The sequence below is a fragment of the Microcystis sp. BLCC-F210 genome (genome assembly GCF_042134685.1).
GTDB lineage: Bacteria > Cyanobacteriota > Cyanobacteriia > Cyanobacteriales > Microcystaceae > Microcystis > Microcystis aeruginosa_D.
Map to the genome: position 1 here is coordinate 1,950,150 of NZ_CP169647.1, position 55,475 is coordinate 2,005,624.

Consider the following 55,475-nt stretch of genomic DNA (forward strand, 5'->3'; position numbering starts at 1 on the left):
TTGAGCAGTGGATGCTCTTGTTGTTGTTTTTTCTGCGCTAATTTTTCTAATAATTGGTTTTGTTCTTCTAAAGAAAGTTGATTGATAGATTCTATAATTTGGCTAAGAGAAAGATGAGGAGTCATAAATTACAAGCCTTTTTGAATAGATATTGATGCTAGTGTAGCATAATACTAAATCCGTTGAGTAACGCACAGAAAACGGGTTTCTCCGAGAAACCCGTTTTCTACTCATCTCATCCAAAAAGGGGAATAAATAATCAGTCTTTAATAACCAGATTTAGTATAATTCCCTTCGTCGCTAACAGCTTTAAAACAGAGCCTACAGTAATCGGCATTTTTCTGATAGTTCCCTAGTGGTACAAGCAGGATGCCGGTAAATGATCTTGATGCGATTGGTAGCACAGGCATCCGCCGTCTGTAAAGAGATAGAAAGATTTAAGGTTAGAACAATGCCAGCATCTGTTATACTCTAATACAGAAAAAACCCCCTTGTCAAATTTGGGCAAATTCGGGCAAAATAGGGAATGTAAATTTTATACAATATTTAGTATTATTTTGATAGGACTAAAGAGGCTAGATTATGACCAGTGGCGAGCAAAATAAGCTATTTATCCTGATTGATGGGCATTCTTTGGCTTTTCGTGCCTATTATGCTTTTGCTAAGTCTCGTTCGGGACCTCTGCGTACTTCTACTGGCATTCCCACCAGTGTTTGTTTTGGGTTTTTAAACTCTCTGATGCAGTTACTAGAAACTCAAAAACCCACTTATTTAGCGGTCGCTTTTGATTTAGCAGTCCCTTCTTTTCGCCACGAAGCTGATGTTAATTATAAGGCTAATCGGCAAGAAACTCCCGAAGAATTTCGCCCCGATTTAACTAATCTGCAAAGTCTCTTGGCAGCGATGAATATTCCTATTGTGACTTCCCCGGGTTACGAAGCAGATGATGTTTTAGGAACTTTGGCCAAACAAGCTGGCGATCATGGTTATACAGTCAAGATTTTAACAGGCGATCGAGATTTATTTCAATTGGTAGATGAGGAGAAAAAAACCACAGTTCTCTATCTGGATATTAATGCAGTCAAAAGTACATCGGGACAGGGTTATACAGAATTCAATTCCCAAGCTGTCACGGAAAAGTTAGGGGTGACACCAAAACAGGTAGTAGATTTTAAGGCTCTTTGCGGTGACAAGTCTGATAATATCCCCGGAGTGCGCGGAATTGGCGAAAAAACAGCGATAGATTTATTAAAAAAATACGATAACTTAGAGGATATTTATACCAATCTGCAATCGATCAAGGGAATGGTAAAAACTAAATTATTAGAGGGCAAAACTGCCGCCGAAAGTTCTCGCTATTTAGCTAAAATTGCCCTTGATGCCCCCGTTAGCCTCGAAGAGGATAAATTTCGTCTCCGAGGTTTCGATCAGCGTTTAGTTAAAACTTTATTGGCAAGATTGGAGTTAAAGAAAATTCTCCAGAAACTCGATCAAATTCAACAGCATCTAGGTGGCACTCCTACCCTAGAATTAACTAGCGATGCTGATTCTAATCAATTATCTCTGTTTGATTTATCCCCTATTTCTCCACCGGTTCTAATTGCTCCCGATATTATTGATACTATTCCTAAGTTAGATGCTCTACTGGCAAAATTAACAACTTTCACTAATCCGCAATTTCCCGTCGCTTGGGACACCGAAACCACGGATTTAAATCCTCGTGTAGCCAAATTAGTTGGGATCGGTTGCTGTTGGGGAAAAGAATTAAATGCTATGGCCTATATTCCTATCGGCCACCAGAACGGTGATAATTTAAATCTAGAGATAGTCCTCGAAAAATTACGCCCAATTTTAGCCAGTGATAATTATCCGAAAGTCTTCCAGAATGCGAAATTTGATATTGATGTTTTTTATCATCAAGGAATTACCGTTAAAGGTCTAGTTTTTGATACGATGGTGGCTAGTTATGTCCTCCATCCCGAACTAACTCATAATCTCGAAGATTTATGCGATCGCTATTTGGAAGGTATCACTTCCCTTAGTTATAAAAGTCTCGGTATTCCTGGGGGAAAAACCATCGCTGATTTAGATATCTCTACCACTGCTAACTACTGCGGATTAGATGCCTACGCTACCTATTTACTTCAAGAAAAATTACAAACAGAATTAACTAAAATTCCCTCTTTATATCAATTATTCTCAGAAGTAGAATCTCCCTTAGTGATGGTGCTGTGGCAGATGGAAAATTATGGTATAAAAATTAATGTCAATTATCTAAAAAACTTGTCCCAGCAACTAGAAAGAGACTTAGCAGACATAGAAAAAAAAGCCTATGAATCCATCGGAGAAACTTTTAATCTTGGCTCTCCTAAACAGTTAAGTGAAATCCTCTTTGATCGATTGGCACTCAATCGCAAAAAATCCAGAAAAACTAAAACAGGTTACTCCACCGATCAAAGTGTTTTAGAAAAATTACAAGGCGATCATCCCCTAATTGATTATATCCTTGAACATCGCACCTTATCCAAATTAAAATCCACCTATGTGGATGCTTTACCGAAATTAGCCGAACCAAAAACCGCACGAGTGCATACAGATTTTAATCAAACCATCACCAGCACTGGACGTTTATCATCCTCTAATCCTAACCTGCAAAATATTCCCGTTCGCAGTGAATTTTCCCGGCGAATCCGTCAAGCTTTTATCCCCGAAGATGGTTACTTATTAGTGTCAGCGGACTACTCACAAATTGAGTTAAGAATTCTTACTCATCTCAGTCAAGAACCAGTTTTATTAGAAGCGTATCGTAATGATCAAGATGTTCATAAAGTCACCGCTCAATTGCTCTTTGATAAAGGGGAAATTACCCTCGAAGAACGCAGTTTAGGAAAGACAATTAACTTCGGGGTTATTTATGGCATGGGAGCGCAAAAATTCGCCCGTGAATCAAAATTAACCGTAGAACAGGGCAGAAAATTTATTGAAAAATATCATCAACGTTATGCCCAAGTATTTGAGTATTTAGAGAATAGCAAAAAACAAGCAATCGCTCAGGGATATGTAGAAACAATTTTGGGTAGAAGACGTTATTTTAACTTTGATAATCCCCTCTTAAAAAGACTGCGAGGACTGTCCTTACATGACATCGATTTAGATAGCCTCAAACTCAACAACGAGGAGGCACAATTATTAAGATCGGCTGCTAATGCGCCCATTCAGGGTTCCAGTGCTGATATTATTAAAGTAGCGATGGTAAAGTTGGCAGAGGTACTGCAAAATTATCGAGCGAGATTACTGCTGCAAGTCCATGATGAATTAGTCTTGGAAGTACCGAGGGAAGAATGGCCATCCCTAGAGTCAAAAATCAAGACGATTATGGAAGAAGCTGTCTCCTTGACGATCCCTCTCTTGGTAGAAATAAAAGCCGGTGACAATTGGATGGAAACCAAATAAAACTATGATCGAAAACAGACAATTTTTAACCCCAGAAGAATCCGCAGATGTGGACGCTGCCCTCTTGACTTCTCCCGAAAAATTCCTGACTCGTTTAACGATTTCTTCCCTACGCTTACTAAAAATAATCGCCGAAGATACGGGAGTAACCCTAGAAGAATTAACCCATAAACAGGTCATCCAATGGCTAGAAAAAGATAGTAAACTGCGTCTGGAACAGGGGATCGAAGCGGCAGTGCTGAAATGGTAAATAAACTCTTAAAAAATCAGCTACCTCTGACAATTTATGCTAGTTTTCAGCTATAATTTACTTAACACAATTAATTACACAGATCTAACTACTTCTTGCTGATCGCCTATCCTAACCAAGAAATTAATTTTTTACGACTACTTATAAGTTACTGGACTTACAACAATGACAATTACCCTAAAAGTGCCTAGTATTGCCTGTGAAGGTTGCGCTAATACCATTACTAAAGCGATTAACAATCAGCAACCGGCAGCCCAAATATCGGTGGATGTAGCTAATAAAATCGTCACGGTAGAAACCACCGCATCCCCCGCAGAAATTGCCCAATGGATCAGCGAAGTCGGTCATACTGTCGAGTCTGGAGAGGCACAAGGAACAACCATTACATCATCTCAAATTTGATTAATATCATTAGTTGATAGGATGACAGCAGGGCGAAGCTTAAACTGTTGAAATTGACTGGATGGTATGGGTGCTTGACTGAAAATTTGGGTACGAGCCACACCTTTTATTGTAGGGTGCGGCTTTAAATAAAATGGTTCTAATTGTTCATCAGAGAGATTTTGTGTTACCTTGTCTCCCTATCCTTGTAAGAATTAGGACTCTCTTGGGGAATAAATAATCAGTTTTTAATAACCGGGTTTAGCACCCTAGAGACGTACCCTAGATAGTACGTCTCGACGCTCTCAAAGCTTTACATTTCTTTCAACTTTGATCGCAATTCCTCTAATTCCGCATCCACTGCCGAATCCCTGACGGTGGTTGCTTGGGGTAAAGTGGGTTGATTAGAAGCTGTACCCGGTAATACTCCCTCTCCCCCGGACATTTGTGCTTTTAGCATTGCTAATTCATCCTCCACATCGCTACCCGATTCTAGTGCAGCGAATTGATTTTCGATGCCGATGCCACCCAATTCACCGTAAGCTTGACTACTAGCTTCTAACTGCACAACCTTTTCTTCCATGCGCTCAAAAGCGGACACGGAACTGCTGGTATCGATACTGCCGAGGGTTTTTTGGAGTTGTTCGTTGGCTTTTGCAGCTCTGGAGCGAGCTACTAACATATTTTTCTTAGTTTTTGCCTCAGAAATTTTACTTTCGAGCGCAATCAGGTTTTTTCTTAGACTATCTACCTGTACTGTTTGCTGATCCAGTTGATTTTTGAGAATGGCGGCGGTTTCCGTGAAATCTTTCTTGCGTTTAAGAGCTTCCCGAGCGAGGTTTTCATCCCCTTTAGAAAGGGCTAATTTGGCTCTTTGTTCCCATTTATTGGCTTCTGACTGGTCTTTGCTGTATTTTTGTTCCGTTTGTCGTTGTTCAGCGATCGCTCTAGCAACCGCTTGACGTACCTGTACTAGATCCTCTTGCATATCACTGACAGCTTGCTCCAGCATTTTTTCTGGATCTTCAGCCTTGCTCACCATATCATTGAGGTTAGCTCGGACAACTCGGCTAAGGCGATCGAATAAACCCATGACGCTTTTGTTCCTCTCGGTGTGTACTAAATCAGTTAACTGTTCTTAAAATTTCCTATCTTGCCTGACGGCTTATTCTTTAATTTGACACTCTTCGCCCTAAAAGTGCGGAGATTCTTGGGCTGAATCCAGCCTCTACTAACTAACTAAGTTAGCTTTGGACTTACAGTTTCATATCTAGTCTGACTACACCTATAAGGCAAGCACTCTTAAAGACTACTCCCCAAGCGTAAATTTCTGTGTGTCCCACAGTATTTAATTGTTTTGTGTTCTGACAGTTGGGACTTAATTAAACACCATTGACTGTTAGAAATTTTTAGATTACGGAGTTAGGACGTTTAACCTGTTTCCTCGCGTTCTCACGGTCGGAACCAATTATGAACATAATAGCACAAGGCCGTCCTTTTAGGACGGGGTTTTCAACCTAAATTTCTGAACTCAGGAGTCAGATCTGAGTTTTCAAGTCACTGATTACGGATTACTTTTCACTGAAAAACTTCCACCTCCTTTTTTTGACGGGGGAGAGTAACTTGTAGGCGAGCGCCGCCGGTGTTAGGGTCGTTTTGAGCGACGATCGAACCGCCATGGGCTTGAACAATCTCTTTAGCAATCGATAAACCCAAACCGGTACTATAATCCTTTGTGCCTTGTTTTTGACGGGTGCGGGAAGGATCACCGCGAAAGAGGCGATCAAAAACGTAGGGCAGATCGGCTTCGTTAAATCCTTTTCCGTTGTCGATAACGTCAATTTTTAGCCATTTTTCCCCAACGGTATTGGATATTTCTCGAATTTCTAGGCGTATTTTCCCCCGCTCAGGACTATACTTAATGGCATTATCAAAAAGATTTAGGAAAACTTGCAGCAGACGAGAGTGATCGACTTCTACCGTCCAATCCACCGAAGAGGAATAATCTAAGCTAATCTGTTTTTGGGCGGCTATTGGGGTGACAGTCTGCCAAGCGGTGCTGATTAGCTCCTTTAGATTAATCATCTGGTATTGTAAAGATCGCCCCGCATCCGCTTGTAATTCACTGATTTCTAGCCAATCACGCACTAATTGACTCAAACGCTCCACTTCTTTCCCCATTTGTTCTAACCAGCGTCTTTCGGGAGCTTGGAGGCGTTTTTGTAAAGCTTCGGTAAGCAGAGAAATGGAGGTTAAGGGAGTGCGTAACTCGTGAGTTAAGTCAGAGAAAGCTCGCTCGCGATTTTGCGACAATTCCACTAAAGGCTGTCTATTTTCGATAAATACAGCGATTTCACCTTCTGGCAAGGGATAACCGTAACCCTTCAAGGCAATCGATTTAGGAGCAGTCACTTGGCGATCGCTAATGGAGGTGACAGGATAATTAGTCGGGTAAAAAGTCCAAGTTTGCACCTGTGGACTCTGTTTTTGGCGAGTTTCTTGAATTAATTGATCTAATTCGTAGGAGCGCACCAATTCCAGTAGCAGACGCACTTGATCTGGCTGCCAGCGATCGAGTTTGAGGAGATTAATTGCCTGTTGATTGCACCAGAGTAGCTGATTATCGGCATCTATATGAAGATAGGCGATCGGTGCTAGTTCTAGCAAGGATTTCTGAATTTCTAAGCTCTTTTCTCGCTCTTGCAGACTTTGGGAGAGAAACTGTAATTCTCGACGCACCAGGGAGGTAACGGGAAAAGAGGCCGATAAATCCACCGAATCCGAGAGAGCGATTAGATTTCGCTTTAACTCTCCATTTAAGCGTGAGACTTGCCAATAACAAATACTCAAACCTAAAACTACTCCGAAAATAAAAGCGAAAATAGTCATTATCCCAGAAAGCAGCGATCGCTAAATTTGAAAATATAATCGCTCACCTAGCCAAAACGATAACCGAAACCGCGTACAGTAATCAGGTATTCTGGTTGACTGGGATCGATTTCCAGTTTTTCCCGTAACCAGCGAATGTGAACATCGACGGTTTTGGTGTCTCCTAAAAAATCTGGTCCCCAAATTTGTTCAATTAACTGCTCTCTTGACCAAACTCGGCGCGGATAACTCATAAATAGATCAAGGAGACGGAATTCTTTAGGAGAAAGGTTAACTTCTTCATCTCGCACCGTCACCCGACATTCTTGGGTATAGAGAAGAACATCGCGGAATTTTCGCACGGGAGCAGTCGTTAGGGAAGTAAATCCTTGACGACGAATCAGCGCACGACAACGAGCGACTAATTCTCGCATACTAAAGGGTTTAGTCAGATAATCATCGGCACCCACTTCTAAACCCAAAACTCGATCGGTTTCGCTGGCCTTAGCACTTAAGATTAAAATCGGGATAATATTGCCGTGATAGCGCAACAGACGGCAGATATCAAGACCACTGATTTGGGGTAACATTAAATCCAAAACGACCAAATCAAACCGAGATTCACCGTGATTACTAGATTCTTGACTTTGCAATAATTCTAGAGCAGCGCGACCATCACTAACACCGAGCGCCTCGTAACCTTCTTCTTCCAAAGCCAAAATAATCATATCCCGAATCACTTCTTCGTCTTCAACGATTAAAATCCGATGATTGGGAACGAAATCCGTACTCGCCGACAAGGGGGGGTTGTCAAGGGTTAACATAAAAATACTTGATTATTCGTCTTAATTTTATCTCAATTGGTCAACCCGCATTCGTTTTGGAAGGCTAGAGCCGAATGTTATTACAGTTATCTACCTGGTTAGAGGTGGAATCCTATCTAGAACAATCTCAGGGAATTATTATTCCTATCGGTTCCACGGAACAACACGGGCCGACGGGACTAATTGGTACAGATGCCCTATGTGCTGAGGCGATCGCTAAAGGAGTAGGGACACAGGTACGAGCAATGGTAGCACCGACCCTAAATGTCGGTATGGCCCTACATCACACGGCTTTCCCCGGTACAATTAGTCTTCGTCCTAGCACTTTGATTCAAGTCATCCTCGACTATGTGACTTGTTTAGCTAGGGCCGGTTTTCGTCAATTTTTCTTTATTAATGGTCACGGGGGCAATATTGCCACCCTAAAGGCCGCTTTTTCGGAAACCTATTATCATTTGGATTCCCTCAATTTGCCTAACACAAACGAGGTTAAATGTCAAGTGGCCAATTGGTTTATGGTGCGAGAAGTTTATCTTTTAGCCAAAGAATTGTATGGAGATCAGGAGGGTTCCCACGCCACACCGAGCGAAGTGGCATTAACTCAGTATCTTTACCCTGAGAGCCGTAAAAACGCCTTTTTATCAGAAAAAGTGGCTTCTGGTCATGGTATTTACGGTGCGGCTAATTTTCGCCGAAATTACCCCGATGGTCGTATGGGTTCCAATCCTGCTTTAGCGACTCCCGAACACGGTCAGAGATTCTATGAATTAGCCGTGAAAGAATTGAGTAATACTTATCTAGAATGGCTCTCTTGTCCTGTGTCTGAGTTGATTAGTCACTAAGCCACCGAGACCAGGAATAATTTAACTGTAACCCTAGAGACAAAACTTAAATATCCAAGGACAAAATTGATGATTGCCACCACTGACAATAACTCCAATCAAGCTCTGGCTAGTTTGCGAGAAATACAAGAACTTGCCATCGCAATTACCGCCAAAAGCCTCAATCCCGCCATGTTAACGGTTGATTTCCTCAAATATTCGGGAATAGTTCCCCCCGACTGGGAATTAAATGGCCAGCCGGTACTCAATCCTAATTACGCTCAAGTTAATTTTCAAAATGGTATCAGCATCGTCGCCCAACCCCGAACAATTACCTTTGTGGAGATAATTAAATCCCCCGATAGCCTGAACCTGAAACTGCCAGAAATTGTCGGTTTATATCTAGATAAACTCCCTTTAGCCGAATATCAAGCCCTGAGTATCGCCCCGAAAAGTATTGTTCCTCTCCCGAATAGCCCCGATGCCGCTAAAAAATACATCACCGAAACTCTTCTGGCCCCCGGTCCCTGGCACAATTTCGGTAAAGCCCCTCTACAAGCCGGCATCAATCTATTTTATCAGTTAGAAACCTCTCAGCTATCCCTGGCGATTAACGAGGCAAAATTACAATTACCCGATGGCAAAATTTTAGGGGCGCTATTATTTGCCGGCAACTTTAACTATAATCTGGCCGAGGGCCGCGATCGATTCAATCTGCTCAAACAATATCTGGGACAATGGCAAAAAGACCTAGAGATTTTCCGAGAATTAGTCACTCAACGCTTTCTAGAAAGACAAGTCCCAGTTTTCCCCTCTAATATCAATCTGCCCCTAGGACCCCAAGGTGGACTGTAATCAGTAATCAGTCAATATTTACCGATAACCTAAAACACATCCACCCCCGCAAACCCTTGTATTTTGGCATTAGCGGCTTCCCCACAGGTGCGCGGGGTGGGGAATAATTTCCCCGGGTTAGCCAAACCTTTGGGATTAAAGCAATCCCGCACATAGCCCATAGTTTCTAAGTCAATCTCGTTGAACATAGAGGGCATATAACAATTTTTATCGATGCCGATACCATGTTCGCCCGATAAACTGCCCCCAACCCGCACACAGAGCTTGAGAATTTCACCGCCTAATTCCTCCACTTCTGCCCAGGCCCCTTCTACCCTGTTATCGTAGAGAATCAACGGGTGTAAATTGCCATCCCCAGCGTGGAAAACATTGGCGATTTTATAACCGTATTTTTCACTTAAAGCCTTAATTTCCTGAAGAACAGACACCAATTGAGTGCGCGGTATCACCCCATCTTGCACAAAGTAATTAGGGCTAATTTTCCCCGCCGCCGCAAAAGCCGCTTTTCTGCCCTTCCAGAGTTTCAAGCGGGTTTCGGCATCATTAGCGGTGGTGATATTTCTCGCCCCATTTTGACGGCAAATCTCGGCAACCCGATGTTTATTCTTGGCGACTTCTACCCCTAAACCATCCAATTCCACTAATAAAACTGACTCGGCATCCCGGGGATAACAGCCGGTAGCCACCACGTCTTCCACGGCGTTGATACTGAGATTATCCATAATCTCCATCCCCGCCGGAATCATTCCCGATTTAATAATATCCGCCACCGCTTGGCCCGCCGCCTCGATACTGGTAAAATCAGCCAGTAAAACACAGATAGATTCCGGAGTTTTCAGGATTCTTAAGGTGATTTCCGTGGCAATGCCTAAAGTTCCCTCGGAACCCACAAATAAACCGGTTAAATCGTAGCCCGGTTGTTCCGGTACTGCTCCCCCCACATCGATAATTGAACCATCGGGAAGGACGATTTTTAAGCCCATAACGTGATTGGTAGTGACACCGTATTTTAAACAGTGAACCCCGCCGGAATTTTCCGCCACATTACCGCCGATCGAGCAGATAATTTGACTAGAGGGATCCGGTGCGTAATAAAATCCCGCCCCGCTTACCGCTTGTGTCACCCAATTATTAATCACCCCGGGCTGCACCACCACCCTTTGATTATCTAAATCAACCCTGAGAATCTGATTCATCCGCGCCGTGACGATGAGAATCCCCTCTTCTAAGGGTAACGCCCCTCCCGATAGGCCCGTTCCTGCCCCCCTCGCCACCCAGGCAATCTCGTTATCGTGACAGAGTTTCACCACCGCCGCAATTTCTGCTGTGCTGCGGGGCAGTACCACAAGAGCGGGTCTTTGTCTGTATCCTGTGATACCATCGCACTCGTAGGTTAATAATTCATCTTTGCGACGGATGACTCCATCTTTGCCGAGGATCGCTTCTAGCTGTTTGATCAGATTGGGGGAGATTTTCGGGGGATTTTTGAGTAACATAGGTTTCAGAGCGGCGGAGTCGCCATAAAATCGCTCTATAGGTTAAAATTTCGCCAAAAAGCCTGAAATGAAGCTTTAAAAACTGCTCTCTCCTATTTTACCACTATAACTCCCTCCTCTGTAGATAGAAACCTGCAAGAGTCCGGATTATAGAGAAAATTGCCGATAAATTTCCCAGTGCTTACCGTTATGAATTAGGAGGGTAATTTCATCGATCATCACCTCAAAAAATAGCTCTTGATTAGCATATTTTGACCAAGCTTTCCAGAAATTATCTTTAGTTAAATCTCGGAAGCCAACGGTTAAATGGGGCGCAAAAGCTCGGCTTTTTGAGACGTTATCGCTGATATTCAAGGAAGATTCTAGCTGCTGTAAAAGCTGTTTTTGCAGAGTTAATAATTCCGGGGTTTTTTGGACATTAATATAAATGACTCGCGGTTTAAAGGCGGCAAAATTCTGGAGAATCAGGGGAATAGGAGAGTGCAAGCCAGCAAATTCCTCTAAACATCTTTCTAAATCCGGTAATTGTCCTAAATTCCACTGGAAAGGAGGTTGGAGAGTGACGTGGGGAGGCGATTTCAGGGCAGCGCGACTATTGTAAATTTCTGCAAACTCTAACTTGATTTTTGTGGCAATTTCCTGTACTTCTGGCGGCGGCAAAAGCGCGATAAAAAATAGAGATCCCTGGGGTTGATTCATGGAAACAAGCAAAGCTACAGAAATGAAGCTGTCACCTCGATTCTAGCAGTCTTCCACAACTCTAAGCTAATTGTAAGTACCTAAGCAAAATTAATTACACATATCTAACCACCTCTTGCCTCCTGCCTCTTGCCTTTTGCCTATCTTGACTAGGAAATTAATTTTGCACGACTACTTATAAGCTAAGACGTATTTAAACCGCTTATTCTTAGATTAGCCGAATCTCCCTCGTCCCCCTGCTAGTAGGGTTGATTCAAGGTAGGGTTGATTCATGAATCAACCCTACTAGGGTTGGGGGGGTTGCATGAGTGCCTCTTGCCCCTTGCCTCGTCTCAACAAGCAATTTAAATTAGGAAGAGCTTAGCTCTGTTACATGGCAGCATCGACGGCCAAGATTAATCGGTATAATTATAGGGTTGTTAATCCGTCCTAGCCTACTGGAAATTTATGCCCTGGTTTGTCAAGATAGAAAAAGGCATTGTTGATAAAACTACCTTCGATCGCTATGTCAGCGCCCATAAGGACTATGTGCGTGATTTAATTAGCCAAGGACGAGCAGCAAAAAGTGGTTATTGGGCAGAAAGGGGCGGCGGAATGTTATTATTTAAGGCCGATTCTCTTGAGGAAGCCCAAGCAATTATAGTTCGCGATCCTTTAATCGAGAATGGTTGTGTGGAATACGAACTCCATGAATGGCGAATTGTCGTAGAATAATCTAGCTTTTCAGTCAACAGTAAACAGTAATCAGTAATCAGTGAAAAGACGGCAATGTTAAGCTTTTGATTATCTAAATATTACTCCTTAAATACTGCCTAGTAGTGGGGAGATGGGGGTGGAGAGTGGAGTCAGGAGATGAGAGAGGGAAGATGGGGTGCTTTTTTGCTGTGAACTGAAAACTCGCATCTGAATCACTGATCACTAATAACTGATCAGTGATAAGCTATATTGGGGCGATTGTGCTAACAGCACGGTTGCTGCTGCCGATCATTAAATTGTCTCCAGTAAATTTGAGGAATTAACTTTGTCTAAACAAGATCTCATCGAAATGGAAGGAACCGTCACCGAATCTTTGCCTAACGCCATGTTTAGGGTAGATTTAGATAACGGTTTCAACGTCTTAGCCCATATATCCGGCAAAATCCGTCGTAATTATATCAAAATCCTCCCCGGCGATCGAGTCAAAGTGGAACTCACACCCTACGACCTAACCAAAGGCAGAATTACCTATCGCCTGAAAAATCAGAAAAAATAGCGATAAAGAGGGGCAGAAAAGCCAAAAAGCCTAATAAGCAGCCAAATTTATTTAAAAAAAATAGGTGACACAGGTAAAAGAAATCTGATATAATAATAAGCTTGCAGTGTTGCCAAAATAGTTAGGCATGAAAGTTAGAGCGTCTGTCAAAAAAATGTGCGAAAAGTGCCGCGTCATCCGTCGGCGCGGTCGAGTCATGGTAATTTGTTCTAACCCCAAACACAAACAGAGACAAGGTTAAACCACCAAAGTCACTGTCTTGGGGCAGAGAATCGTTACCGTTAATTGTAGTCGTTTTTGGAAAAAAAATCGTTCATAGGGAGAAAAAAAAAGCGTGGCAAGGATAGCTGGTGTAGACCTACCTCGCGATAAGCGTGTGGAAATAGCCCTGACCTACCTCTACGGAGTGGGTCTATCGCGTTCCCAAGAAGTCTTATCCGCGACGGGTGTTAACCCTGACACTCGGGTCAAGGATCTCAGCGATGAAGACGTGGCGGCGCTACGGACTTATATCGAAACAAATTATCAAATCGAGGGGGATTTGAGACGCTGGGAGGCGATGAACATCAAACGCCTCGCCGATATCGGCACCTATCGAGGTCGTCGGCATCGGCTAGGATTACCCGTGCGCGGGCAACGGACGCGAACCAATGCGCGGACCCGTCGCGGTCGTCGGGTGACAGTGGCAGGGAAGAAAAAAGCCCCCTCCAAGAAATAATTTTTTATTCATTGCGATATCCCCCAATCAAGAAAAACTATGGCGCGACCAACCAAAAAAACCGGACCGAAAAAACAGAAGAAAAATATTCCTACCGGAGTCGCTCACATTCAATCGACCTTCAACAACACCATTGTCACGATCGCCGATACCAAAGGCGATGTGATCTCTTGGGCATCGGCGGGATCGAGTGGTTTTAAAGGAGCCAAAAAAGGAACCCCCTTCGCCGCCCAAACCGCCGCTGATAACGCTGCCCGCCGAGCGATCGAACAGGGAATGCGTCAACTAGAAGTGATGGTTAGTGGCCCCGGGGCAGGACGGGAAACCGCAATCCGAGCCCTGCAAGGAGCAGGATTAGAAATCACCCTGATCCGGGACGTGACTCCTATCCCCCACAATGGTTGTCGTCCTCCCAAACGCCGGAGAGTGTAAACAGTGAACAGCTTTTTCAGGTGACAGAGATCTTGAGGCCAGCAGCCGTTAGCTTTGAGCGCATCAGCAGCAGAATCCGGTCGTCAAAGACCATCTGCTCAAAAAGCCGAACGCCGAAAGCTAAAGGCTGAAAGCCAAAGAAAACTGATAACTGATAACTGATAACTGATAACTGAACAAGGGAGGTCAATCGGTGGCGCAATTTCAAATCGAGTGTGTAGAAGCAAAAACTTACAAGAATCAGAGTCAGTACAGTAAATTCGTACTAGAACCTCTGGAAAGAGGCCAGGGTACGACCGTAGGTAATGCCCTAAGACGGATTCTCATTTCCAATCTGGAAGGAGCGGCCGTGACGGCCCTGCGGATCGCGGGAGTCAATCACGAATTTGCCACCGTCGAGGGGGTACGCGAGGACGTGATGGAACTCATGCTCAACATGAAAGAAATCATCCTCAAAAGCTACACCAATCAAACCCAAATCGGGCGTTTAGTGGCAACTGGACCGGCGACAGTAGTGGCGGCACAATTCGATTTACCCTCAGAAGTTGAGATAGTCGATCGCAATCAGTACGTCGCCACCCTGGCCGAAGGGGCCAAGCTAGAGATGGAATTTCGTGTGGAAAAAGGCAAAGGCTACCGGGCAATTGATCGCAGTAAAGACGAAGCCACTTCGCTAGACTTTCTGCAAATCGACTCGATTTTTATGCCCGTAACCAAAGTCAACTACAGCGTCGAAGATATCCGTTCCGAAAGCGGTCAAGCTAGAGATCGTCTGCTCTTAGAAATTTGGACAAACGGGAGCATTAACCCCAAAGAAGCCCTTTCCCAAGCGGCTGATATGCTGGTTAATCTCTTTAACCCGCTCAAGGATCTCAACGCCCTCGAATCCTCTGGTAACTTTGACGACCAAGAGATCAACCAAGAAAACCAAATTCCGATCGAGGAACTACAATTATCCGTGCGCGCCTACAATTGCCTAAAGCGAGCGCAGATCAACACCGTAGCCGACCTCCTCGATTACAGCCAAGAAGATCTCTTAGAAATCAAAAACTTTGGGCAGAAATCGGCCGAAGAAGTCATTGAAGCCCTACAAAAACGGTTAGGTATCACCCTACCCCAAGAAAAAAGCAAGTAAACCCAATTCCAGGAAAATACCATGAGACATCGGTGTAAAGTGCCTCAATTGGGTCTGCCGGCTGACCAAAGAAAGGCACTGCTGCGCAGCTTGGCCACCCAGCTAATTCGCCATGGTCAGATCACCACCACTCTAGCGAAAGCGAAAGCGGTGCGAGCAGAGGTAGACCACATTATCACCCTAGCTAAAGACGGTTCCCTGAGCGCTCGTCGCCAAGCTATGGGCTACATCTACGACAAACAACTGGTTCACGCCCTCTTTGAAGGCGCCCAAGCCCGTTATGGCAACCGTAACGGCGGTTATACCCGGGTCGTGCGTACCCTACGCCGTCGCGGGGATAATGCCCCCATGGCGATTATCGAACTGATGTAACGATGACAGCTTGCCCCCAGTCGCGGATCGCCCTAGTTATCCAGTATGTGGGAACTAATTTCCACGGCTGGCAAAGGCAACCCCATCACAGGAGCGTGCAGGAGGAAATCGAGAAGGCTCTGGCCGATATTCTCGGTCATGCCGTCACTCTGCACGGGGCCGGACGTACCGATAGCGGTGTTCACGCCGCCGCCCAGGTTGCCCATTTCCAGCAGCAGAGTCCGATCCCACCTGCCCATTGGGCTAAGGTTCTCAATGCTCGGCTAGATGACGATATCGTCATTCGGGCCTCGGCCCAGGTTCCGGATCGCTGGCACGCCCGTTTCTCGGCCCTCTGGCGACGTTATCGTTATACCCTCTATACCGACTCCATCCCCAATCTCTTTGTTAGCCCCTTTAGTTGGCACTACTACCATCGTCCCCTCGATGCCGATTTGATGGCCAGGGCCTTACAGCCCCTATTGGGTAAGCACCATCTGGCCGCCTTTCACCGTGCCAACTCTAGTCGTGACCATTCCTGGGTAGAAGTACAGGGGGTGGAATGCTACCGTCAAGGGCCGTTTGTACAGATGGAAATTCAAGCCAATGGCTTTTTGTACGGGATGGTGCGGCTATTGGTGGGAATGTTGGTGGAGGTGGGAACTGGCGAGCGATCGCTAGAAAACTTTACCGACATCTGGGTCAATCAGCGCCGAGAATTGGTCAAATACGCCGCACCAGCTAAAGGACTATGTTTACTGCGGGTGGGTTACGCTGATTTTCCCTTTGCCGATAGCGTCTGGTGCGAGACTCAGCCTCTTTATTATTTCCGAGCAGAGGGGATAGGGGAATAGGGAAATAGGGAAATAGGGAGATAGGGAAATTTCAACTAAAACCCTAAAACCCTAAAACCCTAACCCCCAGGTGGGCAATAAAAAAAATTAATTTTTGTAAAGCAAGGCAAACTGACCATGAACAAAACACCGCTACCAAATTTAGAGACTCTAGAGCAGAAATGGTACGTCATTGATGCGGCCGATCAGCGTCTAGGTCGTCTGGCCACCGAAATCGCGATGATTCTACGGGGCAAAAATAAAGCCACCTTCACCCCCCATCTGGATACGGGGGATTTTGTCATTGTTATTAACGCCGAAAAAGTGACGGTGACGGGCAAAAAACGCCAACAGAAAGTTTATCGCCGCGACTCCGGCAGACCGGGTGGTATGAAGGTAGAAACCTTCGATAAACTGCAAAAACGCATTCCCGAACGGATTATCGAACACGCTGTTAAGGGAATGCTCCCGAAAAATAGCTTAGGTCGGAAATTGTTCACGAAACTGAAAGTTTATGCCGGTGCGGAACATCCCCATCAGGCACAACAACCGGAAGTTTTAGCGATTAATACGATTCCCGCAGGAGGAAATTAAGTCAATGCAAGCCACGGACAGTAAAAATAAGGTAGTTTATTGGGGAACGGGACGACGCAAATCGGCGGTCGCTTCCGTGCGTCTCGTGCCGGGGACGGGGGCAATTACCGTTAACGGTCGCGATGGGGAAACCCATTTTAACCGCATTCCCACCTATATCCAGACGATTAAGGCTCCTCTGGAGACTTTGGGACTGGAAAACGAGTATGATATCATCGTTAAGGCCGAGGGCGGTGGTTTGACCGGCCAAGCGGACGCAGTGAAATTGGGTGTCGCTAGAGCTTTATGTCAATTGGCCCCGGAAAATCGTCCTCCCCTCAAGAGTGAAGGTTATCTGACTCGGGATCCCCGGGCGAAGGAACGGAAAAAATACGGTCTTCACAAAGCGCGTAAAGCGCCTCAATACTCGAAACGTTAGGTTAATAGAGAGGTTTATTATGCCGAAGAAAATTCATCCTACTTGGTATCCGGAAGCGAAGGTGATCTGTAATGGTGAACTGGTGATGACGGTGGGTTCGACAAAACCAGAAATTCATGTGGAGGTTTGGTCGGGTAATCATCCTTTTTATACGGGAACCCAGAAGATGATCGATACGGAAGGCCGGGTCGATCGCTTCTTGCGTAAGTACAAAATGGGTGATAAGTCAAGCAAAAAGGCTGATCAGAAATAATTCTTTACTTTTGCCTTTTTGACCCGGTGGGGAAATTTTCCCGCTGGGTTTTTTGGTAGGTAGGGGCTGCTGAAAAAGTTATTGAAAAGTACAGGTCTCTTAATCAATGATTTCACTTAGGTACAAGCATAAGCTTTAGTTGTTGATTAATTTCTAAATTATAACTTATCGTAATCATTGACCAAGAAAAAGTGCTGTTTTTCCATTTCAGACATAAAAAAGCCCCAAAAACCTGCCCCAACAGGTTAGAAAGATTCATGACTAAAAAAGTAATAGCAATCGCTGAAAAGGAAGTATGAGGAACTTTAGCCATCACTTTACCTAAACTAACCTGAGTTCGGGATAACGCTATATCATACTAAATCCGTTGAGTACAGGCTAGTTATGAGGAGAGGCAAAAGGCAAGAGGCAAAAGGGAACAAATAATCAGTTTTTAAGGCTCTTTGGTAACTGTTATGCAAATAATTAACTTAAAATAAAAATCGATGAGACTGCCTACGCCTAAAAGTAGCTGAAATCTATACAGGAAAACACTTAAGGCACAAATAAGTTAATACCAAAAGATAGACAATTGAGTTAAGATTTGATATAATAGCCAAAAACGAGATTATTTTACTTATGATACTGGACAAATTTTTGAACCTACAAGGAACCTGTATTCAAGGCTATCGACACCTAGAAAATATCGATATAGTTTGACCAGTCGAATCGAAAAATCAAAAAGCAATCTGTCCTCGTTGTGGGTTAGAGAGCGATAAACTACACCAAAATCATCGACATTTAGTCAAAGATTTACCAATCTCAGGACAACCAGTGTACCTACAAGTTAATCGTCGTCAATTTAAGTGCGGTAATTGTCAGAAACCCTTTAGCGAAGAGTTAGATTTTGTCGGCAAGAAACGAACCTATACGAAAAGACTAGCCGAGAATATACTCGAACAATTAAAATCAGGAGATATTTTAAATGTTAGCCGAAGAAATGACGTAACGGAAGAAGAGATTCAAAGAATGATAGAGGACATAGCTGAAGAAATTACAGAGACAGACCTATCGAAATTAAAAAGACTAGGAATTGATGAAATCGCTCTAGTCAAAGGACAAAAAAATTACTGTGCGGTTTTAGTAAATTTAGATACGGGAAAACTAATAGCTATTCTAGAGAAGCGAACACAAGAAGAATTGAGGGAAACGCTTACAGGGTGGGGAAAAGAGGTATTAGAGCAAATTGAAGAAGTCAGCATAGACCTTTGGTTGCCCTATAAAAATTTGGTGAAAGAATTGATGCCATCGGCCGAGGTAGTCGCCGATAGATTCCATGTAATGAAACAAATTAATCAAGAGTTAGACGAACAGAGAAAAGCAGAAAAAAGAGCGGTAGAAGCGCAGAAAAATAAAAAACAGAAAGCGGAAAAAGAAGCAAAGCTAGAAGTTTTAAAGCGAAGTAAATATAGCTTGTTAAAAAATGAAAAAGATTTAACGGAAACCCAAAAAATTAAACTAGAAGCTATCAAAGAAAATTTTCCAAATTTGAAAAAGATGCAGGAATTAAAGGAAGAATTTAGAAAGATTTATGAAACCTCAGAGAATCCGACAGAGGGAATGCTATCCATCTCGGAATGGTTGGCAAAATCCTCCAGTGTTTTTACTAAGAGTTGTCAAACAATCCGAAACTGGTTTGGAGAAATTATTAGTTATTTCGAGCGAAGGACCACGAATGGGGTGGTCGAGGGAATCAACAATAAACTTAAACTAATAAAACGGAGAGGCTATGGCTTTAGAAACTTTCGGAATTTTTGGGTTAGAAGTATGTTGTCTTGGCATCTTGTCTGTTGATTCAGCATAAAGGGTAACGAAGAGCCAATTAGAGCTTGCTGAAAAAATAATATAGGAAAAATTTATGATGCTAAGGGCAACTTCTAGGGGTTGCCAATAAACCCAAAAAGTTTAGCTGCTCCTCCTAAAATAGCAACAACAAGGGCGATTAAAATGCCTCGATTAGTAAACTCTTGATAGGCAACTCTAGCGGTCAATCCGTCAATTTTTGTGCTTAGTCGCTCATCTAAAGCTTTAATTTCTCCTTTAAGTTCTGCCTGTCCGATTTCTAATTTTGTCAGACGTTGATCGATTCTATCAGCTTTGTGGTTGACTTCCTTGATGCTGTCTTTGATTTCCTTGAGGACCGTTTCAAGGGAATAAGTTACGGTTTCGTTAGACATTTGCTAAACTCCCAGAGTTATCCTGCCGCTATCTTAATTATCAATCTTTTTTCTAGTTTAAGACCGCTTACGGTTCACTGCCACGATTGCGCCAGACTTGCCAACCGACATAACCGAGGAGGAGAGTCGCACCAAAGGCAAAACCCCAACCACTGGGAACATTGGAAAAACCGAGGGCTAAACTGCCCACCCAGAGAGTGAGGGCGTAGATAAATAATACTGTCAGACGGTGAGAGATACCTGCTTTCAGTAAACGATGGTGTAAATGACGTTTATCAGCCACAAAAGGGGATTTTCCGCGTTTGAGACGGGAAATAATCACCGTGGACATATCGAGGAGAGGAACCGCGAGGATGAGATAGGGTAGTAAGACGGCGGTAACGGCAACAGTAGTCACAGCAGTGGTTTTAGCCAATCCAATCACCGCCACACCCGCCAGGGTAAAACCCATAAAATAGGCCCCACCATCCCCCATAAAAATTTGAGCGGGGTTAAAATTGTAACGCAGAAAACCCAAGGCTCCACCGGCTAAAGCTGCGGCAATAATAGCGGCGGCCGGTTGTCCCATCACCAAAGTTACAATCAAAATCACCACGGCAGATATACCCGAAACCCCCGCCGCTAATCCATCTAAACCGTCAATCCAGTTAATCGCATTAGCCATCCCCACTAACCAGAGGAGAGTAATCGGTAAACTTAGCCAATGAATTTGTAATAAATCGCCGAAGGGAATAGAGAGAAAATCGATCCTAACGCCGGCTTGCCAAGCTAGAAAAGCGACGCTAAACTGCATTACCAGACGATTGAGGGGCGAAAGATTAAAAAGATCATCCGCTAAACCGATGAGGAAAAATCCCAAACCGCCTAGGGTTACACCCCACACTTCCCATTCTCGATCGCTTTTTAAACCAGCAAACCCTCCCAACCACCAAACGATTAGGAGGGCAGTTAAAGCGCCAATAAAGATCGAAACTCCCCCCAGTCGAACCATGGGTTTTTCGTGGACTTTCCTTTCGTTGGGTTTATCGACGTAACCGCTTTTCAGTCCGACGGTTCTGACGAGGGGGGTACTCCAAAGTACCACGGTATGGGCGATCAGAAAAGCAATTAGATAGTATAAATCTCCGGACATGGGAATTGGGGGGCGATTTAATTCACAATTGGCCACTGACAGGCAATCGCCAATTATGAATTTTTATTATCTCTCTTTTTAGGCCAAGGCGGGGACGGAAATATGGAGATGGGGATAGAGGGGGAAGCTTTCACAGAGTTTGGCTACCCGTTGACGGCAAGCAGTTCTCAGGGCTTCATCACCGGGATTAAGGAGAATATCGGCGATAATGTTGCCAATCTCAATAAATTCCGTTTCTCCTAGTCCTCTGGTGGTCATAGCCGGGGAACCCAAGCGCAGACCACTGGTGACAAAGGGAGACTCGGGATCGAAGGGAACAGTGTTTTTATTAGCGGTAATATTAATGGTACTCACCAGACGATCAGCCTCTTTCCCAGTCATGCCCACGGATCTCAAATCGAGTAACATCAAGTGATTATCCGTACCATCGGTGACAATTTTAATCCCTCTAGCCTTCAACTGACCGGCCAAAGCTTGGGCATTAGCGATTACTTGGCCCGAATAGATTTTAAACTCCGGTTTCAATGCTTCCCCAAAAGCCACCGCTTTCGCCGCAATCACGTGTTCTAGGGGACCGCCTTGGGTACCGGGGAAGACAGATTTATCGAATTTTTTGCCTAATTCCTCATCTTTGGTCATAATTAACCCCCCCCTAGGACCGCGCAGGGTTTTGTGAGTGGTGGTAGTGACTACATCACAGTGGGGTAGGGGGTTAGGATGATGACCAGTGGCCACTAAACCAGCAATATGGGCGATATCTGCCATCAAGTAGGCCCCCACTGCGTCAGCGATGGTGCGGAATTTCTCGAAATCAATCCGGCGCGAGTAGGCAGAATAACCGCAGATAATTAGTTTGGGTTTTTCCTTGCGGGCGATGTCAAGGATGAGATCGTAGTCCAGGCGCTCGTTTTCGGGACTTACTCCATACTGTACTACCCGGAACCATTTCCCAGAAACGTTGACGGGGGAACCGTGGGTAAGATGACCACCGTGGGAGAGATCCATACCCATAATCGTATCGCCGGGCTGCAAGAGGGTCAGAAAAACGGCGAAATTAGCTTGGGCCCCGGAGTGGGGTTGTACATTAGCGTGGTTTGCCCCAAATAATCGTTTAACCCGATCAATCGCTAATTGTTCCGCTTCGTCAATGTATTCGCAACCGCCATAGTAGCGTTTTTTGGGCAGTCCTTCCGCATATTTATTGGTTAAAACCGAACCCTGGGCGGCCATGACAGCAGCGGAGGTAAAGTTTTCACTAGCGATTAATTCTAGGTGATCTCTTTGACGTTGCAGTTCTTTTTGCAGAATCCCTGCGATCGCTGGATCGGTCAGGGATAGTATATCTAGGTTGGTATCAGTCACGGTTACTCGATCCTTTCTTGAACAATTTGCCTGTAATCATTGGGTCGCTTTTTCCATTTTGGCACAATCTCTAATCTTCCAACACACCGGTGAGCTTAATTGCTTATCGGCTCTCTTGGATTTGGTGAGTAAAATGTATTCTAAGATACATTTCTGCTGGCGCGGGAGTGAAAGGAACCACAGAGACACAGAGGACACAAAGATCGATCAATCATATAGTAGGTTAAACTTATCACACAGAACCGAGAAGAGCCATCTTCGGGGTCGATCATTGATTGTCAACTGTTAGCGGTAAAATCTTAATTTTTAGTCAATAAGTAGGGTTTGCAGCAAAAAGTTTGTTGGTGGGGTTAGGAGTTGGTCGTTTTTATTTTCTCAAAATCAGTTGAATAAGTTGACTGACCAACCAACATTACGCCGGATATTTCAGCAATAAAACCTGTTTAGCTAGGGTTTGCAGCAAAAAGTTTTTCGTGGGGGTACGTTGTGGGGTTTTACGGATTTTGAGGGGGTCAGTTACCTAATTTTCAGGGAAAAAGTGCCTGAATTTTACCCCCGATCACTCCAATGGTTGGCAATTTTTGAGGGAAAAAAAGTCTAAAAGTTTTATCCAACAAGGGTTTTAGATTTATTCAGCAACTTCTAGCTAGATTTACAAGGACTGTTGTGGCAAAATTTTGTTTATGTTGGCTGAATTGATCCGCAGAGGGGGAATATATCCCCTATCTGGTTTTAATCCGAACTGAGGTTAACCACAGCTAATTCTAATCTTGGCTCTTCCTTTTCTAGCTCCTTTTTGCTAAAACTTAACACCTCGTCCAGACAATCAATTACCACCGTATCCCCTTCCATAAAAGCTTGTTCGAGAATTTTTGTGGCTAAAGGATTCTCTAACTCCCGTTGGATAGCACGTTTTAAAGGTCGCGCACCGTAGGTAGGATCGTAACCAACAGTAACGATATGATCTTCTGCTGCCGTAGTTAATTCTAGATTAATTTTTTGTTCTCCTAATAATCTTTCCAGACGCTGTAATTGCAGACGAACAATGTAACGCAATTCTTCTTTTTTCAGGGTATGGAAAATAATTAAATCGTCGATACGATTCAAAAATTCGGGACGGAAATGACTCCGCAAAGCTGTTAAAACCCGTTTCCGCATCTCCTCATAATCAGCATCTTCGGAAACATTTAAAATATGGTCACTGCCAATATTACTGGTCATGACGATAATCGTATTCCGAAAATCCACCACTCGCCCCTGAGAGTCGGTAATGCGCCCATCGTCAAGCACTTGTAATAAAATGTTAAAAACATCCCGATGGGCTTTCTCCACTTCATCCAATAAAACCACCGAATAGGGACGACGACGCACCGCTTCCGATAGTTGTCCCCCTTCCTCGTAACCCACATAACCCGGAGGCGCGCCGATTAACCGCGAAACCGCGTGTTTTTCCATGTATTCCGACATATCGATGCGAACCATAGCTTCCTCGGAGTCGAACAGTAACCCCGCTAAGGCCCGCGCTAACTCGGTTTTACCCACTCCTGTGGGTCCCATAAATAGGAATGAACCAATCGGACGGGAGGGATCTTTCATTCCCGCGCGTGCGCGTCGAATCGCCGCTGCTACTGCCGTGACCGCTTCATTTTGTCCGACAACTTTTTTCTGTAAATGAGACTCTAATTCTAATAATTTTTGTCGTTCCGATTCCATTAAACGATTGACGGGAATTCCCGTCCAACGGGCAACTATTTCGGCAATATCAGCATCAGTTACCTGTTGTCTTAACAGGGTCGAACCTGCCGATTGAATCGTTTCTAGTTCTTTTTCTTTTGCTTCTAATTCCCCTTGTAAAATTTCTAGTTTGCCATACTTTAATTGAGCCGCTTTATTGAGATCATAAGCTCGTTCCGCCTGTTCCACCTGTAGGCGCAATTGTTCCTCTTCCTCTCGCAATAATTTAATTTCCTCGGCGATATGTTTTTCCGTTTGCCATTGGTCAGCGAGAGGCTTTTGTTTACTTTCTAATTCCTCAATTTCTTCGATAATTCTTTCTAAACGCTCTTGAAAAGCTCGATCTTTTTTCTCCTCTTTTTCTAAGGAGAATTTTTCCATCCGTAACTGCATTAAGCGACGATCTATCATTTCTAAATCGGCGGGTTTAGTGGTACTTTCTACCTCTAATTTTGCCGCCGCTTCATCGACTAAATCGATCGCTTTATCCGGTAAAAAACGATCGCTAATATAACGATGGGATAGGGTAGCTGCTGCCACTAGGGCCGAATCGGTAATTGTCACCCCATGATGCACCTCATAACGTTCTTTTAAACCCCGGAGAATTGAGATAGTATCCTCCACGGAAGGTTCCTTAATATAAACCTGTTGAAAACGTCTTTCTAAAGGGGGGTCTTTTTCGATATGATTGCGATATTCATCCAAAGTTGTCGCCCCAATACAGCGCAATTCTCCCCGAGCTAACATAGGTTTTAATAGGTTGCCCGCATCCATCGATCCTCCTTCCCTGGAACCCGCACCGACAACAGTATGTAGTTCATCGATAAAGAGAATAATTCGCCCTTCTGATTGGGTCACTTCTTTCATGACTGACCGCAATCTTTCCTCGAATTCGCCTCGATATTTTGCCCCAGCGATTAAACTTCCCATATCGAGGGAAATTAACTGACGATTTTTCAAAGATTCGGGAACATCTCCGTTAATAATCCTTTGGGCCAATCCTTCCGCAATAGCGGTTTTTCCTACCCCCGGTTCACCAATTAAAACTGGGTTATTTTTCGACCGTCGCGAGAGGACTTGTACCACCCGTCGAATTTCTTCATCGCGACCGATAACTGGGTCTAATTTGCCTTCTTTGGCCGCTGCTGTTAAATCCCGTCCATATTTATCTAAAGCTTCGTATTTTTCCTCTTGATCGGGTTCAGTAACCTTTTGAGTACCGCGAATCGCTTTGATGGCTAATTCTAAATCTTGGGGGTCAAGATTGAAAGTGCGTAAACATTTCCGGCCAACCCTTTCATCTTCGGCAAAACCGACGAGAAGATGTTCGACGGAGATAAATTTATCTTGCCAACTTTCCCGGGATGCTTCGGCGCGATCTAGCAGCAGATCAAGACCACGACCTAGGTATAATTGATCGACGATGGCCACTTTCGGCTGTCGGTTAGTGAAGACTTCTAGCTGTTGTTGCAGTCGCGGAATTTCTATATTAGCTTTTTGTAAAATCCGGGTGGCTAGACCGTTATTCTGCTCTAGGAGGGCAATAATAACGTGTTCCACCTCTAAGGTCTGGTTTTTGAAGCGTCGCGCAATTTCTTGCGATTTAACGATTGAATCCCAAGCTTGTTCAGTAAATTTATTCGAGTCTGTGGGTTGCATTCTGCACCAATGAGGAAAGCCAGTGTCAGAGGTATAGTATAGCAAGGAGTCTCGATCGATCACAAAGTTCTAGGCTCGACAAAGGGACTGACTTATTTATCGCTATTACCCAATTGGGTTAAAGCAGTCCCGGTGAGACGACAAATTTGCCACTCTTGGAAGACCTTAGCCCCCATTTTTCCATAAAAATCGATCGCCAGTTGATTCCACTCTAAGACAGTCCATTCTAAAAGTCCTGCATCCCTAGCGACGGCAATTTTAGCCACAGCCATTAGTAAAGCTTTGCCGATACCTTGGCCGCGATAATCGGGTAAAACGAAGATATCTTCTAGGTAAATCCCTGGTTTAGTGAGAAAGGTGGAATAGTTAGTAAAAAATAGGGCAAAACCGACTATTTTACCCTCTACTTCCACCACCAATGCTTCGATGTAGGGTTTTTCTCCGAATAAATGCTCCCCTAAAGCTTGACTATTTCCTGTCATTAAATGGCTGAGTTCTTGATAGGCCGCTAAGGCGATAATTAAGTCAAAAATAGCCTTGACATCGGTAGAAACGGCAGCACGGATGGAATAATTCATGATTGCTGGTCAAATCTTGATTTTAATGCTGATGATGTTTATGGGGAGATTCAGCAGGGGGAGAATTAAGATTGGAAAAATGACCGTTATTTAATCCCATCCCAACGCTACCAATACTGAAAAGTCCCATGGACACAAAACCGGCCGCAATTGTCCCCATGGCCACGGTTCCAATGGAAACTACTCCCATAGGAACAATACCAATGGAAATAACGCCCATGGGAACAATGCCAATGGAAATTATACCAGTGGGGGCAATACCGATCGATAACCATTTTCGCCCACCACAACTATTCTCTTTTTCTTGACCTAGATTGGAATCCATGCTTTTAACCCCGAAGATGCTTTGAGCCTTCCCATCCTAGGTTAGGGGTAGAATTCTTGTCAAAAGACCGCTAGTCAAAATGAAAGTTAATTTTTTTTAAAACTATTGACTTTTCATCTCAGTTATGTATTGGCGGGATACCAGCCAGATCGAGAATTTTCGGGACTAAATCCTCTCGTTTTATTGCCATGATGTGGACACCTTGACATAACTGCTGGGCTAATTTTATTTGTTCGGCGGCGATTTTGATACCTTCTTCGAGGGGATGAGGTGCATCAGCGAGTCTTTGAATGATCTGATCGGGAATTTGCACCCCCGGCACATTTTTATTTAAAAATACGGCATTTTTAGCCGATTTTAACAGAAAAATTCCGGCTAGAACTGGTTTATCGGCGAGGGAGGCCACCTGCTGCATGAACTTATCAAGACACTCGAAATCCGTAACTAATTGACTTTGAAAAAACTGCGCTCCTGCTTCGATTTTACGCTCAAAACGGCTTTGAAGACCGGACCAACTTTTTGACTGCACATCGACGGCAGCCCCAGCAAAAAGTTCTAGGGGTCCATCCGGTAAAGATTTATCGTTAAAGTCAAAACCTTTATTTAATTTATCGATTAATTTTAACAAACGTACCGATTCTAGGTCAAAAACTGCCCTAGCTTTGGGGTGATCTCCTGCTTTGACGGGATCTCCAGTTAAAGCTAGTATATTTCTCAATCCCAAGGCATGAGCGCCCATTAGATCTGCTTGTAATCCGATCACATTGCGATCGCGACAGGCCATTTGACAGATGGGTTCAATGTCGTGTTGATAGAGAATAGCAGAGGCAGCCAGAGAGGACATTCGCACTACGGCGCGACTGCCATCGGTAATATTAGCCGCATGAACGCGATTTTTCAGCCAGAGGGCCATTTCTAGCATATGACTGGTATTACCACCTTTCGGGGGAGTAATCTCGGCTGTAATCAAAAATTCTCGGTCTTGAACCGCGCGTCTTAAACGAGTAGTCATCGAGTTATCTAGGTTTTAATCATAAATTCTATAGTAAAATCTGATGTGCAACTTACAAAGATCAAGTCAGGATGTTAGGTAAAATTAGCAGCGATAGGCTTTCTCCATGGATCAGGTTTTCTTATATACCGTGTAAATAATGCGCTAGTATTTAAACTAAAGCCATCCTTTTGAGCGCAGGGTTTGGAACCCAAATTTTCGATGACGACAATAATCGACGAGTTAAGGCAAGAATGGCAAGATCGCCTCTCTCAAACAGAGGATTCCTTAACCGATCGCCAACGGGGTACTATTATCAATTGGTTACTCGGGGAAGATAGCCAACGTTGGGAAAATTTAGATGAGAGAGATTTAGCAATCGCTAAACGGGGATTAGTCTATCGTTGGCAGATTTTGCAGCAACGCTATCTCAAGGTTAGTCCCACCCGCGCCTATCGTAACCTGATCGATCGTCTCGGTGCTTGTGTCACTCTCCGGCAAAAAATTCGCACTTGGGTTTCTTTAAGTCGCGATCGTCAGCAAGCGGTGGCCGATGTCTTGCAGGAAATTATTCAAGAAATGTTAAATAGCGATCGCTATCTGCAATCCCAGTTAGCATGGATCGCTCGTTGTACCACCGATCAAGCTACTCGCGATCAGCTGCTGTTAGCTACCCTAGAAGAATACGCTCTGCGTCCGATCCGCAATCAACCCCTGTTAGCCTATCGTTTTGTTAATTATCTTCGTCGTCAATCGAAAAGCGGTATCACTAACGTGCCGCAGCAAGAAATAATCCGGATTCTCTCCGATGAAATTAGTGGCGATGAGGGGGAAAATAGCTTAAGTTTACTGGATCAAAATGCGATCGCTACCTATGAAGATCAACGCACTTACCAAGAAGCGCAAATTCAACGGGCAAAAGTTCAAGAGGGTTTTGCTAGGTATCTAGAGGAAAATGTTAGTCGGGAGGCGGTGACTTGGTTTAACCTCTATCTAGGGGGTGAAAGCCAAGATGCGATCGCCAAAGTGATGAATATTCCTATCCAACAGGTCTATCGTCTCCGGGAAAAAGTTAGCTATCATGCGATTAAGGTTTTTGCCCTCAAGGAAGGGACAGAATTAATCGCTGAATGGTTACAAATCAGCCCGAAAGAGCATAATTTTGGCTTAAATCTCACTCAATGGCAAATTTTCTATGCTGCCCTTTCTCCTACGGGTAAAAGCGTTATCAATGGCTTAAAAGCGGGTAAAACCCTTGAGGAAATCGCCGGCGAATTAAACTGTAAACGCACACAAGTGGTCAAAGAATGGACGCAACTTTATCTAAGCGCCCAAAGTCTTAGGACAAAAACCTAATCAGTTATCAGTTATCAGTTATCAGTTATCAGTTATCAGATTTGAGTTTTAAGTTCACTGATTACTGTTTACTGGACGGCTACGCCGTGCCTTTGGCAACACTGAAAAAATCTCCCTAATTCATAATTCCTAATTCCTAATTCTCACTCCCCTTTTTGATTTTTGACTTCAAGAAATATGTGGATTATTAGCAAAAAAGTCGGGGTATTTACCCATTATTTAACCCCTACGGGGACATTTACCCCCAGCATTGATAAAGCCAGTAAATTTTCTGCTCGGGAAATGGCGGATATTATGGCTAAAAAATACGGGGGAATAGTCGAGGCAATGAAATAATTATGACCATTGGCATTTGGATTTTAGGGGATCAATTATGGACAGGACAAGCGGCCTTAGCCAATCGTCAAGCCTATTCACAGGAAACACCGGTTATTCTAATTGAATCCCACAATCATATTCGACAAAGACCCTATCATCGGCAAAAATTAGTTTTAATCTGGTCGGCGATGCGTCATTTTGCCGAAGAATTAAAAACTTTAGGATGGTCTGTCACCTACGAAGTTGCTGAAGATTTTGAGCCGATTTTATCCGCTTGGATTAAGCGATTAGGTATTAAAGAATTACAGATTATGATGCCTAATGATTTGCCATTTATTAGATTAATTAAAAATCTGGATTTAGACTGTGCTATAACCCTAATTGATAATAATCACTTTCTCTGGACAAGGACAGATTTTAATAATTGGGCTAAATCTCGTAAAAGACTATTACTAGAGGATTTCTATCGAGAAAGTCGCAAAAAATGGCAGATTTTAATGGAGAATAATCAACCCATAGGAGGACAATGGAACTTTGATAAACAAAACCGCAAACCGCCCAAAGATGGATTAAAAACTACTGCTCCTCTTTGGTTTGAACCCGATGAAATTACCCTTCAAGTTATCGCTGATGTGGAAGCTTTAGATATTCCTAAATATGGAACAATTAAACATTTTCCCTGGGCAGTAACCCGCAGACAAGCTTTACAGGTCTTAGAGCATTTTATTACTAATTGTCTGCCCAACTTTGGATCATACCAAGATGCGATGATAACGGGAGAAGAAACCCTTTGGCATTCCCTATTATCTCCCTATCTTAATCTAGGATTACTAACGCCGATGGAAGTAATTCAAGCGGTAGAAATTACCTATAAAAAAGATAATTTAGCCCTAAATAGCATCGAAGGATTTATCCGTCAGGTGTTGGGATGGCGGGAATATATGCAGGGGATTTATCATTATCTGGGAGAAGATTACGCTAATCATAATTGGTTTGAGCATCAACAACCCTTACCGGCTTTCTTTTGGGATAGTAACCAAACCGAGATGAATTGTCTCAAACAAGTATTATCACAGGTGGAAAATACTGGTTATGCTCATCATATTCAAAGATTAATGATTTTGAGCAATTTTGCCTTAATTTTTGGTTGCTCTCCCCAAGAGATTGAAAACTGGTTTCATAGTGTTTTTATCGATGCCTACGATTGGGTAATGCAGACTAATGTACTGGGAATGGGACAATTTGCCGACGGGGGAATTCTCGCCTCCAAACCCTACGCAGCCTCGGCGAACTATATTGATAAAATGAGTGATTATTGTCGGGGTTGTCTGTATAAAAAAAATGAACGAGTCGGGGATTTAGCCTGTCCTTTTAACTTTCTTTACTGGGATTTTTTGGCACGACATCGAGAAAAATTAAAATCCCAAGGTCGAGTTAATATGATTTTAGGTCATCTCGATCGAATGTCGGCAGCTGAACTCGCTCAAATGCGCTACCAGTCCAACCAATTACGAGCTATCAGTAGTCAGCTTTGAATCAGTTATCAGTTATCAGTTATCAGTTATCAGATGCCAGTTTTCAGTTCACTGATTACTGTTTACTGTTTACTGCTCACTGAAAAACTTCCGAAACCCAGTATGATAATTGCTATAAGTACCTAAGCAAAATTAATTACACACTTCGATGAAGCTTTTGCCTCTTGCCTATTGCCTCTTGCCTATCTTCACTGGGAAATTTATTTTGCATGACTACTTATGAGTAAATCAAAGGAAAAAAACCGGATTGCCTATCAGGAATTTGGAGATCAAAGTAATTCTCAAGCTTTTGAGCGTTCCATTCCTGAATTACCCCCAAATCAGCAGAATTTGCGAGTACAAACCTCCCGCTCCGGTCGTGCGGGAAAAACCGTTACCATAGTTACAGGTTTTCAATGCCAAACCGAAACTCTGACGAAATTATTAAAACAGTTAAAAACTGCTTGCGGGACGGGTGGTACAGTTAAAGAAAACACCATTGAGATCCAAGGAGATAATCGTCAAAAAATACTACAAATCCTTATTGAATCGGGTTACAAAGCCAAAATTAGCGGAGGATAGCTAAAAATCATGATTCCCTCTTGGGTGCTTATCGGTGTCGTGGGATTTTTGGTAGCGTTAGCTGGGGGATTACTCAATTCTCGCGATGTACGTTGGTTTGCGCGTTTGCGTCGTCCCGATTGGTTAAACTTTGAAAGATTAATCCCTCTTATCTGGACAATTATCTATATTTGTGGGGCAATTTCTGCTTATTTAGTCTGGGAAGCTCAACCGGCCAATCGCTGGTTTTTGATGGCTTTTTATCTGTTGGTGGAATTGACTATTACTGCCTATACTCCCGTTACCTGTAAACTACGCAGTCTTAAAGTGGGAACGATTATTGGTGGTACGGGTTTTTTCTTGGGTTGTCTTCTGGCGCTCTTGGTTTTCCCTGTTTCTTCTTGGGCGGGTATCCTACTCTTACCCTACCTGATCTGGAGTCCGATCGGTACCTATGTGACTTGGGAAATGACCCATCTCAATCCTCGGGATGTCTAGATAGGAAAAGTGGGATGGGTTAAAAATTAACCCATCCCACGGATATTATTGCCATCTACCAACTTAAAAATCTCAACTGTTTTTTCTGCTCTAACTCGCTCTACCTTGAGAGGACTGGAGCAATCGAGGAAGTCAGGAACCTACTGACGACAGTGAGGACAATACCAGTAGGCACGACTAGCCACAAGGTGACGAAGGGCAATTCCCGAACAAATCGGGCAGCTGTGCATGGATTGTTAGACTAATTTCAAACGTTTTTAAAATTGTCCTACCTCCTGAAATAATCCTAAACAAAATCGCCGCTCTTTAAATCTAACTTGAGGTAGAAACCCAGTGTTTCTTTCGATAGATTCCCCAGAAAATACTTAAGGATGAGGACGGAAAAGATGGGAATGTTGCGGATGATAAAGTTGCGATCGAGTTCCTGTAATCTGGTTTAAAGCGGGACTAATGAGATAAAGGGTAGTTCTAGTTAAATTTTCCCGATGGGTTAGTTGGGCCATCTCTGAGAGGGGGACAACCCAGATTTTTTCGTCGGGCCAACCGAGACGGAAACAAACGGCCACCTGTTGCTCTGGTGGGTAGTATCGTAGGAGTTTTTCCTGGGCTTTGTCAACGTGACGGGCGGCTAAATATAGGCATAAACTGGCTTTATGAGCGGCTAAAGAGGCTAATTCTTCACTTTCTGGCATGGGAGAGGCTTTTCCTTCCACTCGGGTTAGAATAATTGTCTGGACTAATTCCGGAATCGTTAATTCTAGGGCTAATTTGGCCGCTAATCCTTGAAAGGCACTAATTCCGGGGATTAGCTGAAAGGGGATATCTGCTGCTGTCAAAAGCTCAATTTGTTCTTGGATGGCACTATAGAGACTTAAATCCCCCGATTGCAGTCGCACCACCGCTAAACCCCGACGCACGCGATCGATCATTAAAGGGATAATTTCCTCTAGGGTGATGCTACTGGTGGGAATTAATTCGGCATCTTTACGAGTGTTCTCAAGCATCTGTTTGGGGACGAGGGAATCAGCAAAGACGATAACATCGGCTTTTTGGAGAATTTTATCGGCTTTTACCGTCAATAATTCCGGATCTCCGGGACCTGCACCAATAAAATAGACGGCCGGGGAGAGCGCCGAGGAGTCAATTAAAGTCATACTAAATCCTGTTTAAAAGGGGTGTAGGGTGTGGGGAGGTGGGGGGGAGATGGACAGACCACTTCATGCACGACGTTCGGCGATACTTCAGCGTGAGACTTCGGCGTTCGACAAAAGCTTATGCCGAAGTCCGAACAGAGTCAGAAGTCGGGAGTCGGGAGTTTCAGGCTTTGTTGCCCTTGTTTTTTGTACTAATTACCTCGGCCTTGAGTTCGGCCTGTCCGATTTCTACTTTGGTTAGCCGGTCTTCTACCTTGTCAAATCTCTCATCTACCTTGTCATAGGTAACATATCAGGATAGGCACTCATGCAAGAGGCAAAAGGGGTAATAAATAATCAGTTTTTAATAACTGGATTTAGTATCAAATCTCTCATTCATCCGTTTTTCCAGGGAGTCGATTTTACTCTCAATTCTGGTTAGAACCGATTCTAGGGAATAGGTGACGGTTTCGCTAGACATTTTGCTATACCTCTATACAGTTTGGGTTTTCGAGCCGCTATTTATTATGATCATAGGGGAAGTAACCGTTTCTGGTGGCCAGTTCTAGGGATTGGGGAAAAAACCAAAAAGTTTAGCAGCGCCTCCCAAGACAGCGACCACCAAAGCTATCAGAATCCCCCGGTTGGTAAATTCCTGATAACCAACCCGTACCGTTAATCCCTCGATTTTCTCGTCTAATACTTTAACATCGCCTTTTAACTCTCCCTTTAACCCCTCGATTTTCTCGTCTAATACTTTAATATCGCCTTTTAACTCGGCCTTGAGTTCGGCCTGTCCGATTTCTACTTTGGTTAGCCGGTCTTCTACCTTGTCAAATCTCTCATTCATCCGTTTTTCCAAGGAGTCGATTTTCTCATCCATCCGTTTTTCCAGGGAGTCGATTTTACTCTCAATTCTGGTTAGAACCGATTCTAGGGAATAGGTGACGGTTTCGCTAGACATTTTGCTATACCTCTATACAGTTTGGGTTTTCGAGCCGCTATTTATTATGATCATAGGGGAAGTAACCGTTTCTGGTGGCCAGTTCTAGGGATTGGGGAAAAAACCAAAAAGTTTAGCAGCGCCTCCCAAGACAGCGACCACCAAAGCTATCAGAATCCCCCGGTTGGTAAATTCCTGATAACCAACCCGTACCGTTAATCCCTCGATTTTCTCGTCTAATACTTTAACATCGCCTTTTAACTCTCCCTTTAACCCCTCGATTTTCTCGTCTAATACTTTAATATCGCCTTTTAACTCGGCCTTGAGTTCGGCCTGTCCGATTTCTACTTTGGTTAGCCGGTCTTCTACCTTGTCAAATCTCTCATCTACCTTGTCAAATCTCTCATCTACCTTGTCAAATCTCTCATTCATCCGTTTTTCCAAGGAGTCGATTTTCTCATCCATCCGTTTTTCCAGGGAGTCGATTTTACTCTCAATTCTGGTTAGAACCGATTCTAGGGAATAGGTGACGGTTTCGCTAGACATTTTGCTATACCTCTATACAGTTTGGGTTTTCGAGCCGCTATTTATTATGATCATAGGGGAAGTAACCGTTTCTGGTGGCCAGTTCTAGGGATTGGGGAAAAAACCAAAAAGTTTAGCAGCGCCTCCCAAGACAGCGACCACCAAAGCTATCAGAATCCCCCGGTTGGTAAATTCCTGATAACCAACCCGTACCGTTAATCCCTCGATTTTCTCGTCTAATACTTTAACATCGCCTTTTAACTCTCCCTTTAACCCCTCGATTTTCTCGTCTAATACTTTAATATCGCCTTTTAACTCGGCCTTGAGTTCGGCCTGTCCGATTTCTACTTTGGTTAGCCGGTCTTCTACCTTGTCAAATCTCTCATCTACCTTGTCAAATCTCTCATCTACCTTGTCAAATCTCTCATTCATCCGTTTTTCCAAGGAGTCGATTTTCTCATCCATCCGTTTTTCCAGGGAGTCGATTTTACTCTCAATTCTGGTTAGAACCGATTCTAGGGAATAGGTGACGGTTTCGCTAGACATTTTGCTATACCTCTATACAGTTTGGGTTTTCGAGCCGCTATTTATTATGATCATAGGGGAAGTAACCGTTTCTGGTGGCCAGTTCTAGGGATTGGGGAAAAAACCAAAAAGTTTAGCAGCGCCTCCCAAGACAGCGACCACCAAAGCTATCAGAATCCCCCGGTTGGTAAATTCCTGATAACCAACCCGTACCGTTAATCCCTCGATTTTCTCGTCTAATACTTTAACATCGCCTTTTAACTCTCCCTTTAACCCCTCGATTTTCTCGTCTAATACTTTAATATCGCCTTTTAACTCGGCCTTGAGTTCGGCCTGTCCGATTTCTACTTTGGTTAGCCGGTCTTCTACCTTGTCAAATCTCTCGTTCATGCGTTTTTCTAGGGAGTCGATTTTACTCTCAATTCTGGTTAGAACCGATTCTAGGGAATAGGTGACGGTTTCGCTAGACATTTTGCTATACCTCTGTACAGTTTGGGTTTTTGAGCGGCCATTTATTATGATGATAAGAAAGGTAACTATTGGCGCTCAAATATTGGTTACTATTCCAGCAAGTAGCTAAAACTAGAAAAGGGATGAAGTAGCAGCTTTTCCCATTCTTAAAATGTAACTGCGATAATTAAACCAGAGACTAATAGGACAAAACCGCTAACCAAAGACAAAAAACGGCGATGAACCTGAACATTTCCGCCAGAGTGAGTTATTTGACTCCATTCGAGACGAGGAGATAAATCGCGACGAAACCAACCGATAACCTGTACAGACGTATTATCTATTGCTGTCATGGGAGGGTTAGTAGTCCTGATTTGATACCAAAAACTAAAACGATAGTTAGGAGCGAGGGGAATTAGGCCCGTGCTATCTTTAAGAAATAAATTCTTTCCTTGGACAATTAACTCACCGCGGAGTCGGATGGGGATAGCTGGGAAGGGATGACTGTAAGGATTATCAGTTAAAGAAAAAATATCGCTGAAACTAGCATTGTTGAGAGGAGGATAACTGGCTAATCGATTGATAATTATACCTAAACCCCCACCGACTAAAATTAGCCCCAATGCAGCCCAAGAGCTAAATTTCAGCCAAAGAAAACCAGCCATCACAACCCCAATAATAAAGCCTAGTACCGAGGCATAATATAAACACAGTCGTAGAAAAAAGTTTTGATAGAGTTTCTTGGAATCTAATTCCATTTTTTTGCGTAATAATTCCCCCAGACTAAATTCTATATCTAGATCCATCTGTCGGGCATAGTTAGCTAACGCGCGAATCCTTTTACCAGTCAGGGGATGATGAGAATGCAACTCTAACCATTTTGCCCAAGGGTTATATATATCCCAGAGAAAACTCTGTCCGATTCGGCGAGACTCCAATGCGATACCATAAACGTTACCGGCAATAATCGCATCCTGTTCTAAGGCAACATTTAATACACTTGTACTTAACAATAGGGGACTAGACTGGGCAGTCTCTTGGACTAAACCAAAGGCAATTTTTACTAAAGCGCGGGCCAAAGCATTGGGATTACCAGTAACTTGGGCAGCAAAATGATCGGCGAAGTATTCTCTAGTACGAGACAGATGAAGACAGCAAAAAACAAGAATTTTCCTAAAAATGGTGATAATTGATGAGAGAAGGCCTAGAAAAACTTGGTTTTTAAAATTATTACCCTGATTTTGGGCAAAAGAATCAAGATAGCAACCTAAATGGTCGAAACTAGCACAAATAGTCATCAGGGCAAAGTCTCCTTGCCAAATATGGCCTAATTCATGAGCATATACCGTCGCTAGTTCCTCATCGTCGAGATAGGTAAATAAACCTCTGCTAACTACTAAGCGAACATTACCCCGTCGAGAGCCATAGGTAAAAGCGAGGGGCTGTCCATCTTCGATAATGCCTAGTTTTGGCGGTTTTAAACTTTTTTCTCGGCATATACGCCCAATTACTGTCGCCGATTCGGGACTATCCCGTTTAATTTCCGCTAAGGACACCCAACGCACTCTATACAGACGTTTTTGCGTCCAATCAACTAGATTCGGAGCGATAAAAAGGATGAGTCCGCCTAAAAAAACCGTCAATAGCAAGGCAATAATTACACCTGTCCCCGCAGGGATGAGGAGCAAACGGGTAATTACAAAAAACAGACTTGCAGTCGTAACACAAAAAGCCGTAATTGTCAATAGTTTAGCAAAAATAAGTCTGTTTTCGGGTATAGTCCCAGATAACTGGACGCTTACCTGTGCTGCTCGTGCTGCCTTGGGCAGCGATCGAGATTTGATCCCATTAGTAGCAATACCGATGGTTTTTTGTTCAGCACTAAAGATTGTCAGTAATCGTTTGGCCCACTGACTAACTTCTTGATCAAGATGATTTTCTAATTCCAAAGCTAAGGCGATCGCTTGTTGCCGTTGATTGTTGCCGCGATAGGCCCGAGCAAGAGCCATTTTAGCTTGAATATATAAGGGAGAATGAAAATTAGCTGACTGTTGACAATATTCTTCCAGTAATTCTACAGCCTTTGCGTAATCCTTTAGCCGCAGACATTTTAATCCTTCTTCCAGTGACATAGATATCCCTTAGCTGTTTTTCTATCCCTATAGATACCCAGAATCGAAGCAAAGATTAAAGGATTTGGGGAAGTGGGGATTTTTCAGTGAGCAGTAAACAGTCATCAGTGAACTTAAAACTCTGAAAAGAACCTAAGCAAAATTAATTATACATTTCGATCAAGCTTTTGCCTCTTGCCTCTTGCCTATCTTCACTAGGAAATTTATTTTGCATGACTACTTAACTGAGCAGTGAGCAGTGATCACTGCTCACTGTTCACTGATTAAAGTACCATTTCTCTGGTGGCTTCTGCATCTATGGGTTTAATCAGATACAATCGCAATAGATCCCCGACGATACCTAGCTGTAAGGGTAACTTACGCAATGTTTTTAGCCATTGGGGAGAGCGACTTTCATCGATCGCTTTTAATTGTAAATTACGTTCAGCACAACGGTTTAAACGGGGGAAAAATTGGGGATGGTCCACATTTAAAATGGTGGGAAAAGCGCGCGCGGAGGTATTATTGGTCTGACGAATTACCTCTTGATCAAAAGCGATCGCATCTATTCCCAAAGCATCATAAAAGTCTGAGCGTTCCCGTACAGTTAAACTATGGGTAGCAAAGACGGAAAGCAAGAAAAAACGGCTCCATAATCTCGATCGCCAATTATTCCACAATTCCGGTTTAGAGCGCAGTAGGGTTTTAAAGATATCTCCGTGGCGATTTTCATCCTGACACCAACTCTCAAAGTAATTAAAGAGAGGATTAAATTTATACTCAGGATATTCTTCTAAATGACGATAAATGAGAATATAACGCCAATAACCGATTTTTTCCGAGAGATAGACCGTATATAACACCCATTCAAGGGGGAAAAAGGTGTAGGTACGGGTTTTAGTAATTTTGGCTAGATCAAGGGAAATATTAAAGTCAGCCATGGTTTTATTGAGAAATCCTGCATGGCGCGCCTCATCTCTAGCCATAAGATGAAATATCTCCCCTAACAAGGGATTACGGCTTTTTAGTTGTCGTGACAGTTCCTTAAATAACAAAAAGCCAGAAAATTCGGAGATACAAGAGCGTTCTAGGTAATCTATAAAAGCATTTCTCGTTTTTTCATCGAGATTGTCTTGATAGTTCTCAAATCCTTGCTGACGTTCAAAGTGATGCCGGTTATAATCGGTTCGCATCTCCTCTAACATCGCTTTGATTTCGCTTTCTTGCAAAGAAAGGTCAAAATTAGCGGCAGCCTCAAAATCGGTGGTGTAAAAACGAGGAGTGAGGATAGTTTCGCGCAGAACAGCTTTTTTCTGGGAGGTAGGTTCGATGGTAGTGACCATGATGGAAATTACTTGACTACATAGCTATATAAGATTTTAAACATAAACAGGTAAGCCAATAATAATTATGAAGTTTTATCAATATTTTGGGGGTAGTTATCAAGGGGATTCAGATAATCCTCAAACTCCTTCTCCCCTCTCCCTTCTCCTATTTTGACTAGATTCGGCGAATTGCCACCACTGCTGGCCGGGGAGGTTGATTAACTTGACCACTGGGCCAATTCGATCCTAGGGGTACTTGTCGTATTTGTTCAAATTCCTGTCCATTAGTGGTTTTCAGGGCAAATTTACGGTTTTCAAAGGCCAAATCCCGACGAATTCCCCCCGCTTCCCCCGGATGTTGTACTGCCAAAAATAACGTCTCTTGGTCGGGAGTAAAGTACAATCCCGTTAATTCCGCATCCATGGGAGCGATAGCAAAAGGATAGGGATGCTCTTGATCCTTGGTAAACACCCAAGCGCTATTATTGCCAAAAATCCCCAATAAATCCCGTTGACTAACCGGAACCCCTTGGGGATAACGAGTTTTCATCTCTCGATTTAACCCACCCGTGGAAATATCGCTAACCATCCAGAGATTTCCCTGTTTATCGAAAGCGAGGTTATCGGGATTAGAAAAACCCTCACCCTTCTCTGTCGGTTCCCCTCCGTAAGCGACCACATCCCACCGAAAACTTAAGGAAGCAGCATCGTTATTATCTTCCCTTAAGCTGATAATCCAACCAAATTCGTAGGGTATTTCGCCATTTGGCCCTTTAAATATCTCCCTATCGGCTCCTCCCTCCGCTTCACTGGGACTACCAGAGGTAAAGGTTATATATAAAGTGCCATTCTCGTCCACTTCCGTATCTTCTGGCCGACCAGTACAAGTGATCCCAACGGCGTTAGCGGCAAAATGAGCATCGATGAGAATTGCTCCCTGTTTTTCCGTCCCATTACCTTCATACAGGTCTGCGAGAGTCTTATATTTAGCTTTGTAGGCTAGAATCTCCTCATCGTCCTTAAATAGCAGTAATTTAGTCTCATTGACCGTTCTTTCGGGATTCGGCAAAGCTACCACCCCATCCCCGCGACTAGCGGCAATTTGACTCGGTAGGACGGGATTTATCTCCGTGTCGGGATTTAAGGGTATCCAATAACCGGTTTTATCGGGGTTGAATTTCGCCCCGTAGAGCATTCCTTTTTCTAGGAGTTTTGAGTTATTTTTGTCTTTAATATCGCTAATTTTGCCCTCGGAAACGAATTTATAGACATGACCGCCTCTGCGATCGCATCCTGAATAAACCGCCAAGGATTGTCCCGTTTGAGCGAGAAAAGCGACTGCTTCATGGCGAAAACGCCCTAACCAGGTGTGTTTTGTGCCGTAATCGTCAGGATTTGCTGGATCCACCTCCACCATCCAACCGTATTTATTTCCCGCTAACCCGAAGACGTTACCCCGGCCATCCACTTCCCCACTATTGAGAATAAAGGGGGTAGTATCGGGATGCAAAGAGGAACCATCTTTTAACACTACCTCCGTCACTTGGTCTTGAAAGTTCTCCTCGGCACTAAATACGGTTCCCCAGGGAGTTGTTCCCCCGGCGCAATTTTGAAATGTTCCGATAATTTTTGCCCCTAATCCGTCATCGTAGCCAAGTTTATTGGTTTTGGTAAAAATTGCTACAGCAGGACCGGTCGCTTTTAGGTAGCGACCGTCCTTTAGTCCAGAAATACCGGTAATGCGGCGATCGGCTTTACTATAGGTACGTTGCCATTTTCCCGTTTGATCTTTAGCCAAGGAAATTACGCCAATTCCCTGATCAATTAAGCCTTCTAGGGAGATTTCCTCGATTTTTGCCCTTAATCTGGCATCTTGCAGGTGATAGGCGGCAATTTCCCCCTTTTCGTTCGTTTTTTCCCGGACTTCCTTGACGGGTAGGGTTTTACCAATCACTTGTTCAAAGGTTTGTAGCCAAGTACGACCACTGATATATTCAAAATTAACGGTTAGATAACCTTGACCCGGACTGGTTTCGATAAAAGATAGATAATCATTGTTATAACCGAAACGGGAATCACCCACTTTATCCCCCCACTGTGCCAGCACATCGTAGGTGAATCCTTGAGGAAGAACGAGATCATCTAGGACTTTATAGGTTTGATAGGCACTTTTTTGGCTTTCATCGCTCATACCGTCAATTTTTAAGGGAATTGGCAGTTTGACTGGGGCAAAGTTTAACCCAAAACTATTGGAAGCGATCGCAGGACTGCTAATCAGAGAGGAATATTTTTTCTCTTGCAGACTGAAAAAAGAGACACCGGCAGTGGCAGTTAAAAAGGTGAGGAAATTACGGCGAGAAATACTCATATTTTCAGAAATAAAGTCAAAACTGGTGTTCAGACCTTGATTAGGTTAAATTTTATTACATGAACTTGACATAGGTATTATATATTATCCAAGTTATGACTAAGTTAACAGCCAGTTAAAAGTAATCAGTAAACAGTGATCAGTAATCAGTGATCAGTAATCAGTGATCAGTAATCAGTAATCAGTGATCAGTAATCAGTGATCAGTAAACAGTAATCGGTGCAAAGACAGCAGAAAACTGCCATAATCAGTAAACAGTAATCGGTGCAAAGACAGTAGAAAACTGCCATTTAATACCGCTCACTTAATCCATACTGCTCACTTAAAATTCAAATCTGATAACTGAAAACTGAATAGGGGTTTAGCAAATGTCTAACGAAACTGTAACTTATTCCCTAGAAGCTGTTCTGACAAGGATTGAGGGAAAAATCGATAACCTACAAAGAGATGTTAATCAAAAATTCGACAAAATCGATGAACGTCTCACAAAATTAGAAATCGGACAAGCAGAACTCAAAGGAGAGTTAAAAGGAGATATTAAAGCTTTAGATGAGCGATTGACCACGGAAATCAAGGGATTAACGGCACGGGTTGCCTATCAGGAATTTACTAACCGGGGAATTCTAATCGCTTTAGTCGTCGCCATTTTGGGTGGTGCGGCGAAACTTTTTGGTTTTTTTCCTAATCCCTAGAAGTGGCTATTAGGCACGGCTAGGAGCAAGATCAATGTCATGAATATTTTGATAAAATTCCTTGTAAAAAAGCGGTAGTTTTTAAATCAATCCCTGTAATTGCCGTGCCGACAACTACGGAATAGGCACCAACTTCTAGGGCTTTTTTGGCTTCTGTTGGAGTCGATATTCCTCCTTCACAGATAACAGGAACTGATAACTTATTAACTAATTCTTCTAGGAAAGAAAAACTCGGCGGCTGCAGCTGTTTAGTGGCTTCTGTGTAACCGTAAAGAGTTGTACCGACAATATCAGCGCCGGCTGCCACGGCATAAATAGCACTTTCGATCGAGTCTATATCTGCCATAACTAATTTACCAGTTTCCTGATGAATACGATCGATAATTCTGGCTAAATTTTCATCATCGGGACGCTTTCTGGGGGTAGCATCCAAGGCAATTATATCGGCACCCGCATCGGCAATGGCCAGAGCATCTTGATATTTGGGAGTAATATATACCGAACAATCGCGATAATTGCGTTTCCAGAGTCCAATTATTGGTATATCTGGCAATTGTTGACGGGTAGCTTTCAGATGAGCGGGACTATCAATTCTTACCCCACAAGCACCCCTATCCACACAAGCATGAGCCATGGCGGCAATAATTATAGGATCGTGCAGAGATGACTCTACTGGCGCTTGACAGGAGACGATTAAACCCGATTTTAAGGTTTCTATTCTCATAAATTATGAATTATGAATTATGAATTATGAATTGGGGAGTGGGGTGTGGGGAAGTGGGGTGTGGGGAAGTGGGGAAGTGGGGAAACTTTTCAGTTATCAGTAAACAGTAAACAGTAATCAGTGAACTGAAAACTCACATCTGATAACTGATAACTGATAACTGATAACTGACTCCAGCAACAAACTTTTTGCCGCAAACCTTACTTATAAGCAGCAATACACTGTTCAACTAAAGCATTTACTGCGTCCACATCTTTCCAACCGAGAATTTCTGTGACTTTTTTCTCTAGATTCTTATAGGTTTTGAAAAACTCGGCGATTTCCTCTAAGCGATGGGGAGAGACATCTTTGAGAGATTTTACCTCTGCATAACGGGGATCTTTAGCGGGAACACAGAGAATTTTTTCATCGCGATCACCACCATCGATCATTTCTAACATACCAATGGGACGCGCCGTAATCACACAGCCGGGGAAAGTAGGCTGATCCATGATCACCATACCATCTAAAGGATCGCCGTCATCGGCGAGGGTATTGGGAACAAAACCATAATCACAGGGATATTGTACCGAAGAATAGAGAACGCGATCGAGAGCAAAGGCGTTTAAATCCTTATCAAATTCGTATTTATTCTTACTACCGGCCGTAATTTCCACTAAAACATTAATTAAACCGGGTTTCGGTTGGGCAGGAATGCGCGATAAATCCACAAGCTTTCTCCAAATACAAGACAATAGCGCCTTTAGAGTCACCTAAAAGCGCAAGCAAAATTAAAAGACACTTTGATTGACTCCGATCCAAATTTTACCCATAAGGGGGATCGGGACGAAGAAAAAAATTTTATTTTGGCAATCGTCTATCTCAATTCTGTCACCTTATTTGCCTCGTTAGGGAGTAGGATGTGTTACCGGTAAGGGGTTCTTCGGTATAGTTAGGCGTGGAGTTATATCCAATCGCTAACAAGGGTAACGTTAGGGTCAGAATTGCGATCATGGTTCCGAGTAAATTGGCCCACCTATGACTAGGAGGTTCGGAAGTCTTCCCTGACGGGTTGCTTGATTCCATAAAGGGGTCGTGTTGAACTCGACAAGTAAAGAATACGAGAGATGTACAGAGCAGTCAGCCATCGGCCTTGAGCTTTTAGCAAATTACTGCTATTTTTTGCTTTTGAGCTTGGTTAACGTCTCGTTAAAAAGCGAAACATTAACAGCAATACTCTCCCTACTAATTATATTTTACCAATTCTTTTCCAATAGTTCACTCTGATACTTTTCTTGACGATCTCTCCAGATCATGGTCTGTTGGTGTTTGTCCATGTCATAAGCTGTTCGTAATTTAGATTGCTTGTTGAGACGAGGCAAAAGGCAACAGTAAAGGGATTGCGGGAGGTTCGGCTAATCTAAGAATAAGGGACTTGCGCTTTGATAATGTACCTTTTGGGCGAACGCAGTTCGCCCCTACATTGTGGACAAAATCCGTTACTGTAGGGGCGCAATGCTTGCGCCCTCCGGATCGATCAGGTTTGCTGATCACCCTAAGTAGGGGGAGAGCCTTCGAGATTTTAGGGACTTGCGCTTTGATAATGTGCCATCTGGCTGGTCTGGTTCTTCTACAGAGCGATTTTCTGGCTGGGATATTATTCCTACGCAAGTCCCTAAGCGGTTTAAATGCGTCTTAGCTTACTAAATCAGTTTTTAATAACTGGATTTAGTATCAATCCACAAAAAAAATGTCTGAAAAGCTCAAATATTAAGCGATTCAAACATTTTCTCATTGCAATCGGAGGGTGATATTGACTTTATGTCTTAACTTCGAGCTTACGACAGAAACCGGGCTGTTAATGTAGCCTATTTAACCAAAATATCGATTTTTTGCTGATTTATCGGGATAGACAATCATCTTTTCTCAGAAATTATCCGAGTTTAGAGACAATTGGTTAGCTAATCTCCCCATAAGCCAGACTCCAGAAACTGGCAAGGCATTCTCAAGCCTTGATTTGTCCTTACTTGTCATGGACAGCGATCAGGGCAAGTGGAGTTAATCTACCAATAAAGATATCATAACTCGATCGAGGGAGAAAAACCAAGAACCTGCGAGAAAAATGCCGATCACCTCAGATCATACCATCGGTCATTATTCAGCGAGAAACCACCCCGCTAGAGGATTCCGATTCTAGGGGGAGAGAGGGTTTAATTATCCCGTATTTTGTCTCCTCTGGGGTCACTTGACGGATGACCTCCAAAGCTTCCTTGATCATTACTGCCATGGGAACTGCGACAATCACCCCCAGTAAACCGCCCACTCGCGCCCCCGTCAAGACCGAAACCAACACCCAAAAGGGATTTAACCCGGTGACACTGCCCAAAATCCGGGGAGCAATGCCATTTTCGACAATTTGCTGCACCACTACAGCTACGGCTAAAACTTGCAGAGCTAAACCAATATCGCGCAAAGCTAGTAAAGCTGTCACCGTGACAATGCCTACAGTTCCCCCAAAAGGGATTAAGGCCATAGTGCCAATCAAGAGACCGAATAGGAGGCCAAAAGGGACTTTAATCGATAAAAATGCCGTGACTAATCCCAGGGCCATGCAAGTGGCACAAATCACCTGTCCGACAAAGTAATTCTGAAAACTTAAGCGTAGGGTTAGGGAAAAGGGTTGCTGGACGGGTTTGGGCAACCATTGGATAATACTCCTCCAGATGTCGGGACTGTGGAGAAGTAGATAAAAGGTGAGGATAATGGTTAGCAGCACATCAAGCACGCGTACCACGGTAAAAACGGTGAGATTAAGGGCTAAATTAACGCTTCTTCCCGCTAAAATTTGTAATTCTGCCCCTAAACGACTGTTAAACTGAGCGATAACACCATCGAAACTGATCGGAATCGGTAGATTCATCGTGTCGATTTTGGTATCTAGTTGCATCAGTTGGCGCTGTCCTGAGTCTAACCATTCTGGCAATCTGTTGACAAATTGCTGCGCTTGGGTGAAGACTAGGGGAACTAGGGTGATTCCCACGGCCGCAAAAATTAAAATCGTGATCAGGGAAACCACGATCGCAGCTAAACCCCGTTTTAATCCCTGACGTTCCAACCAAGTCACCGGATAACCCAAGAGAAAAGATAGAACGGCCGCTATCAGTAGAATAACAAATAAAGATTCAAAATAGCCAAAAATTGCCGATAATGCCCAGGCATTCAGAACTATAAGTGGTGCAGCTAGAGCAATCACCAGTAAGCGAGATAAGGAATTCAGGGATTGCCACCACGTCTGAACCCAATTGCGTTTCGGGGGAACGACTTTAACTTCCACCATGAAGCCTCTTAAAGGGTTTGTTTCAATACTTGTATTCTGACAGATCGAAGCCGAACCCGCTAACTTAACCGGGGGGAAGTGGGATGATGGGGTGTGGGATGCTGACAGGTGATTGAGCCTTTATGCTCCAATAGCTAGTATATTTACTACAGGGAATTCCAGTTATACCATCCTCACGCACAACCCAGAAGAGCTATTTAACCAGCACTGTTACTACTAATTGGGGTCAGAGCAAGCTTTAGCTGTGTGGCGACCCCGGGTTTGTTATGCTGCGGGTTTATTGCTGAAATCCTTGGTGGACAAGTCCCATCAGTGGTGGTGTTTCCTAGAGCATCCTGAAGTCTCTCCCGATAATAACCGAGCCGAGCGTTCTCTACGAGTTGGTTATCAGGAATTTGCCAACCGGGGGATTCTGATAGCTTTGGTGGTCGCTGTCTTGGGAGGTGCTGCTAAACTTTTTGGTTTTTTCCTCAATCCCTAGAACTAACTCCTAGAAATGGTTACTTCCCTTATGATCATAATAAATAGCTGCTCGAAAAACTCAAAAATCTATAGGAGTTTAGCAAATGTCCAACGAAACCGTCACCTATTCCCTAGAATCGGTCCTTAAGGAAATTAAAGACAGCATCAAGGAAGTCAATCAGAAAATCGATACCTTGCAAGAAGATGTAAATGATTTAAAGGTAGGACAAGCTAAACTAACTGAGAAAGTCGAAGGGATGGATAAAAGACTAGAAAAAGTAGAAAATGAGCAATACACTCTAGTTAAGGCTATTTCTGATCTACAGGGTTTTCGAGGTCTGATTGTCCCTATCCTTATCGGTGCCATGAGTGCCGCTATCGGTGCAATTATCACCGTTGCTATCAGAATTCTTTTCCTCGGTAACAATCCCTAAAATTCTCCAGTCTCACACCCCGAAAACTATTGATAACTTTGGGAGTTTAGCAAATGTCCAACGAAACTGTAACTTATTCCCTAGAATCGGTTCTAACCAGAATTGAGAGTAAAATCGACTCCCTCGAAAAACGGATGGAGGAGAAAATCGATAGCTTGCAAAGAGATGTTAACCAGAAAATCGATACCTTGCAAGAAGATGTAAATGATTTAAAGGTAGGACAAGCTAAACTAACTGAGAAAGTCGAAGGGATGGATAAAAGACTAGAAAAAGTAGAAAATGAGCAATACACTCTAGTTAAGGCTATTTCTGATCTACAGGGTTTTCGAGGTCTGATTGTCCCTATCCTTATCGGTGCCATGAGTGCCGCTATCGGTGCAATTATCACCGTTGCTATCAGAATTCTTTTCCTCGGTAACAATCCCTAAAATTCTCCAGTCTCACACCCCGAAAACTATTGATAACTTTGGGAGTTTAGCAAATGTCCAACGAAACCGTCACCTATTCCCTAGAATCGGTCCTTAAGGAAATTAAAGACAGCATCAAGGAAGTCAACCAGAAAATGGACACCTTGCAAAAAGATGTCAATCAGAAAATCGATAGCTTGCAAGAAGATGTAAATGATTTAAAGGTAGGACAAGCTAAACTAACTGAGAAAGTCGAAGGGATGGATAAAAGACTAGAAAAAGTAGAAAATGAGCAATACACTCTAGTTAAGGCTATTTCTGATCTACAGGGTTTTCGAGGTCTGATTGTCCCTATCCTTATCGGTGCCATGAGTGCCGCTATCGGTGCAATTATCACCGTTGCTATCAGAACTCTTTTCCTCGGTAACAATCCCTAAAATTCTCCAGTCTCACACCCCGAAAACTATTGATAACTTTGGGAGTTTAGCAAATGTCCAACGAAACCGTCACCTATTCCCTAGAATCGGTCCTTAAGGAAATTAAAGACAGCATCAAGGAAGTCAATCAGAAAATGGACACCTTGCAACAAGATGTCAATCAGAAAATCGATAGCTTGCAAAGAGATGTTAACCAGAAAATGGACACCTTGCAAAAAGATGTCAATCAGAAAATCGACTCCCTTGAAAAACGGATTGACGAGAGATTTGACAAGGTAGAAGACCGGCTAACCAAAGTAGAAATCGGACAGGCCGAACTTAAGGCCGAGTTAAAAGGCGATATTAAAGTATTAGACGAGAAAATCGAGGGGTTAACGGTACGGGTTGGTTATCAGGAGTTCACTAACCGGGGGATTCTGATAGCTTTGGTGGTCGCTGTCTTGGGAGGTGCTGCTAAACTTTTTGGTTTTTTCCCCAATCCCTAGAACTGACTCCTAGGCAAGGCTACGAGCTTTATGATCATAATAAATGGCCGCTCAAAAACCCGAAAACCCCAGAGGAGTTTAGCAAATGTCCAACGAAACTGTAACTTATTCCCTAGAATCGGTCCTTAAGGAAATTAAAGACAGCATCAAGGAAGTCAACCAGAAAATGGACACCTTGCAAAAAGATGTCAATCAGAAAATCGATAGCTTGCAAAGAGATGTTAACCAGAAAATCGATAGCTTGCAAGAAGATGTAAATGATTTAAAGGTAGGACAAGCTAAACTAACTGAGAAAGTCGAAGGGATGGATAAAAGACTAGAAAAAGTAGAAAATGAGCAATACACTCTAGTTAAGGCTATTTCTGATCTACAGGGTTTTCGAGGTCTGATTGTCCCTATCCTTATCGGTGCCATGAGTGCCGCTATCGGTGCAATTATCACCGTTGCTATCAGAATTCTTTTCCTCGGTAACAATCCCTAAAATTCTCCAGTCTCACACCCCGAAAACTATTGATAACTTTGGGAGTTTAGCAAATGTCCAACGAAACTGTAACTTATTCCCTAGAATCGGTTCTAACCAGAATTGAGAGTAAAATCGACTCCCTCGAAAAACGGATGGAGGAGAAAATCGATAGCTTGCAAGAAGATGTAAATGATTTAAAGGTAGGACAAGCTAAACTAACTGAGAAAGTCGAAGGGATGGATAAAAGACTAGAAAAAGTAGAAAATGAGCAATACACTCTAGTTAAGGCTATTTCTGATCTACAGGGTTTTCGAGGTCTGATTGTCCCTATCCTTATCGGTGCCATGAGTGCCGCTATCGGTGCAATTATCACCGTTGCTATCAGAATTCTTTTCCTCGGTAACAATCCCTAAAATTCTCCAGTCTCACACCCCGAAAACTATTGATAACTTTGGGAGTTTAGCAAATGTCCAACGAAACCGTAACTTATTCCCTAGAATCGGTTCTAACCAGAATTGAGAGTAAAATCGACTCCCTCGAAAAACGGATGAATGAGAGATTTGACAAGGTAGATGAGAGATTTGACAAGGTAGAAGACCGGCTAACCAAAGTAGAAATCGGACAGGCCGAACTTAAGGCCGAGTTAAAAGGCGATATTAAAGTATTAGACGAGAAAATCGAGGGGTTAACGGTACGGGTTGGTTATCAGGAGTTCACCAACCGGGGGATTCTGATAGCTTTAGTGGTCGCTGTCTTGGGAGGCGCTGCTAAACTTTTTGGTTTTTTCCCCAATCCCTAGAACTGGCCACCAGAAACGGCCTCCCCCACCTCCCCAAAAAAAATTTTTCCCAAGGGTGATAGGTTTTCTGAAACGGGTGGGTAAGTTGTTCATAGAGAACAAAAAAAATCTACTTAAGGATATACCCATGAACTCCACCTTCAAATTCAAACTCCTCCAAACTCTCAACAAAAAGAACGGTAACAAAGGTTTCACCCTCATCGAACTCCTAGTTGTCGTTATCATCATCGGCATACTGGCCGCCATCGCTCTCCCCAACCTCCTCGGTCAGGTGGCCAAAGGCAGACAAGCGGAAGCTCGCACCAGTCTCGGTACTATCAACCGCGCCCAACAAGCTTACCGCTTGGAAAGAGGCAGTTTTGCAACATTCTCCACTGACCCGGCTGCTGACCCGACTGCCAACCAGTTGTCTGTAAATATAACAGGTACATACTACGATTATGCAGAAAGTATAGATCCCACTCCCCTCGCCGCTGGAACTAATGCGACCGCTCAAGCCGCCTTCACAAACGATATTCGCGACTACTCTGCTGCGGTAGGTCAAACCGCCGAAGGTAATTTCAGTTCAGTCATTTGTGAAACAAATGCCCCGGATATAGACGTTGTCGAGGCGACTGTGGGTGCCGACGGCACGGTGGATATTTGTCCAGAAGACAACAGCACACAAGTCAACTAGATATTCTTCCCAGATTGCCTCAAAGCTTTCTGGCATAATAACCAACAATTGATACTCTAGCGGAAGGTGGCAGGGAAGTGTTTTCTCGGAAACCTTGCGCTTTTGATTGTTTAGGAAATTATGAATTATGAATTAGGAATTATGAATTAGGAATTAGGAATTATGAATTATGAATTATGAATTATGAATTAGGAATTAGGAATTATGAATTATGAATTATGAATTATGAATTATGAATTATGAATTATGAATTAAGGCGATGTGCAACTAAAAACGACAGAATCAGGGTTCCAGAGGATACTTTATCTCTGCTAATTTCTGAAAACCTTGTAAATCAAGACTAAAAATATAGTTGCACACGGGGCGAATTAGGAAGTGGGGAAGTGGGGAAGTGGGGAATTTCAAATAAAACCAATCTCCTGATAACTGATAACTGAATTACCACTGCCTAACTATGAAACACCTTCTCTTTTCAGCAATCAAATCACGAGAAAAAAAAGCGATGGGTTTTACTCTAATAGAATTGTTAGTAGTGGTGATTTTATTGGGGGTTCTCGCTGCTATCAGTTTACCCACTATTTTCGGACAAATCGCCAAAGGTAGGCAAGCAGAAGCGCGCGCATCACTGGGATTAATCAATCGCGCCCAACAGGGTTATCGTTACGAAAAAGGGACTTTTGCTACTTTATCTGAACTATCTCTGGAAGCTGCCACTATCTCCCTAACATTTTATAATATCAGCGAAGTGGGAACTCCCAATCCTTTTGGAGCCGCTTATCTAGCGGATGCTGTGACTGAATTTGGTAACGATATTAAAAATTATGCTGGAGCGGCTGGACAAACGGTAGCCGGGGCCTATACCAGTATTGTTTGTGAGGATGAAACTCCCTTAGAAGATAATGTTTCTACCAGTAATTCCGCTGGTTTTCTTAACTGTGTTAATGGTGTTAGAATTAATTAAAATAAACCCAAAAATCTTTTATTTTTGTTGATAAGTAAATGGTTATAATTATGAAGGTCGTGATTTGTAGGTTAATTCACCGTAGGGTTAATTCATGAATTAACCCTACTTATTAAGGGGGGATAAAGGGAAGATCCCCCCGCCTATCGGCACCCCTCTTATCAAGGGTGGCAGGGGGGATCGAACCTAAAATCCATGTTTTAATTTAATTAAAACCAGCTACTTACGTTACTGATTATTGACTTTTGTTTGAAGATATGTTAGGCGTAAAAAAATCTCTCAATCTATCCTTACTTAAAACTCTTGGTTTAGTCGCCGTCATCGGTGGACTAATTATAGCTATTGTGGAAATGCAACAGGAAAAGGTGAAAACCTTGACTAAAGAAAAGTTATTAGAGAGAAATTATCGTCAAGAATCTAGTCGAGAAAATTCTCAGGTTCAGTTATTAAAAAATATACCTTCCTTTGGCTTCAATAATATGTTAGCTAATTGGTCAATGTTACAGTTTATACAATACTATGGTGATGGGGATGCCCGTAGGGAAACTGGTTACGGTTTAAGTCCCGATTTTATGGAAATTGTCACCAAAAATGACCCCAAATTTGTCCGCGCATATTTGATGATGTCTGTCGCTTCTTCCCTCAATGCTGGTAAACCTGAAAAAACGGTTGAGATTATGAATAAAGGTTTATCAAAACTAACTCCTGATGTCACCGATGCCTATTTTATTTGGTTATATAAAGGAGTGGATGAACTATTATTTTTAGGTGATATTCCCGCGGCGAAAAAATCGAATCAAATGGCCGCTGATTGGGCAAAAATTGCCGGTAATGAATTTATCGAAAAATCCGCTAGGGGAACAGTAAAATTTTTAGAAACTAATCCCGATAGTCGCGCTCCCAGAGTCGGTGCTTGGATGTTAGTCTGGCTAAATAGTCAAGACGAAGAAACCCGCAGGTTAGCTAAGGAAAATATCGAAAAATTGGGCGGTAAATTGGTTGTGGTTAATAATCAAGTGATGGCAATTCCTCCCAAGGATTAGGGTTTGACCTATTTTTTATCCTGCCAAAACTTATGATTTAATAAACCATCAATATCATTGGAAAAAGGATAAACATCGGGAAAAATAGAGTCTGGATAATCCTCTTTCACCGCTTCTAAAGCTTCTCGATAACATTCTTCTAAAATCTCGATCATAAACCTTTGCAAACTAGGAGAATACTTAAATTCCTTCTTCAACTCCTTGCGAAAATTTCTAATTTCAATTTCCCATCCCCGATAACAATCGGGAAGAGCCACATAACAACGTTTTAATAAATGTTCTAATAAACGAGTTAAAAAATTATCGACTGCTTTGCGTTGACTTTTCCCCAAAGATTCCACCTCCTCGATCAAATTCTCTAAATCAACTTGAGATAAATCCCCAGATTTTAATTGCTTAACCGTTTTCTCTATCCACAAAGCAAAATCTTGATCATAAAGATTTTTTATCTTGGCTAAAGTCATAATTTTTCTCCCTGTTAAACTTAAATTCATTTCTTGAAAATCACAATAAATTCGGTTATTAAAGACTGATTATTTATTCGCCTTTTTGCATGAGTGCATGAGTAGAAAACGGGTTTCTCCGAGAAACCCGTTTTCTGTGCGTTACTTTAACTTTCCCAAAACTTATGGTTTAATAAACCATCAATATCCTTAGAAAAAGGACAAACATCGGGAAAAATAGCATCATATTCAATTCGCATATTTTCCAACGCTTCCTGATAACAATCATCACAAATATCGGTCAAAAAACTGCATAAACTAGGGGAATCTTTAAGGATATCTTTTAACTTCAATTGACAGCGTTTAATTGTTACTTCCCAACCTCGATAACAGTCAGACAAAAGAAGATAACGGCGTTTTAAACCGTGTTCAAATAATGTAATTAAACGGTTTTTTAGTTCCCTTTTATCTCGTCTTCCCAAAGATTCCACCTCCTCAATCAAATTCTCTAAATCAACCTGAGATAGATCCCCAGATTTTAATTGCTTAACCGTTTTCTCTATCCACAAAGCAAAATCTTGATCATAAAGATTTTTTATTTTGGCTAAAGTCATAGTTTTGACATCCTCTGTTGACTAATTACCTTTATTTTAACGAAACTTCGCCAATTCAGACTAAATCTGGTTATTAAAGACTGATTATTTATTCGCCTTTTTGCATGAGTGCATGAGTAGAAAACGGGTTTCTCCGAGAAACCCGTTTTCTGTGCGTTACTCAACGGATTGATGGGATGCCCCCAAAACCCAAAACTAACCAGCCACAAACCGCACCGATCGAGGGATAATATAACCTTGATATTGACAATGGCGACCGATGAAAATTTTAATTATGGGTGGAACCCGATTTATCGGCGTTTCCCTGACTAAAGTGTTAGTAGAACAGGGTCATGAGGTAGTATTATTCAATCGTGGCAATAAACCCGCTCCGGTTGCTGGAGTACGACAGATTCATGGCGATCGCACTGACCCAAGGCAACTAAAAGAAAAGCTTAAAAATGAGAGTTTTGAGGCAATTTTCGATAATAATGGCAGAGAATTAAGTGATACTCAGCCCCTCGTCGAAATTTTTAAGGACAGAATCGGGCATTTTGTCTATGTTAGCTCGGCGGGGGTTTATCTAAAATCCGACCAAATGCCCCATAAAGAAGGGGATAAACTAGATCCCAAAAGTCGCCACAAGGGAAAACACGAGACAGAAAACTATTTAAGCGAGATGGGTTTACCCTGGACTTCTATCCGTCCGGTTTATATCTACGGACCGGGCAACTATAATGACCTAGAAGCTTGGTTTTTTGACCGTTTGGTTCGTAATCGTCCTATTCCTATACCCGGTCATGGGGAACATTTTACCCAATTTGGTCACGTTGTCGATCTGGCCCGAGCCATGGCCGCAGTATTGGGTAATTCTCAGGCTATTGGTCAAGTGTATAATATTTCAGGCGATCGCTATGTAACTTTTAACGGTTTAGCAAAAGCTTGCGCAGCAGCCATGGGAAAAAATGCCGAGGAAATCGAGATTGTTAACTATAACCCCAAAAAATTTGACTTCGGCAAAAAGAAACCTTTCCCCCTGCGGGTTCAACATTTTTACGCTGATATTAATAAAGCTACCCGGGAGTTAAACTGGCAGCCTGAATATGATCTAGTCAGTGGTTTAACAGACTCCTTCCAGAATGATTATCTAGCTTCCGGTCGCGATCAGCAAGAAATAGACTTGGCGATCGATGACCAGATCTTGGCACAGCAATAAAATTAATTTTCTGGTGGAAGTGGGGAAGTGGGTAAGTGGGGAAGTGGGGGAATTTTAACTAAAACCCCAACACCCCAACACCCTAAAACCCTAACCCCTAAACTGATGCAGCCTTAAGTGGTTATTGGACATTCCACCAACCGAAGGCCGGACCGACAAAGCGAATAACCACCCAAACCCCGGCTAAAACTCCTATACCAATCCAAGCACCCCTAGTGGTTAACTTGTAAGCTTGAGCTGCTTGACTTTTAGTAATCGGTAGCCAAGGCAGGATATTTTCTTCCTGTCCATACTTATCACCCAGGGCCGATTGACGACGTTTTGATTCACCCATACTACTGTCAATTATTAATACGACTTTCCATTAAGGTTTTTTTAGCTCCTTGATGACCTAAATTAAACTTATTATACCCTTTCATAGTAACAGGTGAGGATGTTGGGTTTCCTGAAAATCGATCGGTGTAGCGGTAGGAATTGCATTAGGGAACGCACCCTACCAGAACCTACGCATCCGCTGCAACTGCGTCTTAGAAGGTGATGAGCTAAAAGAAAAAGTACGGGCGAAGCATTCGGATAGAAAATCTACGGTTTCAGCGATAGGTTATTGCCCGAATGCTTCGCCCCTACAGGACGCAGGCCGATGAAGACACAAGGTTTTGAACGACGATTTTCTCAAAATCTTGCACCTGTTTTGCGAGAAAAGCCACAAAACCCTTACCTAGCCTAGATTTCACATTTATTCAGCAAATCCTATTTAGGGCTTGCTGAATAAATCTAAAAACCTTGCTTGGTAAGACAAAAAGTACCAGGTATGGGAATGATCAGAGGGAAAATTGAGGGTTTTTCTAGGTTCTGTGTGATAAATTTAACTTACAATAAGTACCTACGCGTGAGCTTTTGTCGAACGCTGATCTCACGGCCGAAGCCTACACCCAAGAAAAACTTTTTCAGCATACCCTATTTAATTTTGTCTTTATAAAGATTTTCAAGGCAACCCACATTTCATAGAAAAACAAGTTCCAAAAATAACCGTACTGTGGAAATCTTAATGCAAGCAGCATATCGGC

At 43.0% G+C, this 55,475-nt stretch carries 62 protein-coding genes and 4 pseudogenes (2 of these 66 cut by a window edge); 35 read left to right on the forward strand and 31 right to left on the reverse strand.

Annotation, left to right across the window (positions count from 1 at the left end):
• Nucleotides 1-125 carry the 5' portion of a hypothetical protein gene (locus tag ACE3JL_RS09360; protein WP_271992248.1) on the reverse strand. It extends 112 nt beyond the left edge of the window, so 125 of the gene's 237 nt are visible here — the first part of the coding sequence; the start codon lies at nt 123-125; its stop codon lies off the left edge, out of view.
• A gap of 457 nt (nt 126-582) precedes the next feature.
• Between ACE3JL_RS09360 and polA the strand changes: the two genes are divergently transcribed.
• The 3 genes from polA to ACE3JL_RS09375 all read left to right on the forward strand — a co-directional run bounded on the left by polA (nt 583) and on the right by ACE3JL_RS09375 (nt 4,105).
• Nucleotides 583-3,453 (forward strand): DNA polymerase I, encoded by a 2,871-nt coding sequence (gene polA / locus ACE3JL_RS09365; RefSeq protein ID WP_271992249.1) that lies wholly within the window; start codon nt 583-585, stop codon nt 3,451-3,453.
• Between the two features lie 4 nt (nt 3,454-3,457).
• Nucleotides 3,458-3,703 carry a hypothetical protein gene (locus ACE3JL_RS09370; RefSeq protein WP_271992251.1) on the forward strand — a complete coding sequence of 82 codons (246 nt, stop codon included), beginning with the start codon at nt 3,458-3,460 and terminating at the stop codon, nt 3,701-3,703.
• A gap of 165 nt (nt 3,704-3,868) precedes the next feature.
• Nucleotides 3,869-4,105: a heavy-metal-associated domain-containing protein gene (locus ACE3JL_RS09375; protein ID WP_271992252.1), complete on the forward strand. Its 237-nt coding sequence runs from the start codon at nt 3,869-3,871 to the stop codon at nt 4,103-4,105.
• Between the two features lie 292 nt (nt 4,106-4,397).
• Here the strand turns inward: ACE3JL_RS09375 and ACE3JL_RS09380 are convergent, their stop codons facing one another.
• The 3 genes from ACE3JL_RS09380 to ACE3JL_RS09390 all read right to left on the reverse strand — a co-directional run bounded on the left by ACE3JL_RS09380 (nt 4,398) and on the right by ACE3JL_RS09390 (nt 7,776).
• Nucleotides 4,398-5,177 (reverse strand): PspA/IM30 family protein, encoded by a 780-nt coding sequence (locus ACE3JL_RS09380; protein ID WP_271992253.1) that lies wholly within the window; start codon nt 5,175-5,177, stop codon nt 4,398-4,400.
• A 485-nt stretch (nt 5,178-5,662) separates the two neighbouring features.
• Nucleotides 5,663-6,973, reverse strand: a complete 1,311-nt coding sequence (locus ACE3JL_RS09385; protein ID WP_271992255.1) for a cell wall metabolism sensor histidine kinase WalK — start codon at nt 6,971-6,973, stop codon at nt 5,663-5,665.
• A 47-nt stretch (nt 6,974-7,020) separates the two neighbouring features.
• The gene (locus tag ACE3JL_RS09390) at nt 7,021-7,776 is read right to left on the reverse strand and encodes a response regulator transcription factor (protein ID WP_271992257.1); all 756 of its coding nucleotides are present in this window, start codon (nt 7,774-7,776) and stop codon (nt 7,021-7,023) included.
• Nucleotides 7,777-7,850: 74 nt separating this feature from the next.
• Between ACE3JL_RS09390 and ACE3JL_RS09395 the strand changes: the two genes are divergently transcribed.
• Both ACE3JL_RS09395 and ACE3JL_RS09400 read left to right on the forward strand, forming a co-directional pair.
• Complete coding sequence (locus ACE3JL_RS09395) at nt 7,851-8,618, forward strand: creatininase family protein (RefSeq protein WP_271992259.1); 768 nt, start codon at nt 7,851-7,853, stop codon at nt 8,616-8,618.
• Between the two features lie 69 nt (nt 8,619-8,687).
• Entirely contained in the window at nt 8,688-9,452 is a 765-nt protein-coding gene (locus tag ACE3JL_RS09400; RefSeq protein WP_375329338.1) for a hypothetical protein, read from the forward strand.
• 29 nt (nt 9,453-9,481) lie between these two features.
• Here the strand turns inward: ACE3JL_RS09400 and glcD are convergent, their stop codons facing one another.
• Both glcD and ACE3JL_RS09410 read right to left on the reverse strand, forming a co-directional pair.
• Nucleotides 9,482-10,948 (reverse strand): glycolate oxidase subunit GlcD, encoded by a 1,467-nt coding sequence (gene glcD, locus ACE3JL_RS09405; RefSeq protein ID WP_375329339.1) that lies wholly within the window; start codon nt 10,946-10,948, stop codon nt 9,482-9,484.
• Between the two features lie 147 nt (nt 10,949-11,095).
• The gene (locus tag ACE3JL_RS09410) at nt 11,096-11,647 is read right to left on the reverse strand and encodes a 2'-5' RNA ligase family protein (RefSeq protein WP_375329340.1); all 552 of its coding nucleotides are present in this window, start codon (nt 11,645-11,647) and stop codon (nt 11,096-11,098) included.
• A gap of 447 nt (nt 11,648-12,094) precedes the next feature.
• Between ACE3JL_RS09410 and ACE3JL_RS09415 the strand changes: the two genes are divergently transcribed.
• The 5 genes from ACE3JL_RS09415 to rpsK all read left to right on the forward strand — a co-directional run bounded on the left by ACE3JL_RS09415 (nt 12,095) and on the right by rpsK (nt 14,049).
• Entirely contained in the window at nt 12,095-12,361 is a 267-nt protein-coding gene (locus ACE3JL_RS09415; protein ID WP_288025766.1) for a YciI family protein, read from the forward strand.
• Nucleotides 12,362-12,668: 307 nt separating this feature from the next.
• Nucleotides 12,669-12,899 (forward strand): translation initiation factor IF-1, encoded by a 231-nt coding sequence (gene infA / locus ACE3JL_RS09420; RefSeq protein ID WP_002737109.1) that lies wholly within the window; start codon nt 12,669-12,671, stop codon nt 12,897-12,899.
• A 127-nt stretch (nt 12,900-13,026) separates the two neighbouring features.
• A complete protein-coding gene (rpmJ, locus tag ACE3JL_RS09425; protein ID WP_012593611.1) occupies nt 13,027-13,140 on the forward strand; it encodes a 50S ribosomal protein L36 in 114 nt (37 codons plus the stop codon).
• Between the two features lie 93 nt (nt 13,141-13,233).
• Nucleotides 13,234-13,617, forward strand: a complete 384-nt coding sequence (rpsM, locus tag ACE3JL_RS09430) for a 30S ribosomal protein S13 (RefSeq protein WP_002735415.1) — start codon at nt 13,234-13,236, stop codon at nt 13,615-13,617.
• A 39-nt stretch (nt 13,618-13,656) separates the two neighbouring features.
• On the forward strand, nt 13,657-14,049 hold the full coding sequence (gene rpsK / locus ACE3JL_RS09435) for a 30S ribosomal protein S11 (RefSeq protein ID WP_002735413.1): 393 nt from the start codon (nt 13,657-13,659) through the stop codon (nt 14,047-14,049).
• Nucleotides 14,050-14,065: 16 nt separating this feature from the next.
• Here rpsK and ACE3JL_RS09440 read toward each other — a convergent pair whose 3' ends face one another.
• Complete coding sequence (locus ACE3JL_RS09440) at nt 14,066-14,239, reverse strand: hypothetical protein (protein WP_375329341.1); 174 nt, start codon at nt 14,237-14,239, stop codon at nt 14,066-14,068.
• Between the two features lie 3 nt (nt 14,240-14,242).
• Here ACE3JL_RS09440 and ACE3JL_RS09445 point away from each other — a divergent pair, with 3 nt between their 5' ends.
• The 6 genes from ACE3JL_RS09445 to rpmE all read left to right on the forward strand — a co-directional run bounded on the left by ACE3JL_RS09445 (nt 14,243) and on the right by rpmE (nt 17,633).
• The gene (locus tag ACE3JL_RS09445; RefSeq protein ID WP_150976240.1) at nt 14,243-15,184 is read left to right on the forward strand and encodes a DNA-directed RNA polymerase subunit alpha; all 942 of its coding nucleotides are present in this window, start codon (nt 14,243-14,245) and stop codon (nt 15,182-15,184) included.
• Between the two features lie 21 nt (nt 15,185-15,205).
• Nucleotides 15,206-15,556: a 50S ribosomal protein L17 gene (gene rplQ, locus ACE3JL_RS09450; protein ID WP_002766099.1), complete on the forward strand. Its 351-nt coding sequence runs from the start codon at nt 15,206-15,208 to the stop codon at nt 15,554-15,556.
• Between the two features lie 2 nt (nt 15,557-15,558).
• Nucleotides 15,559-16,389, forward strand: a complete 831-nt coding sequence (truA, locus tag ACE3JL_RS09455; protein WP_375329342.1) for a tRNA pseudouridine(38-40) synthase TruA — start codon at nt 15,559-15,561, stop codon at nt 16,387-16,389.
• Nucleotides 16,390-16,506: 117 nt separating this feature from the next.
• Complete coding sequence (gene rplM, locus ACE3JL_RS09460) at nt 16,507-16,962, forward strand: 50S ribosomal protein L13 (protein ID WP_002780818.1); 456 nt, start codon at nt 16,507-16,509, stop codon at nt 16,960-16,962.
• Nucleotides 16,963-16,966: 4 nt separating this feature from the next.
• Nucleotides 16,967-17,380, forward strand: a complete 414-nt coding sequence (gene rpsI, locus ACE3JL_RS09465; RefSeq protein WP_002737094.1) for a 30S ribosomal protein S9 — start codon at nt 16,967-16,969, stop codon at nt 17,378-17,380.
• A 19-nt stretch (nt 17,381-17,399) separates the two neighbouring features.
• A complete protein-coding gene (gene rpmE, locus ACE3JL_RS09470) occupies nt 17,400-17,633 on the forward strand; it encodes a 50S ribosomal protein L31 (RefSeq protein ID WP_002760058.1) in 234 nt (77 codons plus the stop codon).
• Between the two features lie 112 nt (nt 17,634-17,745).
• On the opposite strand, the pseudogene ACE3JL_RS09475 reads toward rpmE, so the two are convergent.
• Nucleotides 17,746-17,973: pseudogene (locus tag ACE3JL_RS09475) on the reverse strand (IS5/IS1182 family transposase); the annotation flags it as partial.
• 278 nt (nt 17,974-18,251) lie between these two features.
• Here ACE3JL_RS09475 and ACE3JL_RS09480 point away from each other — a divergent pair.
• A pseudogene (locus ACE3JL_RS09480) lies at nt 18,252-19,466 on the forward strand (ISL3 family transposase).
• Between the two features lie 83 nt (nt 19,467-19,549).
• On the opposite strand, the gene ACE3JL_RS09485 reads toward ACE3JL_RS09480, so the two are convergent.
• The 7 genes from ACE3JL_RS09485 to ACE3JL_RS09515 form a co-directional block, all read right to left on the reverse strand.
• Nucleotides 19,550-19,849 (reverse strand): DUF4164 domain-containing protein, encoded by a 300-nt coding sequence (locus ACE3JL_RS09485; RefSeq protein ID WP_271991946.1) that lies wholly within the window; start codon nt 19,847-19,849, stop codon nt 19,550-19,552.
• A 67-nt stretch (nt 19,850-19,916) separates the two neighbouring features.
• Nucleotides 19,917-20,981 (reverse strand): glycosyltransferase family 4 protein, encoded by a 1,065-nt coding sequence (locus ACE3JL_RS09490; protein ID WP_271991948.1) that lies wholly within the window; start codon nt 20,979-20,981, stop codon nt 19,917-19,919.
• A gap of 78 nt (nt 20,982-21,059) precedes the next feature.
• Nucleotides 21,060-22,343 carry a serine hydroxymethyltransferase gene (glyA, locus tag ACE3JL_RS09495; protein WP_271991949.1) on the reverse strand — a complete coding sequence of 428 codons (1,284 nt, stop codon included), beginning with the start codon at nt 22,341-22,343 and terminating at the stop codon, nt 21,060-21,062.
• Between the two features lie 732 nt (nt 22,344-23,075).
• Nucleotides 23,076-25,736: an ATP-dependent chaperone ClpB gene (gene clpB / locus ACE3JL_RS09500; RefSeq protein WP_375329343.1), complete on the reverse strand. Its 2,661-nt coding sequence runs from the start codon at nt 25,734-25,736 to the stop codon at nt 23,076-23,078.
• A 92-nt stretch (nt 25,737-25,828) separates the two neighbouring features.
• Nucleotides 25,829-26,314 carry a GNAT family N-acetyltransferase gene (locus ACE3JL_RS09505; protein ID WP_375329344.1) on the reverse strand — a complete coding sequence of 162 codons (486 nt, stop codon included), beginning with the start codon at nt 26,312-26,314 and terminating at the stop codon, nt 25,829-25,831.
• A gap of 22 nt (nt 26,315-26,336) precedes the next feature.
• On the reverse strand, nt 26,337-26,639 hold the full coding sequence (locus ACE3JL_RS09510; RefSeq protein WP_002768918.1) for a hypothetical protein: 303 nt from the start codon (nt 26,637-26,639) through the stop codon (nt 26,337-26,339).
• Nucleotides 26,640-26,757: 118 nt separating this feature from the next.
• Nucleotides 26,758-27,651 carry a methylenetetrahydrofolate reductase gene (locus tag ACE3JL_RS09515; protein ID WP_271991953.1) on the reverse strand — a complete coding sequence of 298 codons (894 nt, stop codon included), beginning with the start codon at nt 27,649-27,651 and terminating at the stop codon, nt 26,758-26,760.
• Nucleotides 27,652-27,852: 201 nt separating this feature from the next.
• On the opposite strand from ACE3JL_RS09515, the gene ACE3JL_RS09520 reads away from it, so the two are divergent.
• The 5 genes from ACE3JL_RS09520 (at nt 27,853) to ACE3JL_RS09540 (ending at nt 31,877) form a co-directional block, all read left to right on the forward strand.
• Nucleotides 27,853-28,986: a HetZ-related protein 2 gene (locus ACE3JL_RS09520; RefSeq protein WP_271991955.1), complete on the forward strand. Its 1,134-nt coding sequence runs from the start codon at nt 27,853-27,855 to the stop codon at nt 28,984-28,986.
• 177 nt (nt 28,987-29,163) lie between these two features.
• The gene (locus ACE3JL_RS09525) at nt 29,164-29,322 is read left to right on the forward strand and encodes a hypothetical protein (protein WP_002776561.1); all 159 of its coding nucleotides are present in this window, start codon (nt 29,164-29,166) and stop codon (nt 29,320-29,322) included.
• 2 nt (nt 29,323-29,324) lie between these two features.
• The gene (locus ACE3JL_RS09530) at nt 29,325-30,839 is read left to right on the forward strand and encodes a cryptochrome/photolyase family protein (RefSeq protein ID WP_271991956.1); all 1,515 of its coding nucleotides are present in this window, start codon (nt 29,325-29,327) and stop codon (nt 30,837-30,839) included.
• A 219-nt stretch (nt 30,840-31,058) separates the two neighbouring features.
• Nucleotides 31,059-31,400, forward strand: a complete 342-nt coding sequence (locus ACE3JL_RS09535) for a translation initiation factor (RefSeq protein ID WP_193958441.1) — start codon at nt 31,059-31,061, stop codon at nt 31,398-31,400.
• Between the two features lie 9 nt (nt 31,401-31,409).
• Entirely contained in the window at nt 31,410-31,877 is a 468-nt protein-coding gene (locus tag ACE3JL_RS09540) for a TspO/MBR family protein (RefSeq protein WP_271991958.1), read from the forward strand.
• Nucleotides 31,878-32,242: 365 nt separating this feature from the next.
• Here the strand turns inward: ACE3JL_RS09540 and cobM are convergent, their stop codons facing one another.
• From cobM to ACE3JL_RS09585, 9 genes and pseudogenes are all read right to left on the reverse strand, one after another.
• The gene (cobM, locus tag ACE3JL_RS09545; RefSeq protein WP_271991960.1) at nt 32,243-33,031 is read right to left on the reverse strand and encodes a precorrin-4 C(11)-methyltransferase; all 789 of its coding nucleotides are present in this window, start codon (nt 33,029-33,031) and stop codon (nt 32,243-32,245) included.
• 163 nt (nt 33,032-33,194) lie between these two features.
• Nucleotides 33,195-33,491 (reverse strand): annotated as a pseudogene (locus tag ACE3JL_RS09550) (DUF4164 domain-containing protein).
• Nucleotides 33,492-33,575: 84 nt separating this feature from the next.
• The gene (locus ACE3JL_RS09555) at nt 33,576-33,974 is read right to left on the reverse strand and encodes a DUF4164 domain-containing protein (RefSeq protein ID WP_375329345.1); all 399 of its coding nucleotides are present in this window, start codon (nt 33,972-33,974) and stop codon (nt 33,576-33,578) included.
• Nucleotides 33,975-34,058: 84 nt separating this feature from the next.
• Nucleotides 34,059-34,499 carry a DUF4164 domain-containing protein gene (locus ACE3JL_RS09560; protein WP_375329346.1) on the reverse strand — a complete coding sequence of 147 codons (441 nt, stop codon included), beginning with the start codon at nt 34,497-34,499 and terminating at the stop codon, nt 34,059-34,061.
• Between the two features lie 84 nt (nt 34,500-34,583).
• A complete protein-coding gene (locus ACE3JL_RS09565; protein WP_375329346.1) occupies nt 34,584-35,024 on the reverse strand; it encodes a DUF4164 domain-containing protein in 441 nt (146 codons plus the stop codon).
• 84 nt (nt 35,025-35,108) lie between these two features.
• Nucleotides 35,109-35,474, reverse strand: a complete 366-nt coding sequence (locus ACE3JL_RS09570) for a DUF4164 family protein (protein ID WP_271989778.1) — start codon at nt 35,472-35,474, stop codon at nt 35,109-35,111.
• A gap of 146 nt (nt 35,475-35,620) precedes the next feature.
• Nucleotides 35,621-37,585: a M48 family metalloprotease gene (locus tag ACE3JL_RS09575; RefSeq protein ID WP_375329347.1), complete on the reverse strand. Its 1,965-nt coding sequence runs from the start codon at nt 37,583-37,585 to the stop codon at nt 35,621-35,623.
• A gap of 263 nt (nt 37,586-37,848) precedes the next feature.
• A complete protein-coding gene (acsF, locus tag ACE3JL_RS09580; RefSeq protein WP_375329348.1) occupies nt 37,849-38,907 on the reverse strand; it encodes a magnesium-protoporphyrin IX monomethyl ester (oxidative) cyclase in 1,059 nt (352 codons plus the stop codon).
• Between the two features lie 157 nt (nt 38,908-39,064).
• A complete protein-coding gene (locus tag ACE3JL_RS09585; protein ID WP_375329349.1) occupies nt 39,065-41,257 on the reverse strand; it encodes a PhoX family phosphatase in 2,193 nt (730 codons plus the stop codon).
• Between the two features lie 368 nt (nt 41,258-41,625).
• Here ACE3JL_RS09585 and ACE3JL_RS09590 point away from each other — a divergent pair, with 368 nt between their 5' ends.
• On the forward strand, nt 41,626-41,949 hold the full coding sequence (locus ACE3JL_RS09590) for a DUF4164 family protein (RefSeq protein ID WP_045359601.1): 324 nt from the start codon (nt 41,626-41,628) through the stop codon (nt 41,947-41,949).
• A gap of 37 nt (nt 41,950-41,986) precedes the next feature.
• Here the strand turns inward: ACE3JL_RS09590 and ACE3JL_RS09595 are convergent, their stop codons facing one another.
• The 3 genes from ACE3JL_RS09595 to ACE3JL_RS09605 form a co-directional block, all read right to left on the reverse strand.
• The gene (locus tag ACE3JL_RS09595; protein ID WP_375329350.1) at nt 41,987-42,673 is read right to left on the reverse strand and encodes an N-acetylmannosamine-6-phosphate 2-epimerase; all 687 of its coding nucleotides are present in this window, start codon (nt 42,671-42,673) and stop codon (nt 41,987-41,989) included.
• A 200-nt stretch (nt 42,674-42,873) separates the two neighbouring features.
• Entirely contained in the window at nt 42,874-43,383 is a 510-nt protein-coding gene (locus ACE3JL_RS09600; protein ID WP_002770856.1) for an inorganic diphosphatase, read from the reverse strand.
• Between the two features lie 1,427 nt (nt 43,384-44,810).
• The gene (locus ACE3JL_RS09605) at nt 44,811-45,989 is read right to left on the reverse strand and encodes an AI-2E family transporter (RefSeq protein ID WP_375329351.1); all 1,179 of its coding nucleotides are present in this window, start codon (nt 45,987-45,989) and stop codon (nt 44,811-44,813) included.
• Between the two features lie 370 nt (nt 45,990-46,359).
• Here ACE3JL_RS09605 and ACE3JL_RS09610 point away from each other — a divergent pair.
• The 11 genes and pseudogenes from ACE3JL_RS09610 to ACE3JL_RS09660 form a co-directional block, all read left to right on the forward strand.
• Nucleotides 46,360-46,470, forward strand: a pseudogene (locus ACE3JL_RS09610) (DUF4164 domain-containing protein); the annotation flags it as partial.
• Between the two features lie 85 nt (nt 46,471-46,555).
• Complete coding sequence (locus ACE3JL_RS09615) at nt 46,556-46,885, forward strand: shikimate dehydrogenase (protein WP_375329352.1); 330 nt, start codon at nt 46,556-46,558, stop codon at nt 46,883-46,885.
• A 53-nt stretch (nt 46,886-46,938) separates the two neighbouring features.
• Nucleotides 46,939-47,313, forward strand: coding sequence for a shikimate dehydrogenase (locus tag ACE3JL_RS09620; RefSeq protein WP_375329353.1), 375 nt, complete (start codon nt 46,939-46,941; stop codon nt 47,311-47,313).
• 53 nt (nt 47,314-47,366) lie between these two features.
• Nucleotides 47,367-47,729, forward strand: a complete 363-nt coding sequence (locus ACE3JL_RS09625) for a shikimate dehydrogenase (protein WP_375329354.1) — start codon at nt 47,367-47,369, stop codon at nt 47,727-47,729.
• Nucleotides 47,730-47,782: 53 nt separating this feature from the next.
• A complete protein-coding gene (locus ACE3JL_RS09630; RefSeq protein WP_375329355.1) occupies nt 47,783-48,214 on the forward strand; it encodes a DUF4164 domain-containing protein in 432 nt (143 codons plus the stop codon).
• A gap of 85 nt (nt 48,215-48,299) precedes the next feature.
• Entirely contained in the window at nt 48,300-48,695 is a 396-nt protein-coding gene (locus ACE3JL_RS09635) for a shikimate dehydrogenase (protein ID WP_375329356.1), read from the forward strand.
• Nucleotides 48,696-48,748: 53 nt separating this feature from the next.
• Complete coding sequence (locus tag ACE3JL_RS09640) at nt 48,749-49,090, forward strand: shikimate dehydrogenase (protein WP_375329357.1); 342 nt, start codon at nt 48,749-48,751, stop codon at nt 49,088-49,090.
• Nucleotides 49,091-49,143: 53 nt separating this feature from the next.
• A complete protein-coding gene (locus ACE3JL_RS09645) occupies nt 49,144-49,476 on the forward strand; it encodes a DUF4164 domain-containing protein (RefSeq protein ID WP_375329358.1) in 333 nt (110 codons plus the stop codon).
• 127 nt (nt 49,477-49,603) lie between these two features.
• A complete protein-coding gene (locus ACE3JL_RS09650) occupies nt 49,604-50,152 on the forward strand; it encodes a type IV pilin-like G/H family protein (protein ID WP_375329359.1) in 549 nt (182 codons plus the stop codon).
• Nucleotides 50,153-50,606: 454 nt separating this feature from the next.
• Complete coding sequence (locus ACE3JL_RS09655) at nt 50,607-51,113, forward strand: type IV pilin-like G/H family protein (protein WP_375329360.1); 507 nt, start codon at nt 50,607-50,609, stop codon at nt 51,111-51,113.
• A gap of 257 nt (nt 51,114-51,370) precedes the next feature.
• A complete protein-coding gene (locus ACE3JL_RS09660) occupies nt 51,371-52,156 on the forward strand; it encodes a hypothetical protein (protein ID WP_375329361.1) in 786 nt (261 codons plus the stop codon).
• A gap of 8 nt (nt 52,157-52,164) precedes the next feature.
• Here the strand turns inward: ACE3JL_RS09660 and ACE3JL_RS09665 are convergent, their stop codons facing one another.
• Nucleotides 52,165-52,620: a DUF29 domain-containing protein gene (locus ACE3JL_RS09665; RefSeq protein ID WP_271988331.1), complete on the reverse strand. Its 456-nt coding sequence runs from the start codon at nt 52,618-52,620 to the stop codon at nt 52,165-52,167.
• Nucleotides 52,621-52,766: 146 nt separating this feature from the next.
• Nucleotides 52,767-53,213, reverse strand: a complete 447-nt coding sequence (locus ACE3JL_RS09670) for a DUF29 domain-containing protein (protein WP_271988330.1) — start codon at nt 53,211-53,213, stop codon at nt 52,767-52,769.
• A gap of 259 nt (nt 53,214-53,472) precedes the next feature.
• Between ACE3JL_RS09670 and ACE3JL_RS09675 the strand changes: the two genes are divergently transcribed.
• Nucleotides 53,473-54,408 carry an NAD-dependent epimerase/dehydratase family protein gene (locus ACE3JL_RS09675; RefSeq protein WP_375329362.1) on the forward strand — a complete coding sequence of 312 codons (936 nt, stop codon included), beginning with the start codon at nt 53,473-53,475 and terminating at the stop codon, nt 54,406-54,408.
• 121 nt (nt 54,409-54,529) lie between these two features.
• Here ACE3JL_RS09675 and ACE3JL_RS09680 read toward each other — a convergent pair whose 3' ends face one another.
• Both ACE3JL_RS09680 and ACE3JL_RS09685 read right to left on the reverse strand, forming a co-directional pair.
• Entirely contained in the window at nt 54,530-54,742 is a 213-nt protein-coding gene (locus ACE3JL_RS09680; RefSeq protein ID WP_002737353.1) for a DUF2839 domain-containing protein, read from the reverse strand.
• Nucleotides 54,743-55,355: 613 nt separating this feature from the next.
• Nucleotides 55,356-55,475, reverse strand: partial view of a glycosyltransferase family A protein gene (locus ACE3JL_RS09685; protein WP_375329363.1) — the end only. Its footprint extends 798 nt past the window's final position; the window shows 120 of its 918 coding nt (coding positions 799-918); its start codon lies off the right edge, out of view; its stop codon occupies nt 55,356-55,358.

What these genes read in the sequence shown, in the direction of transcription:
- rpmE (WP_002760058.1), top strand. Translation starts at nt 17,400, where the DNA reads ATGCCGAAGAAAATTCATCCTACTTGGTATCCGGAAGCGAAGGTGATC.
- rpmJ (WP_012593611.1), top strand. Translation starts at nt 13,027, where the DNA reads ATGAAAGTTAGAGCGTCTGTCAAAAAAATGTGCGAAAAGTGCCGCGTC.
- ACE3JL_RS09525 (WP_002776561.1), top strand. Translation starts at nt 29,164, where the DNA reads ATGTGGATTATTAGCAAAAAAGTCGGGGTATTTACCCATTATTTAACC.
- ACE3JL_RS09665 (WP_271988331.1), bottom strand. Translation starts at nt 52,620, where the DNA reads ATGACTTTAGCCAAGATAAAAAATCTTTATGATCAAGATTTTGCTTTG.
- ACE3JL_RS09560 (WP_375329346.1), bottom strand. Translation starts at nt 34,499, where the DNA reads ATGTCTAGCGAAACCGTCACCTATTCCCTAGAATCGGTTCTAACCAGA.
- ACE3JL_RS09415 (WP_288025766.1), top strand. Translation starts at nt 12,095, where the DNA reads ATGCCCTGGTTTGTCAAGATAGAAAAAGGCATTGTTGATAAAACTACC.
- ACE3JL_RS09650 (WP_375329359.1), top strand. Translation starts at nt 49,604, where the DNA reads ATGAACTCCACCTTCAAATTCAAACTCCTCCAAACTCTCAACAAAAAG.
- acsF (WP_375329348.1), bottom strand. Translation starts at nt 38,907, where the DNA reads ATGGTCACTACCATCGAACCTACCTCCCAGAAAAAAGCTGTTCTGCGC.
- ACE3JL_RS09535 (WP_193958441.1), top strand. Translation starts at nt 31,059, where the DNA reads ATGAGTAAATCAAAGGAAAAAAACCGGATTGCCTATCAGGAATTTGGA.
- ACE3JL_RS09520 (WP_271991955.1), top strand. Translation starts at nt 27,853, where the DNA reads ATGACGACAATAATCGACGAGTTAAGGCAAGAATGGCAAGATCGCCTC.
- cobM (WP_271991960.1), bottom strand. Translation starts at nt 33,031, where the DNA reads ATGACTTTAATTGACTCCTCGGCGCTCTCCCCGGCCGTCTATTTTATT.
- ACE3JL_RS09530 (WP_271991956.1), top strand. Translation starts at nt 29,325, where the DNA reads ATGACCATTGGCATTTGGATTTTAGGGGATCAATTATGGACAGGACAA.
- ACE3JL_RS09630 (WP_375329355.1), top strand. Translation starts at nt 47,783, where the DNA reads ATGTCCAACGAAACCGTCACCTATTCCCTAGAATCGGTCCTTAAGGAA.
- polA (WP_271992249.1), top strand. Translation starts at nt 583, where the DNA reads ATGACCAGTGGCGAGCAAAATAAGCTATTTATCCTGATTGATGGGCAT.
- ACE3JL_RS09395 (WP_271992259.1), top strand. Translation starts at nt 7,851, where the DNA reads ATGTTATTACAGTTATCTACCTGGTTAGAGGTGGAATCCTATCTAGAA.
- ACE3JL_RS09485 (WP_271991946.1), bottom strand. Translation starts at nt 19,849, where the DNA reads ATGTCTAACGAAACCGTAACTTATTCCCTTGAAACGGTCCTCAAGGAA.
- ACE3JL_RS09390 (WP_271992257.1), bottom strand. Translation starts at nt 7,776, where the DNA reads ATGTTAACCCTTGACAACCCCCCCTTGTCGGCGAGTACGGATTTCGTT.
- ACE3JL_RS09660 (WP_375329361.1), top strand. Translation starts at nt 51,371, where the DNA reads ATGTTAGGCGTAAAAAAATCTCTCAATCTATCCTTACTTAAAACTCTT.
- ACE3JL_RS09635 (WP_375329356.1), top strand. Translation starts at nt 48,300, where the DNA reads ATGTCCAACGAAACTGTAACTTATTCCCTAGAATCGGTCCTTAAGGAA.
- ACE3JL_RS09655 (WP_375329360.1), top strand. Translation starts at nt 50,607, where the DNA reads ATGAAACACCTTCTCTTTTCAGCAATCAAATCACGAGAAAAAAAAGCG.
- ACE3JL_RS09505 (WP_375329344.1), bottom strand. Translation starts at nt 26,314, where the DNA reads ATGAATTATTCCATCCGTGCTGCCGTTTCTACCGATGTCAAGGCTATT.
- ACE3JL_RS09680 (WP_002737353.1), bottom strand. Translation starts at nt 54,742, where the DNA reads ATGGGTGAATCAAAACGTCGTCAATCGGCCCTGGGTGATAAGTATGGA.
- ACE3JL_RS09555 (WP_375329345.1), bottom strand. Translation starts at nt 33,974, where the DNA reads ATGTCTAGCGAAACCGTCACCTATTCCCTAGAATCGGTTCTAACCAGA.
- ACE3JL_RS09565 (WP_375329346.1), bottom strand. Translation starts at nt 35,024, where the DNA reads ATGTCTAGCGAAACCGTCACCTATTCCCTAGAATCGGTTCTAACCAGA.
- ACE3JL_RS09510 (WP_002768918.1), bottom strand. Translation starts at nt 26,639, where the DNA reads ATGGATTCCAATCTAGGTCAAGAAAAAGAGAATAGTTGTGGTGGGCGA.
- ACE3JL_RS09375 (WP_271992252.1), top strand. Translation starts at nt 3,869, where the DNA reads ATGACAATTACCCTAAAAGTGCCTAGTATTGCCTGTGAAGGTTGCGCT.
- ACE3JL_RS09595 (WP_375329350.1), bottom strand. Translation starts at nt 42,673, where the DNA reads ATGAGAATAGAAACCTTAAAATCGGGTTTAATCGTCTCCTGTCAAGCG.
- ACE3JL_RS09575 (WP_375329347.1), bottom strand. Translation starts at nt 37,585, where the DNA reads ATGTCACTGGAAGAAGGATTAAAATGTCTGCGGCTAAAGGATTACGCA.
- ACE3JL_RS09385 (WP_271992255.1), bottom strand. Translation starts at nt 6,973, where the DNA reads ATGACTATTTTCGCTTTTATTTTCGGAGTAGTTTTAGGTTTGAGTATT.
- ACE3JL_RS09615 (WP_375329352.1), top strand. Translation starts at nt 46,556, where the DNA reads ATGTCCAACGAAACCGTCACCTATTCCCTAGAATCGGTCCTTAAGGAA.
- ACE3JL_RS09370 (WP_271992251.1), top strand. Translation starts at nt 3,458, where the DNA reads ATGATCGAAAACAGACAATTTTTAACCCCAGAAGAATCCGCAGATGTG.
- ACE3JL_RS09380 (WP_271992253.1), bottom strand. Translation starts at nt 5,177, where the DNA reads ATGGGTTTATTCGATCGCCTTAGCCGAGTTGTCCGAGCTAACCTCAAT.
- ACE3JL_RS09410 (WP_375329340.1), bottom strand. Translation starts at nt 11,647, where the DNA reads ATGAATCAACCCCAGGGATCTCTATTTTTTATCGCGCTTTTGCCGCCG.
- ACE3JL_RS09400 (WP_375329338.1), top strand. Translation starts at nt 8,688, where the DNA reads ATGATTGCCACCACTGACAATAACTCCAATCAAGCTCTGGCTAGTTTG.
- ACE3JL_RS09515 (WP_271991953.1), bottom strand. Translation starts at nt 27,651, where the DNA reads ATGACTACTCGTTTAAGACGCGCGGTTCAAGACCGAGAATTTTTGATT.
- ACE3JL_RS09490 (WP_271991948.1), bottom strand. Translation starts at nt 20,981, where the DNA reads ATGTCCGGAGATTTATACTATCTAATTGCTTTTCTGATCGCCCATACC.
- ACE3JL_RS09620 (WP_375329353.1), top strand. Translation starts at nt 46,939, where the DNA reads ATGTCCAACGAAACTGTAACTTATTCCCTAGAATCGGTTCTAACCAGA.
- ACE3JL_RS09570 (WP_271989778.1), bottom strand. Translation starts at nt 35,474, where the DNA reads ATGTCTAGCGAAACCGTCACCTATTCCCTAGAATCGGTTCTAACCAGA.
- clpB (WP_375329343.1), bottom strand. Translation starts at nt 25,736, where the DNA reads ATGCAACCCACAGACTCGAATAAATTTACTGAACAAGCTTGGGATTCA.
- ACE3JL_RS09585 (WP_375329349.1), bottom strand. Translation starts at nt 41,257, where the DNA reads ATGAGTATTTCTCGCCGTAATTTCCTCACCTTTTTAACTGCCACTGCC.
- ACE3JL_RS09590 (WP_045359601.1), top strand. Translation starts at nt 41,626, where the DNA reads ATGTCTAACGAAACTGTAACTTATTCCCTAGAAGCTGTTCTGACAAGG.
- ACE3JL_RS09670 (WP_271988330.1), bottom strand. Translation starts at nt 53,213, where the DNA reads ATGACTTTAGCCAAAATAAAAAATCTTTATGATCAAGATTTTGCTTTG.
- rpsI (WP_002737094.1), top strand. Translation starts at nt 16,967, where the DNA reads ATGCAAGCCACGGACAGTAAAAATAAGGTAGTTTATTGGGGAACGGGA.
- rplQ (WP_002766099.1), top strand. Translation starts at nt 15,206, where the DNA reads ATGAGACATCGGTGTAAAGTGCCTCAATTGGGTCTGCCGGCTGACCAA.
- ACE3JL_RS09605 (WP_375329351.1), bottom strand. Translation starts at nt 45,989, where the DNA reads ATGGTGGAAGTTAAAGTCGTTCCCCCGAAACGCAATTGGGTTCAGACG.
- ACE3JL_RS09625 (WP_375329354.1), top strand. Translation starts at nt 47,367, where the DNA reads ATGTCCAACGAAACCGTCACCTATTCCCTAGAATCGGTCCTTAAGGAA.
- rplM (WP_002780818.1), top strand. Translation starts at nt 16,507, where the DNA reads ATGAACAAAACACCGCTACCAAATTTAGAGACTCTAGAGCAGAAATGG.
- ACE3JL_RS09675 (WP_375329362.1), top strand. Translation starts at nt 53,473, where the DNA reads ATGAAAATTTTAATTATGGGTGGAACCCGATTTATCGGCGTTTCCCTG.
- ACE3JL_RS09640 (WP_375329357.1), top strand. Translation starts at nt 48,749, where the DNA reads ATGTCCAACGAAACTGTAACTTATTCCCTAGAATCGGTTCTAACCAGA.
- ACE3JL_RS09645 (WP_375329358.1), top strand. Translation starts at nt 49,144, where the DNA reads ATGTCCAACGAAACCGTAACTTATTCCCTAGAATCGGTTCTAACCAGA.
- glcD (WP_375329339.1), bottom strand. Translation starts at nt 10,948, where the DNA reads ATGTTACTCAAAAATCCCCCGAAAATCTCCCCCAATCTGATCAAACAG.
- truA (WP_375329342.1), top strand. Translation starts at nt 15,559, where the DNA reads ATGACAGCTTGCCCCCAGTCGCGGATCGCCCTAGTTATCCAGTATGTG.
- rpsK (WP_002735413.1), top strand. Translation starts at nt 13,657, where the DNA reads ATGGCGCGACCAACCAAAAAAACCGGACCGAAAAAACAGAAGAAAAAT.
- ACE3JL_RS09540 (WP_271991958.1), top strand. Translation starts at nt 31,410, where the DNA reads ATGATTCCCTCTTGGGTGCTTATCGGTGTCGTGGGATTTTTGGTAGCG.